The sequence below is a fragment of the Shewanella sp. Koi 1 genome (genome assembly GCF_052907445.1).
On sequence record NZ_JBREJM010000001.1, the window covers coordinates 2,591,402 to 2,649,072 of the forward strand.

Annotated in this window: 42 protein-coding genes and 1 pseudogene (1 of these 43 cut by a window edge); 25 read left to right on the forward strand and 18 right to left on the reverse strand. The window is 49.0% G+C overall.

Annotation, left to right across the window (positions count from 1 at the left end; all coding sequences use genetic code 11):
• Positions 1–32 precede the first annotated feature (32 nt).
• From ACUZ8J_RS11415 to nrdD, 9 genes are all read left to right on the forward strand, one after another.
• Complete coding sequence (locus tag ACUZ8J_RS11415; protein WP_446693889.1) at positions 33–3,749, forward strand: nitrate reductase subunit alpha; 3,717 nt, start codon at positions 33–35, stop codon at positions 3,747–3,749.
• A gap of 21 nt (positions 3,750–3,770) precedes the next feature.
• Positions 3,771–5,306, forward strand: coding sequence for a nitrate reductase subunit beta (narH, locus tag ACUZ8J_RS11420; protein WP_208658852.1), 1,536 nt, complete (start codon positions 3,771–3,773; stop codon positions 5,304–5,306).
• Positions 5,307–5,308: 2 nt separating this feature from the next.
• On the forward strand, positions 5,309–6,028 hold the full coding sequence (gene narJ / locus ACUZ8J_RS11425) for a nitrate reductase molybdenum cofactor assembly chaperone (protein ID WP_208658854.1): 720 nt from the start codon (positions 5,309–5,311) through the stop codon (positions 6,026–6,028).
• An 11-nt stretch (positions 6,029–6,039) separates the two neighbouring features.
• Positions 6,040–6,729, forward strand: a complete 690-nt coding sequence (narI, locus tag ACUZ8J_RS11430) for a respiratory nitrate reductase subunit gamma (RefSeq protein WP_208658856.1) — start codon at positions 6,040–6,042, stop codon at positions 6,727–6,729.
• 75 nt (positions 6,730–6,804) lie between these two features.
• A complete protein-coding gene (locus ACUZ8J_RS11435; RefSeq protein ID WP_257748506.1) occupies positions 6,805–7,566 on the forward strand; it encodes a peptidylprolyl isomerase in 762 nt (253 codons plus the stop codon).
• Positions 7,567–7,620: 54 nt separating this feature from the next.
• Entirely contained in the window at positions 7,621–10,284 is a 2,664-nt protein-coding gene (locus ACUZ8J_RS11440) for a nitrate/nitrite transporter (protein WP_257748507.1), read from the forward strand.
• Between the two features lie 80 nt (positions 10,285–10,364).
• On the forward strand, positions 10,365–10,751 hold the full coding sequence (locus ACUZ8J_RS11445; RefSeq protein ID WP_257748508.1) for a putative zinc-binding protein: 387 nt from the start codon (positions 10,365–10,367) through the stop codon (positions 10,749–10,751).
• A gap of 155 nt (positions 10,752–10,906) precedes the next feature.
• The gene (gene nrdG, locus ACUZ8J_RS11450; RefSeq protein ID WP_257748509.1) at positions 10,907–11,371 is read left to right on the forward strand and encodes an anaerobic ribonucleoside-triphosphate reductase activating protein; all 465 of its coding nucleotides are present in this window, start codon (positions 10,907–10,909) and stop codon (positions 11,369–11,371) included.
• A 1-nt stretch (position 11,372) separates the two neighbouring features.
• Positions 11,373–13,190: an anaerobic ribonucleoside-triphosphate reductase gene (gene nrdD / locus ACUZ8J_RS11455; RefSeq protein WP_257748510.1), complete on the forward strand. Its 1,818-nt coding sequence runs from the start codon at positions 11,373–11,375 to the stop codon at positions 13,188–13,190.
• A 389-nt stretch (positions 13,191–13,579) separates the two neighbouring features.
• Here the strand turns inward: nrdD and hrpA are convergent, their stop codons facing one another.
• The 3 genes from hrpA to ACUZ8J_RS11470 form a co-directional block, all read right to left on the reverse strand.
• The gene (hrpA, locus tag ACUZ8J_RS11460) at positions 13,580–17,461 is read right to left on the reverse strand and encodes an ATP-dependent RNA helicase HrpA (protein WP_446693890.1); all 3,882 of its coding nucleotides are present in this window, start codon (positions 17,459–17,461) and stop codon (positions 13,580–13,582) included.
• Between the two features lie 128 nt (positions 17,462–17,589).
• Entirely contained in the window at positions 17,590–18,006 is a 417-nt protein-coding gene (locus ACUZ8J_RS11465; protein WP_011716896.1) for a CBS domain-containing protein, read from the reverse strand.
• Between the two features lie 251 nt (positions 18,007–18,257).
• Entirely contained in the window at positions 18,258–19,289 is a 1,032-nt protein-coding gene (locus ACUZ8J_RS11470) for an isoaspartyl peptidase/L-asparaginase family protein (RefSeq protein WP_086903498.1), read from the reverse strand.
• A gap of 120 nt (positions 19,290–19,409) precedes the next feature.
• Between ACUZ8J_RS11470 and ACUZ8J_RS11475 the strand changes: the two genes are divergently transcribed.
• Together ACUZ8J_RS11475 and ACUZ8J_RS11480 are read left to right on the forward strand one after the other, a co-directional pair.
• Entirely contained in the window at positions 19,410–21,266 is a 1,857-nt protein-coding gene (locus ACUZ8J_RS11475) for an autotransporter assembly complex protein TamA (RefSeq protein WP_086904890.1), read from the forward strand.
• Positions 21,263–25,633: a translocation/assembly module TamB domain-containing protein gene (locus tag ACUZ8J_RS11480; RefSeq protein ID WP_446693891.1), complete on the forward strand. Its 4,371-nt coding sequence runs from the start codon at positions 21,263–21,265 to the stop codon at positions 25,631–25,633. The genes ACUZ8J_RS11475 and ACUZ8J_RS11480 overlap by 4 nt, the downstream gene beginning before the upstream one ends.
• A gap of 106 nt (positions 25,634–25,739) precedes the next feature.
• Here ACUZ8J_RS11480 and rplY read toward each other — a convergent pair whose 3' ends face one another.
• On the reverse strand, positions 25,740–26,027 hold the full coding sequence (gene rplY, locus ACUZ8J_RS11485; RefSeq protein WP_011622605.1) for a 50S ribosomal protein L25: 288 nt from the start codon (positions 26,025–26,027) through the stop codon (positions 25,740–25,742).
• Positions 26,028–26,339: 312 nt separating this feature from the next.
• Between rplY and ACUZ8J_RS11490 the strand changes: the two genes are divergently transcribed.
• The gene (locus ACUZ8J_RS11490) at positions 26,340–26,774 is read left to right on the forward strand and encodes a hypothetical protein (RefSeq protein ID WP_011716892.1); all 435 of its coding nucleotides are present in this window, start codon (positions 26,340–26,342) and stop codon (positions 26,772–26,774) included.
• Here the strand turns inward: ACUZ8J_RS11490 and ACUZ8J_RS11495 are convergent.
• From ACUZ8J_RS11495 to ACUZ8J_RS11540, 10 genes are all read right to left on the reverse strand, one after another.
• Positions 26,725–27,273 carry a DUF882 domain-containing protein gene (locus ACUZ8J_RS11495; protein ID WP_011622603.1) on the reverse strand — a complete coding sequence of 183 codons (549 nt, stop codon included), beginning with the start codon at positions 27,271–27,273 and terminating at the stop codon, positions 26,725–26,727. The genes ACUZ8J_RS11490 and ACUZ8J_RS11495 overlap by 50 nt on opposite strands.
• Before the next feature lie 123 nt (positions 27,274–27,396).
• Entirely contained in the window at positions 27,397–29,085 is a 1,689-nt protein-coding gene (locus ACUZ8J_RS11500; protein ID WP_446693892.1) for a L,D-transpeptidase family protein, read from the reverse strand.
• A gap of 230 nt (positions 29,086–29,315) precedes the next feature.
• Positions 29,316–31,499: a glucans biosynthesis glucosyltransferase MdoH gene (gene mdoH / locus ACUZ8J_RS11505; RefSeq protein ID WP_011716890.1), complete on the reverse strand. Its 2,184-nt coding sequence runs from the start codon at positions 31,497–31,499 to the stop codon at positions 29,316–29,318.
• 23 nt (positions 31,500–31,522) lie between these two features.
• Positions 31,523–33,160, reverse strand: coding sequence for a glucan biosynthesis protein G (locus tag ACUZ8J_RS11510; protein WP_011716889.1), 1,638 nt, complete (start codon positions 33,158–33,160; stop codon positions 31,523–31,525).
• A gap of 444 nt (positions 33,161–33,604) precedes the next feature.
• Positions 33,605–34,999, reverse strand: a complete 1,395-nt coding sequence (locus tag ACUZ8J_RS11515; protein ID WP_446693893.1) for a sensor histidine kinase — start codon at positions 34,997–34,999, stop codon at positions 33,605–33,607.
• Between the two features lie 113 nt (positions 35,000–35,112).
• Positions 35,113–35,772, reverse strand: coding sequence for a response regulator transcription factor (locus tag ACUZ8J_RS11520; protein WP_011716887.1), 660 nt, complete (start codon positions 35,770–35,772; stop codon positions 35,113–35,115).
• Between the two features lie 10 nt (positions 35,773–35,782).
• Entirely contained in the window at positions 35,783–36,685 is a 903-nt protein-coding gene (locus ACUZ8J_RS11525) for an FAD:protein FMN transferase (RefSeq protein ID WP_446693894.1), read from the reverse strand.
• Between the two features lie 96 nt (positions 36,686–36,781).
• Positions 36,782–38,140: a DUF3570 domain-containing protein gene (locus tag ACUZ8J_RS11530; protein WP_446693895.1), complete on the reverse strand. Its 1,359-nt coding sequence runs from the start codon at positions 38,138–38,140 to the stop codon at positions 36,782–36,784.
• A 108-nt stretch (positions 38,141–38,248) separates the two neighbouring features.
• Complete coding sequence (locus ACUZ8J_RS11535; protein ID WP_086903676.1) at positions 38,249–38,470, reverse strand: DUF4266 domain-containing protein; 222 nt, start codon at positions 38,468–38,470, stop codon at positions 38,249–38,251.
• A gap of 3 nt (positions 38,471–38,473) precedes the next feature.
• On the reverse strand, positions 38,474–38,941 hold the full coding sequence (locus ACUZ8J_RS11540; protein ID WP_446693896.1) for a TlpA disulfide reductase family protein: 468 nt from the start codon (positions 38,939–38,941) through the stop codon (positions 38,474–38,476).
• A gap of 350 nt (positions 38,942–39,291) precedes the next feature.
• On the opposite strand from ACUZ8J_RS11540, the gene hyaA reads away from it, so the two are divergent.
• The 6 genes and pseudogenes from hyaA to hypF all read left to right on the forward strand — a co-directional run bounded on the left by hyaA (position 39,292) and on the right by hypF (position 47,837).
• Positions 39,292–40,428 carry a nickel-dependent hydrogenase small subunit gene (gene hyaA, locus ACUZ8J_RS11545; protein WP_446693897.1) on the forward strand — a complete coding sequence of 379 codons (1,137 nt, stop codon included), beginning with the start codon at positions 39,292–39,294 and terminating at the stop codon, positions 40,426–40,428.
• 3 nt (positions 40,429–40,431) lie between these two features.
• Positions 40,432–42,135 (forward strand): nickel-dependent hydrogenase large subunit, encoded by a 1,704-nt coding sequence (gene hyaB / locus ACUZ8J_RS11550; RefSeq protein WP_446693898.1) that lies wholly within the window; start codon positions 40,432–40,434, stop codon positions 42,133–42,135.
• 21 nt (positions 42,136–42,156) lie between these two features.
• Positions 42,157–42,831: a Ni/Fe-hydrogenase, b-type cytochrome subunit gene (gene cybH, locus ACUZ8J_RS11555; protein ID WP_011626297.1), complete on the forward strand. Its 675-nt coding sequence runs from the start codon at positions 42,157–42,159 to the stop codon at positions 42,829–42,831.
• A 7-nt stretch (positions 42,832–42,838) separates the two neighbouring features.
• Positions 42,839–43,417 (forward strand): HyaD/HybD family hydrogenase maturation endopeptidase, encoded by a 579-nt coding sequence (locus tag ACUZ8J_RS11560; RefSeq protein WP_011622590.1) that lies wholly within the window; start codon positions 42,839–42,841, stop codon positions 43,415–43,417.
• Complete coding sequence (locus ACUZ8J_RS11565) at positions 43,398–45,248, forward strand: NiFe hydrogenase (RefSeq protein ID WP_446693899.1); 1,851 nt, start codon at positions 43,398–43,400, stop codon at positions 45,246–45,248. Before ACUZ8J_RS11560 ends, ACUZ8J_RS11565 begins: the two co-directional genes overlap by 20 nt.
• 71 nt (positions 45,249–45,319) lie before the next feature.
• Positions 45,320–47,837 (forward strand): annotated as a pseudogene (gene hypF, locus ACUZ8J_RS11570) (carbamoyltransferase HypF).
• Positions 47,838–47,841: 4 nt separating this feature from the next.
• Here hypF and ACUZ8J_RS11575 read toward each other — a convergent pair.
• Positions 47,842–48,720: a LysR family transcriptional regulator gene (locus ACUZ8J_RS11575; RefSeq protein ID WP_109285904.1), complete on the reverse strand. Its 879-nt coding sequence runs from the start codon at positions 48,718–48,720 to the stop codon at positions 47,842–47,844.
• A gap of 171 nt (positions 48,721–48,891) precedes the next feature.
• On the opposite strand from ACUZ8J_RS11575, the gene fdhD reads away from it, so the two are divergent.
• The 7 genes from fdhD to hypA all read left to right on the forward strand — a co-directional run bounded on the left by fdhD (position 48,892) and on the right by hypA (position 55,843).
• Positions 48,892–49,752 carry a formate dehydrogenase accessory sulfurtransferase FdhD gene (fdhD, locus tag ACUZ8J_RS11580; RefSeq protein WP_446693900.1) on the forward strand — a complete coding sequence of 287 codons (861 nt, stop codon included), beginning with the start codon at positions 48,892–48,894 and terminating at the stop codon, positions 49,750–49,752.
• Entirely contained in the window at positions 49,736–52,057 is a 2,322-nt protein-coding gene (locus tag ACUZ8J_RS11585; RefSeq protein ID WP_446693901.1) for an FdhF/YdeP family oxidoreductase, read from the forward strand. The genes fdhD and ACUZ8J_RS11585 overlap by 17 nt, the downstream gene beginning before the upstream one ends.
• Positions 52,058–52,269: 212 nt before the next feature.
• A complete protein-coding gene (hypB, locus tag ACUZ8J_RS11590; RefSeq protein WP_446693902.1) occupies positions 52,270–53,031 on the forward strand; it encodes a hydrogenase nickel incorporation protein HypB in 762 nt (253 codons plus the stop codon).
• Positions 53,031–53,276: a HypC/HybG/HupF family hydrogenase formation chaperone gene (locus tag ACUZ8J_RS11595; RefSeq protein ID WP_089067914.1), complete on the forward strand. Its 246-nt coding sequence runs from the start codon at positions 53,031–53,033 to the stop codon at positions 53,274–53,276. The genes hypB and ACUZ8J_RS11595 overlap by 1 nt, the downstream gene beginning before the upstream one ends.
• Positions 53,277–53,335: 59 nt before the next feature.
• Positions 53,336–54,475 carry a hydrogenase formation protein HypD gene (gene hypD / locus ACUZ8J_RS11600; RefSeq protein ID WP_446693903.1) on the forward strand — a complete coding sequence of 380 codons (1,140 nt, stop codon included), beginning with the start codon at positions 53,336–53,338 and terminating at the stop codon, positions 54,473–54,475.
• A complete protein-coding gene (hypE, locus tag ACUZ8J_RS11605; RefSeq protein WP_011626302.1) occupies positions 54,468–55,487 on the forward strand; it encodes a hydrogenase expression/formation protein HypE in 1,020 nt (339 codons plus the stop codon). Before hypD ends, hypE begins: the two co-directional genes overlap by 8 nt.
• Positions 55,487–55,843: a hydrogenase/urease nickel incorporation protein HypA gene (gene hypA / locus ACUZ8J_RS11610; protein ID WP_374917320.1), complete on the forward strand. Its 357-nt coding sequence runs from the start codon at positions 55,487–55,489 to the stop codon at positions 55,841–55,843. Before hypE ends, hypA begins: the two co-directional genes overlap by 1 nt.
• A gap of 116 nt (positions 55,844–55,959) precedes the next feature.
• On the opposite strand, the gene lpxM is transcribed toward hypA, so the two are convergent.
• The 3 genes from lpxM to pheT all read right to left on the reverse strand — a co-directional run.
• Positions 55,960–56,898 carry a lauroyl-Kdo(2)-lipid IV(A) myristoyltransferase gene (gene lpxM, locus ACUZ8J_RS11615; RefSeq protein WP_089067917.1) on the reverse strand — a complete coding sequence of 313 codons (939 nt, stop codon included), beginning with the start codon at positions 56,896–56,898 and terminating at the stop codon, positions 55,960–55,962.
• Positions 56,899–56,994: 96 nt separating this feature from the next.
• Complete coding sequence (ihfA, locus tag ACUZ8J_RS11620) at positions 56,995–57,291, reverse strand: integration host factor subunit alpha (RefSeq protein ID WP_011716870.1); 297 nt, start codon at positions 57,289–57,291, stop codon at positions 56,995–56,997.
• 3 nt (positions 57,292–57,294) lie between these two features.
• Positions 57,295–57,671 carry the 3' end of a phenylalanine--tRNA ligase subunit beta gene (pheT, locus tag ACUZ8J_RS11625; protein ID WP_446693904.1) on the reverse strand. 2,011 nt of this gene lie beyond the right edge of the window, so only the last 377 of its 2,388 coding nucleotides appear in the window; its start codon lies off the right edge, out of view; it ends in the stop codon at positions 57,295–57,297.

Sequence of the window (57,671 nt, forward strand, 5' to 3'; positions counted from 1 at the left end):
GAGCAGTATCGCATCAGGAGTTTATTAATAAAATGAGTCACTTACTCGATAAATTGCGTTTTTTTAAGACCCGTCAGGAACCGTTTGCCAACGGCCATGGCGTTACGACTGAGCAAGACAGAACTTGGGAGCAGGGTTACCGACAACGCTGGCAGCACGATAAAATTGTGAGATCCACCCACGGCGTTAACTGTACCGGTTCCTGTAGCTGGAAAATCTATGTCAAAAATGGCTTAGTCACCTGGGAAACCCAACAAACCGATTATCCCCGCACCCGTCCCGATTTACCCAACCATGAGCCCCGTGGCTGCCCAAGAGGCGCGAGTTATTCTTGGTACATTTATAGCGCTAACCGACTGAAATACCCAAAAATCCGCCAACAACTGATGAAACTTTGGCGGGAGGCAAAGCAGCGCTATGCCGATCCCGTCGATGCTTGGGCTTCGATTGTTAATGACCCAGTTAAGGCAAAAAGCTACAAAGAGCGCCGCGGTTTAGGGGGATTTATTCGTGCCAGTTGGGATGAAGTCAATGAGATCATTGCCGCCTCTAACGTGTACACCACTAAGGCCTATGGTCCGGATCGTATCGCAGGCTTTTCACCTATCCCTGCGATGTCTATGGTGTCCTACGCGGCTGGTGCCCGTTACCTGTCCTTGATTGGTGCTAACTGTCTTAGCTTCTATGATTGGTATTGCGATTTACCCCCAGCATCACCGCAGGTTTGGGGCGAGCAGACTGACGTTCCAGAATCCGCCGACTGGTATAACTCCAACTACATCATAGTTTGGGGCTCAAACGTGCCTCAAACCCGTACCCCCGATGCTCACTTTCTGAGTGAAGTGCGTTACAAGGGCACCAAAACTTGCGTTATCACCTCGGATTATTCCGAAGCCTCTAAGTTCGGTGATACTTGGCTAGCACCACGCCAAGGCACAGATGCCGCGCTGGCGATGGCATTTGGCCATGTGATTTTGCAAGAATTTCATGTGAATAACCCAAGTACCTATTTCACTGATTACGTTAAACATTACACCGATATGCCCATCTTAGTCATGCTTGAAGAAAGCAATGGGCACCTCACCAGTGGCCGCTTCCTGCGAGCCGCCGATCTTGTTGATAATCTTGGCGAAACAAACAATCCTGATTGGAAAACTATTGCAATTGATAGCCAAGGAAAAATGACCAGCCCTAATGGTTCTATCGGCTACCGCTGGGGCGAAAAAGGCAAATGGAATTTAGAACAGAAAGATCGCCATGGCGATATTGATGTGCTATTGACCCTTAAAGATCAAAGCGATGAATTTGCTCAAGTTGCCTTCCCTTACTTCGGCGGCGCGCCCCACGAGTATCAATATTTCCAACACACTGAACACAGCGACATCCAGTTACGCAAAGTGCCCGTTAAAACGGTACAACTGGCGAATGGCAGCCAAGCCAAAGTGGCCACTGTATATGATCTTATGTTGGCCCACTATGGCGTAGATAATGGTATTGGTGATGACCAGCGCGCCAGCTCATACGATGACAACGTGCCCTACACTCCCGCGTGGCAGGAAGTGATCACAGGCGTGAAACGTGCCGATGTGATCCGTGTCGCTACTGAGTTTGCTCGAAATGCCGATAAAACCCAGGGACGTTCAATGGTTATCGTGGGTGCCGCGCTTAACCACTGGTACCACATGGACATGAACTACCGCGGCCTGATCAACATACTGATGATGTGTGGCTGTATCGGTCAATCCGGCGGCGGTTGGGCCCACTATGTCGGCCAAGAAAAACTTCGCCCACAAACGGGTTGGACACCACTGGCCTTTGCTCTCGATTGGCAACGCCCTCCCCGCCATATGAACGGCACTTCGTTTTTCTATAACCATTCCAGCCAATGGCGCTACGAAAAACTGAACATGTCCGAAATCATTTCGCCACTTGCGCCTAAGGAAAACTGGAGTGGCAGCATTATCGATTTCAACAGCCGCGCCGAACGTATGGGCTGGTTACCCTCAGCGCCACAGTTAGGCACTAACCCGCTGCACCTCGCTGCCAGCGCAAAAGCGGCAAACCAAACGGTTGAACAATATGTCGTATCCCAGCTTAAAACAGGCGATCTGAAATTTGCCTGTGAACAACCCGACGATCCGAAAAACTTCCCACGCAATATGTTCATTTGGCGCTCTAACCTGCTGGGTTCCTCCGGCAAAGGCCATGAATATATGCTGCGCCATTTCCTCGGCACTAAGCATGGCTTACTCGGTAAAGATCTGGGTGATTTTGGCGGTAATAAGCCTGAAGACGTTGAATGGAAAGAACAAGGTGCAGAAGGCAAAGTTGATCTGTGGGTAACCTTAGATTTCCGTATGTCAACCACTTGTTTATATTCAGATATTGTCTTACCTACTGCAACTTGGTACGAAAAAGATGATATGAATACCTCGGATATGCATCCCTTTATTCATCCTCTTTCGGCCGCTATTGACCCTGTGTGGGAAGCTCGCTCGGATTGGGACATCTTTAAGGGTATTGCCAAGGCATTTTCTAAGGCCTGTAAAGGCCACTTAGGTGTAGAGCAAGATCTTGTCACTATCCCAATGCACCACGATACCCCAGGAGAATTAGCCCAACCCTATGATGTGAAAGCCTGGTGGAAAGGTGAATGTGAACCTGTTCCGGGTAAAACCATGCCGCACTTGACTATGGTTGAGCGCGATTATCCTAATACCTATGCCCGCTTTACCTCGGTAGGGCCATTACTGGAAAACATAGGTAACGGCGGCAAAGGCATTAGTTGGGATACTAAGGATGAAGTCAAACTCCTACGTCAACTCAATTATACCCATACGGATGAAGGCGTTAATAAAGGGTTAGCTAAGTTAGATACCGCCATCGATGCCTGTGAAATGATCCTAGCTCTCGCCCCAGAAACCAACGGCCATGTTGCCGTAAAAGCCTGGGAAGCACTCGGTGAATTTACCGGTTTAGATCACACCCATCTCGCCAAACCCAAGGAAGAAGAAAAAATTCGCTGGCGCGATATTGTCGCCCAACCACGGAAAATCATCTCCTCGCCCACTTGGTCTGGCTTAGAAGATGAACATGTGTCCTATAACGCGGGCTACACCAACGTACACGAGCAAATACCTTGGCGCACTATTACTGGCCGCCAACAGTTTTATCAAGATCACCAATGGATGCGTGATTTTGGTGAACAGCTTTGTACCTATAAGCCGCCGATCAACTTAAAAACCGTCGCTCCAGTACTAAACAAAAAGCCCAACGGCAATAAGGAAATCGTCCTTAACTGGATCACGCCACACCAAAAATGGGGTATCCACAGCACCTACTCGGACAACCTGTTGATGCTGACCCTGTCCCGCGGTGGCCCCATCGTCTGGATGAGCGAAACCGACGCCAAAATTGCCGGTATCGAAGATAACGACTGGATTGAAGTCTTCAACGTTAACGGGGCGATTGCTTGCCGCGCCGTGGTCTCCCAGCGAGTCCCCGAAGGCATGAGCATGATGTACCACGCCCAAGAACGTATCGTAAACGTACCAGGTTCAGAAATGACCGGCACCCGTGGCGGGATCCACAACTCAGTCACCCGCGCCGTGATGAAACCTACCCATATGATTGGTGGCTATGCCCAACAAGCCTATGGCTTTAACTACTACGGTACTGTCGGTTGTAACCGCGACGAATTTGTTGTTGTACGTAAGATGCACAACGTCGACTGGTTAGACACTAAATAAGATTTGAGCAAGGAATAAGTTATGAAAGTTAGAGCCCAAATAGGCATGGTACTCAACCTCGATAAATGTATCGGTTGCCACACTTGCTCCATTACTTGTAAAAACGTTTGGACCTCCCGCGAAGGGGTTGAATACGCTTGGTTTAATAACGTCGAAACCAAACCGGGTATTGGTTTCCCTAAAGAATGGGAAAACCAAGATAAATGGAATGGCGGCTGGAAGCGTAACTCTGCAGGTAAGTTAGAACTCAAAATCGGTGGAAAAGTCCGATTACTGGCCAAGATCTTCGCCAATCCGGATCTGCCGGAAATCGATGACTACTATGAGCCATTCGATTTTGACTACCAATATTTGCACACGGCGCCCGATAGCCAACATCAACCCGTTGCCAGACCACGTTCACTGATCACAGGTCAGCGGATGGAAAAAATTGATTGGGGTCCAAACTGGGAAGAAATTCTCGGTACTGAGTTTGAAAAACGTAAGAAAGACAAAAACTTTGACAATGTGCTGCAAAAAGACATCTACGGTCAATTTGAAAAAACCTTCATGATGTATTTGCCACGCCTGTGCGAACACTGCTTAAACCCAGCGTGCGTCGCCTCTTGCCCATCGGGCTCGATTTATAAGCGTGAAGAAGATGGCATTGTGCTCATTGACCAAGATAAGTGTCGCGGCTGGCGTATGTGTGTTTCCGCCTGCCCCTACAAGAAAATCTACTTCAATTGGAAATCAGGCAAATCAGAAAAATGTACTTTCTGCTTCCCACGTATCGAAGCCGGGCAGCCAACGGTATGTTCTGAGACCTGCGTAGGCCGTATTCGTTACCTTGGGGTATTGCTCTACGATGCCGACAAAATCGAAGCAGCCGCTAACACGCCAAACGATAAAGATCTCTATAAAGCACAATTAGATATCTTCCTCGATCCTAACGATCCTAAGGTGATTGAAGCCGCCCGTAAGGAAGGGATCAGTGATAATTGGATCAACGCCGCCCAGCGCTCGCCCGTCTATAAAATGGCGATCGATTGGAAAGTCGCGCTGCCGTTACACCCTGAGTATCGCACCCTTCCAATGGTGTGGTATGTGCCACCATTGTCACCAATACAAACGGCGGCTGAAGCTGGCCATATTGGCATGAACGGTGAAATTCCCGATCTGAAATCATTGCGGATCCCACTGCGTTATCTCGCCAATCTATTAACCGCTGGCGATGAAAAACCTGTAGTAGTGGCACTCGAGCGCATGCTGGCAATGCGCGCCTTTAAACGCGCACAACAGGTCGACAAAGTGGAAGACTTGGAGGTGTTAAAACAAGTCGGCCTCACGCCAGTTCAAGTCGAAGAAATGTATCGCTACATGGCAATTGCCAATTATGAAGACCGATTTGTGGTGCCAACCAGCCATAAAGCCTATGCCGAAAATGCCTACGATATGAAGAGTAGCTGTGGCTTTAGCTTCGGTAATGGCTGTGGCGATGGCAACAATGGGGTCAACTTATTTGGCGCCAAAGCCGCAAGCGTACGCCAAGTTATCCCTGTGACACTGGAGAAGTAAAGATGAAAATATTAAGTGTCATTTCAATGTTACTCGATTATCCGCAGCCCGAGCTGATTGAGGCTCGGGCCGAATTAGTGCAGGTGATTAACCAATCACAGCTTAATGCACAGCATAAAGCCGCGGTTAATCAATTTATTGAGCAACGCTTCAACAGCGATCTGATGGACTGGCAAGCTGAATATGACGGTTTATTTGAACGGGGTCGCTCCCTCTCCATGCTGTTATTTGAGCACATCCATGGCGAGTCCCGCGATAGGGGCCAAGCTATGGTCAATCTGCTCGCCCAATATCATCAGGCTGGACTCGATATTAGTGCCAAAGAACTGCCCGACTACATTCCCTTATACCTTGAGTTTATGTCGACCCAAGGCAGCGAAAATGGTCGTTATGGATTGGAAGAGGTAGCTCATATTTTTGCTCTGTTGGCTTGCAGGCTCGAAAAACACCAATCGAGCTATGCGGATTTGTTCCATGCCCTGCTGAGTTTAACCGAGATCCCTTTAGATCTTGATGACTTACGTGAGCAAATTGTTGACGAAAAGCCCGATAACACCCCCAAAGAGCTCGATAAGGTCTGGGAAGAAGAAATGGTCAACTTTATGGATAACGCCCAAAACAGTTGCAACACCCAGCGCCCGACCGAAGCCCAACGACGGGATCAACATATTCCACTGAACACAGAACTATTGCGCCCAAGCGGCAATAGTGAACGACTGTAAGGAGCGCATCAATGAGTCACTTTTCAATCTTTGCCTTCGGGATCTATCCCTATATCGCCATGGCGGTGATGTTTATCGGCAGTTGGATACGCTACGACCGTGAGCAATACACTTGGAAGACGAGTTCGAGTCAATTACTGGAAAAACGACAGCTCCACCTTGGCAGTGTGTTGTTTCATCTGGGGGTTATCGGCATCTTCTTCGGCCACTTTGTGGGTCTATTAACCCCAAAGGCAGTCTGGCATGTCCTCGGCGTGAGCACTGAGTTTAAACAACTCCTTGCTATGGGCGCTGGTGGTCTGTTCGGGTTAATTTGCTTTGCGGGATTAACCATACTGATCCGCCGCCGTTTATATAACCCAAGAATACGTGCGACCAGTAAGCCTATGGATATCATCATTTTATTGATGTTATATGCTCAGCTTATCCTGGGGCTGATCTCGATTCTGGTGTCAAGTGGTCACCTCGATGGCGCTGAAATGCTTAAATTAATGTCGTGGGCTCAAAATATCATGACATTCAATAGCATGGCTGCGGTTGAAGCGATTGATGATGTCAACATCATCTTTAAACTGCACGTGATACTTGGTATGACACTCTTTGTTGTCTTCCCATTTAGCCGCCTGGTGCACATGCTCAGCGCACCACTGCAGTATCTTGGCCGTCAGCACCAAATCGTTCGTCGTAAAGTGAGTCGCTAACTCAATACGTACCCTGGCATCCCAATGCCAGGGTACAGCGCCTTGCCTGAATCTGCATAAGTAGAGAACAACAACATGATCCGAGTCAACCACACCGATATCACCGAAGAACAAGTCCTGATGGAAATGCAATATTTCCCCGCAGCAACCCAAAGACAAGCCATGTTAGACGCGGCCCAAAGCTTAGTGATTGGCGAGTTATTGCGCCAACGTGCAGCGGCGCTCTCCCTGCCCTTATCCCTCGACGAAACCAGCGGTAAGGAAGATTATCTCGAGCAACTCATTGAACGTGAAGTCATCATTCCAGAAGCGACTGAAGAAGAGTGCATACAGTATTTCCAGCAAAATCCACAGCGTTTTAAAACATCTCCCCTAATCGAAGCCAATCATATCTTGATTGCCGCCGCAACCGATGATGCCAAGGCCAGAGTAGAAGCTAAGCTGTTAGCCGAACAAATCATAGAGCAACTCAAACAGCAGGCCGATTTTGCCACCCTCGCCCAGCAGTTTTCTGTTTGCCCGTCAAAAACGATCGGCGGCAATTTAGGCCAACTCAGCCGTGGCCAAACAGTCCCAGAATTTGAACGACAACTGCTCAGTGCAACAACGGGCCTACAGCCTTACCCGATTGAAAGTCGTTATGGATTTCATGTTGTTAATATAAAAAATAAAATTGATGGATTACCCCTACCTATCGAAGCCGTTAAAGCCAAAATTAGCCAATATTTGAATGAGAAAGTCCGTCAAAAAGCGATTGCCCAATATATTCAAACCCTGATCGATGCCGCCACGATTGATGGCTATGACTTCGACACAAATCGACAATCACTTCTCTAATAAAACAATAAAATTAGATACTTAATACAATGCTAGTCATGTCGGAGTATTCAAATGAGTAGCCAAGCACTAAACGTAAGGAATGGGCAATACCGAGCCCTATGGCTTACGACCATTGCCTTTACACTCTGTTTTGCCATTTGGACCATTTTCTCCATTTTAGGGATCCAAATTAAAGCAGAGTTATCGTTAACAGAAACACAAATGGCGCTGTTAATGGCCATTCCCATATTGAGTGGTTCCCTCAGCCGTATTCTGCTCGGGATGTTTACCGAGCGATGGGGAGGACGCATTGTTTTTAGTACCTTAATGTACCTTGCCGCCATATCCGCTTACTGGCTCAGCATCGCAGATAGCTACAATATGTTACTGATCGCAGGGGTTGGGCTCGGGCTTGCTGGGGGCGGCTTTATCGTTGGTGCGACCTACGTCGCCGCCTGGTTCGAAACCCAAAAACAGGGCGCGGCACTCGGGATATTTGGTGCTGGTAATGTGGGGGCAGCATTAACCACCTTTGGCGCCCCCTTTTTATTAGGCCATTTTAGCTGGCAAGAAACGGCGCAAATCTATGGTGTGATCATTACCATCTTTGCCACCCTTTATTTTGTTTTCTCAAAAACCGAGCCCCGTCGCCTAGGCAATTTCACCCCGCCAAAATTCAGTGAGCAATTGGCATTACTGCATGATATTCGCATCTGGCGCTTTGCTTTATATTACTTTTTCGTTTTTGGTGCCTTTGTTGCCCTCGCCCTCTGGCTGCCCCATTACCTGATCAATGTGTATGACGTTTCACTGGTCACAGCGGGTATCCTCACCTCGCTTTATATTATTCCAGGATCACTGTTTAGGATTTTAGGGGGATTTTGGTCTGATAAATACGGCGCCCGCCGGATCATGTATTGGACGCTCGGGGTCAGTACCCTGTGCACTTTTTTACTGAGTTACCCGCCAACCCACTACAACGTCACTGGGGTAAATCAGGTTTTTGAATTTAATTTTCACATTTCTTTACCTGTCTTTGTGCTCTTTATCTTTACCCTAGGCTTTTTTATGTCCTTAGGTAAAGCCGCAGTATTCAAGCATATACCTACCTATTTTCCGGGTAACGTCGGCGTAGTCGGTGGTCTGGTAAGTATGGTGGGTGGTATTGGTGGTTTCTTACTGCCGCTGACCTTCGGTATGCTCAATGATGTGATTGGCATTTGGCAAAGCTGCTTTATGCTGCTGTTCGTCATCTGCGCCATCTCCCTTGCGTGGATGCATTCTGCTATCCGTAAAGCGGAAAGAATGGAGTGGGCCAGTGGCCAAACCGTTAAAAACCTGCCTGAAATGGCCACGCCCGATGCCTTTGTGCTGCACGATTGGCAACCGGAGAATAAAGACTTTTGGGAAAACAAAGGGAAAAAAATCGCCAGACGTAATCTGTGGATCTCTATTCCTAACCTATTTCTCGCCTTTGCGGTCTGGTCTATTTGGAGCATTATGGTCGTCAAAATGCCCAAACTCGGGTTTAGCTACAGTCCGAATGAATTGTTCTGGCTTGCGGCATTGCCTGCATTATCGGGTGCCACACTGCGCATTTTCTATGGTTTTATGGTGCCTATATTTGGTGGTCGCCGCTGGACGGCACTGTCGACGGCCTCATTATTGATCCCCTGTTTATGGATGGGCTTTGCCCTTCAAAACACCGAAACGCCCTACCTTATCATGCTGATCTTAGCCTTGTTATGTGGTTTAGGCGGCGGAAACTTCTCCTCAAGTATGGCCAACATCAGTTTCTTTTATCCTAAGGCGGAAAAAGGGACGGCATTGGGGCTAAACGCCGGGCTGGGGAATTTAGGGGTTTCGGGCATGCAACTCTTTGCACCTCTGGTGATTTCTGCCAGCGTCTTTGGTGGCCTAGAGGGTGCGCCGCTGACGCAAGTCATGGCAAATGGTGAAAATCAGGCTATTTGGTTGCAAAATGCGGCCTTTGTCTGGGTGCCGCTGATTATTATCTGCACTATCGCCGCTTGGTTTGGCATGAATGATATTACCGATGCCAAATCTTCCTTTAAAGAACAGGCCGTGGTATTTAAGCGCCGACATACTTGGCTTATGTGCTGGTTATATATGGGCACCTTTGGCAGTTTCATCGGTTTTGCGGCGGGCTTCCCCTTACTCTCTGGGATGTTATTCCCTGGGGTAGATCCAGTAAAATTTGCCTTTATTGGCCCACTTGCCGGGGCACTGGCAAGACCCGTCGGCGGTAAACTGGCGGATATCTTCGGCGGCGCTAGGGTAACCTTAGTCAACTTTCTCTTTATGGCGATTGGGGTCTGTGGGGTATTATTTTTCCTACCCAACTCGGGTGAAAGTGGCAATTTCTTCGGCTTCTTCGCCATGTTTGTTCTGTTATTTATCACCACAGGTATAGGCAATGGTTCCACCTTCCGCATGGTGCCAGTGATGTTCTTGACACTAAGACAAAGGGCACTCGGTAAAGGCATGGAAAGACAGGCTGAAATCGAAGGAAACCGAGAATCCGCCGCGGTACTCGGATTTATTTCAGCAATCGCAGCCTATGGCGGATTTTTTATCCCTAAGGCCTATGGCACATCGATGAGTTTAACTGGCGCGGTAGACACCGCCCTCTACGGATTCATTGTATTTTATGCCAGTTGTGTCGCGATAACCTGGTGGTTTTACGCCCGTCCCCGTGCGGAAATCACTTGCTAAACGTTAGCTAACTCATTGTAGGCACACGGTATATGCTGTGTGCCTACAAGATAAATGAACTGATTAAAAAAGGTGGCACAATGTCAGCATTATCGACCGATAAACCCTTAGTCTATGCCTGCTCAGGTTGCTCGAATGTGGCGCAATTAGCCAATGATGTAGCCTTAACCTTAGACCGCACAGGTGTGATGCAGATGTCATGTATTGCGGGAGTGGGCGGAAATATTAAATCTATTGTCAAACTCGCTCAGTCTGGACGGCCCATATTGGCGCTGGATGGCTGCAAACTTAATTGCGTTAAGCAAAGCTTAGCACTGCAAAAAATCACCCCCACATGGCATATCGAACTCACTCAATTAGGCTATAAAAAACAAGAGCAAGTAGATTGTGATCTGGCAGATAGCTACCGCTTATTACAATATATCTATCAAACAACACTGCACACGTCTCCCTCTAAACTGAACTAATTTACCGCCATTTGGGCTGCTAACACGCCCTCTTCTCCCTGCCATTTCAATCTCCGGCGCAAAGCACAAAAAGTTGATCTTGATCAAATCAAGATTTGACGTCCCGGTTACTATAAATCTATATATAGTGTCCAAATAAAAATTAAGCACAACATATGGGAACCTTAACCTTTAATAGCTTCCAACCACAGGTCTGTTTTCAAGAAGTGCCCGATGAGGTAGCACTCGCCTTTACCATTACTGGCTGCCCGCTACGCTGCCAAGGATGCCATAGCCAAGATAGCTGGGATCCACAAATTGGCATTGAGTTGAATAGGTTGACATTCGAGGGTTATCTACATCGTTATCAGGGGCTTGTGAGCTGTATTTTATTTTTTGGTGGAGAATGGAATCCCCAAGCACTGATTGAAAAGTTATTAATCGCCAAAACAATGGGACTTAAAACCTGCCTCTACACAGGCAAAGAAAAAGTCTCACACAAAATTGTCCAGCAACTGGATTATCTCAAAACAGGGGCTTGGCAGCCGACACGGGGAGGTCTAGAAAAATCAACGACAAACCAGCGTTTTACCGAGTTAAAAACGGGGAATTTACTCAACTTTAAATTCAGGGAACAATAAAATGCCATCACTTAATCCTCAGCAGTTGCAGCAAAAAATAGCTTTCATCGCACAATACCAACAGGCCAATAATGCCGCCGATGCATCGAACTTAGACGCGAATGCGAATGTGACCCACAAGAACATCGCCACCTTAGAAACTGAGTTAATGAAAGACTATTTCATCGACATTAATCGCGCCCTAGTAAAACAAAAAATTGTCGATCTTTTTGGCGATGCCTTAGCTGAGGAATATATCCGGCAAATTACCCAACATGAAATATACGTGCACGATGAAACCAGCCTAAAACCCTATTGTGCTTCCATCTCAATGTATCCCTTTTTATTAAATGGCCTAACCCAACTGGGTGGAGAGTCTAAGGCACCTCAACACTTAGAATCCTTTTGTGGCAGCTTTGTTAACTTAGTCTTCGCTATCAGTGCGCAATTTGCAGGCGCAATAGCAACGGTCGAATTTTTAATTTATTTCGACTATTTTGCGCGTAAAGACTATGGCGAACATTATCTTAACGATCATAGACACGCGATAGAAAATCATCTTCAGCATGTCGTCTATGCATTAAATCAACCCGCGGCGGCAAGGGGATATCAAAGTGTCTTCTGGAATATTTCCGTTTATGATAAACATTATTTTGACGCCATGTTTGGTCAATTTGTGTTCCCCGACTTTACCGCGCCAGACTGGCATTCCATCCGTGAATTACAAGCCTTTTTCTTGGACTGGTTTAACCGTGAGCGCAGCAAAGCGGTACTCACCTTCCCGGTGATCACCGCCGCAATGCTCACGGATCAGGGTAAGGTAAAAGATGCTGATTTTGCTCAGATCTGTGCCAAAAACATGAGTGAAGGTGGTGCGTTCTTTGTATATCAATCACAGAATGCGGACTCTCTAGCCTCCTGTTGCCGGCTACGTAATGAGATCAGCGATCACTCATTCTCCTACAGTCTAGGCGCGGGAGGCGTCGCAACGGGGTCAATCAATGTGATCACCGTTAATATGAATAGATTAATTCAAGATAAACGGGACTTGCACACTGAAATAGTCAAAGTTCAACAATACCAAATCGCCTATCGAAAATTGATGGAAGATCATTTAGCAAATGGCATGCTGCCTGTGTATGACGCGGGGTTTATCTCCCTCGACAAACAATTTCTAACCATAGGCATTAACGGTATGGTCGAGGCCGCCGAATATTTAGGCTTAACGGCCAATACCAATACAGAATATCAGTCTTTTATCGAGGATAACTTAAAGATAATTTACGCTGCTAACAGACAGGCAACAGATCAATGGGGTTATAAGTTTAATACCGAATTTGTTCCCGCCGAGAATTTAGGGATAAAAAATGCCCGGTGGGATAAAAAAGACGGCTATCGTGTCTCAAGAAATTGTTACAACAGTTATTTCTATCCCGTTGAAGATGGCGATATCAATTATCTCGACAAATTTATCTTACACGGCGAACAAATGACCCGCTACTTAGATGGCGGCTCTGCACTGCATCTCAATTTAGATGAAAAACTCTCGGAACAAAACTACATCAATTTATATAATATTGCTGCGCGTACAGGGTGTAATTATTTCTGCATCAATGTGAAAATCACCATTTGTAATGATTGCCAGCATATCGATAAACGTACCCAGCAATATTGTCACCAATGCGGTTCAAAGAATATCGATTATGGCACTCGGGTGATTGGCTATTTAAAACGGGTTTCGGCGTTTAGTGAAGGTCGCCGCAACGAACACGACCTACGCTACTATCACAAAAAGAATAAACAGCAGCAAACAGATAAAAAACCATTAGATATTAGCTAACCTGAACTCAGGGTAACGAGTGTCGAAAAAATCTAAATTTAACAAACTAAATCATTGCCATAAATGATTATTTTAAAAAGAAAAATCTTTTTCTGACCGAATGCGCAGATTTTTGCGCATATCAATGCGCCCTGTCGTACGCCATAGCGAGCTATGGTTAGACAGAGCAACGCAGATAGGCCCGAAAAGATGCCTATTCAGCGGCTCTGCTTATCCTGAGCTCAGGTTAGCTAACCTCTTGATATTAATTCAATCCACTAATCTACAAATCTGCACAGTTCTGTAGCCGAATATAAAACAAAATGACAGTTTCCCTCAAAATAGATATGTGCGTATTTTGAGGGAAACTGTAGAACCACTACTTGATGGCTCAGTATCACAGTAAATAATTAGGCTTGTTGAATATGATTTAAGATCCGCTTTTCCGAGATGGGATAAGCCGTTCCTAGGGCTTGTGCAAAGCATGACACCCGGTACTCTTCAATCATCCAGCGCGCTTCTATCAGTGCCGCTGGTGTAGGCTGCGAGCGTGGCACCTTAGCAAGTTGCGCCGCTAAGGCCTCCTGCACCTTAGTGATACTCTGCATATGCAAGCGGTCACGGGTCGGATCCACAGGTAATTTATCGATCCGGATTTCAATCGCCTTTAAGTAACGCGCCACATCGGCTAAACGCTTCCAACCGCAGGCTTCGACGAATCCCTTAAACACTAATTGGTCTAATTGGCTTTGAATATCACTCATCGCAAAAGCGATATCTAAGCTAATTTTGCCCTTAGTTCGCTTTTTAATGCCTTGATAGAGCGTCAGTATTTGCTCCACTTTTAGGGCAATTTGCTCAGCCGTTGGATTCAGCTCTTGGCGCACCCAATCCTTGGCCTGTTCGAACTGAGCAGCATCGCGCACATCCAGCGCTTTCTCATCAAGCAACTGCTGCACCGCTGCGGCAATGATGTCATCAATCAGAATTTGCACTTGGCCAAATGGATTGAAATACATTGCCAGCTTTGCCTTGTTCGGCAGAGCCTGTTGCAGGTGTTTTACCGGCGATGGAATATTGAGTAACAGCAGACGGCGTAGACCTTGACGATGCGCCGCCAGCGCCTCAAACTCATCATCAAATAATTTGATGGCAACTGAGTCTTTATTGTCAATCAGTGCAGGGAAAGCCCGTACTTGATAGTTGCCCTTACGCTGTTCAAATTGTTTCGGTAAGTCGCCAAAGGACCACTCGGTGAGCGCTTCTTTCTCAATGCCCTTATCCGCTACTTGACGAATCGCCTTAGCAACCACGCCCTGTAACTCGGCCTTTAAGGTATCGAGTACCCGCCCCTGTGCAACTAACTTGCCCTTATCGTCCTCAATCTTAAAGTTCATCTGCAAATGCGCAGGCATCTGCGAAACATCAAAATCTTCGGGATTGACGCGCGTACCACTCATACGCAAAAGCTGTTTGCACATGGCGTCGAGTAAACTGGCGCTAAAGGGCTGCATTGCTTGCACGCAGGCTCGGGCATAATCGGGCGCAGGCACAAAGTTACGTCTTAGTCCTTTAGGCAAAGACTTAATCAGGGCGACGCATTTCTCCTCACGCATCCCCGCCACCAGCCAATCGAAATCCGTATCATCGATTTGATTGAGTAGTGCCACTGGAATATGCACAGAAACGCCATCATCACTCGCCGCAGGATCAAAGTGATAACTCAGTTGCAAGCGAATATTGCCCTTATGCCAAGTGTCGGGGAAATCGAGCGCCGATATGTGATCGGCACTGCGCTGCATCAATAGCGACTTATTAAAATCGAGTAAATCGGGCTGAGTTCGGCGCGCTTCCTTCCACCAGCTAAAGAACTTAGGCGCGTTATAGATGCCTTCGGGAATGCGCGGCTCGTAAAAGTCCATCAACACTTGTTCATCAACCAAAATATCGCGGCGACGGGACTTGTGCTCGAGCGCTTCGACATCCTCTAATAACTTTTGGTTAGCGATAAAGAAGGCTTCTTTGGTCTGTAATTGCCCTTCGGCGAGCGCGCTACGGATAAAGATTTCGCGCGCTTCAACAGGATTAATCGGCCCATATTGCACGCGGCGGCGATGCACCACGATCAAACCGTAGAGTACTTGGTTTTCAAAGGCAATCACACTGCCCTGTTTTGCCTCAAAATGCGGCTCTAAGTGATTCTTTTTAATCAGATGCGCCGCTAACGGCTCAAGCCACTCAGGCTCAATTTTGGCGCAGCAGCGGGCAAATAGCTTAGAGGTTTCGGTCAGCTCCGCCGCCATGATCCATTTCGGGCCTTTTTTCGCCAGCGGTGAACCTGGGAACACAAAAAACTTACGATTGCGCGCGCCTAAGTATTCGTTGTTATTATCCTTAAAGCCGATATGACTCAGCAAACCCGATAACAACGCACGGTGCAGCGCATCGTAGTTGGCTGGCGTCTCGTTTAAGCGCCACTTTAAATCGTGAACCGCTTGTTTTAGCTGAGTATATAAATCCTGCCATTCACGCACACGCAGGTAGGCTAAGTACTCGTCGCGGCATTTTTTACGGAACTGGCTGGCGGATAATTCCTTTTGCTGCTCTTTTAAGTGCTGCCATAGGTTCACCCAACTGACAAAATCTGAATGGGGATCGGCAAAACGGCGATGGGCCTCATCGGACGCCTGCTTTTTATCCATGGGACGCTCGCGGGGATCTTGAATCGACAGACCCGCAGCGATCACTAGCACTTCCTGCAAACAGCCCAGCTGATGACTCTCCACCACCATACGCGCTAAACGCGGATCCACCGGGATCTGCGATAGCTGACGCCCAAGCGGCGTTAACACTATATTGCCCTTCTGCTGCTTAACGGCTTGTAATTCCTCAAGCAGTAAGAAGCCATCGCGAATATGGCGCGGATCGGGCGGCTCAATAAAGGGGAACGCCGCAATATCGCCAAGGCCGATGGCGAGCATCTGCAAAATCACCGAGGCTAAGTTGGTGCGTAGGATTTCGGGATCGGTAAACGCGGGACGACTGTTAAAATCCGCCTCATCGTATAAACGAATACAAATACCCGGGCCAACACGGCCGCAGCGGCCTTGACGCTGATTGGCACTGGCCTGTGAAATGGGCTCGATGGGCAGGCGCTGCACCTTAGTGCGATAACTGTAACGGCTGATCCGCGCAGTCCCTGGGTCAATAACATAACGAATACCAGGGACGGTGAGCGACGTTTCCGCCACGTTAGTGGCAAGCACGATGCGACGCCCAGTATGGCTGCTGAATACCTTGGATTGCTCGCCATAGGAGAGGCGCGCATATAACGGCAAAATCTCGGTATCGCGGTAATTGCGACGGTTAAGCTGCTCGGCGGTATCACGAATTTCCCGCTCGCCGTTCATAAAGATCAGAATATCGCCCAAGCCTTCGGCGACTAATTCGTCAACGGCAGCAAAAATCCCTTCGATTTGGTCGAGATCCGCTTCGGTATCTTGCACTAACGGGCGATAACGGGTTTCCACCGGATACGTCCGGCCAGAGACTTCGATAATAGGAGCATTATTGAAATGCTTAGAAAAACGCTCAACATCGATAGTCGCCGAGGTGATGATAATCTTAAGATCGGGGCGTTTTTTCAGAATTTGCTTGAGGTAACCCAAGATAAAATCGATGTTGAGGCTGCGCTCGTGTGCCTCGTCGATGATGATAGTATCGTATTGATCTAAATAGCGATCCGAGGTGAGCTCCGCCAGTAAAATCCCGTCAGTCATCAGCTTGATATAGGATTCACTCTTTAAGGCATCGGCAAAACGCACCTTAAAGCCCACCACTTCGCCGAGCGGACTTTGTAATTCTTCAGCAACACGTGTCGCCACGCTGCGCGCCGCTAAACGCCGCGGTTGGGTATGGCCAATAAAGCCGCGACTACCAAGGCCCAGTTCTAAACAGATTTTCGGGAGCTGAGTGGTTTTACCCGAACCGGTTTCACCCGCAATGATCACCACTTGGTTTTCACTGATGGCTTTAGCGATCTCTTCGCGCATGCCGCTAACGGGCAGATTATCTGGATATTGGATTTTAGGGCGCGCCTTAAGGCGCTGCTCGACCTTTTCGAACGCTGCTTGCGCCTGCTCTGCAAGTTTGGCTAACTCTTGGGTTTTCTTATCAGAATCGGCTTCTTTATTGAGCTTAAATAAACGGCGGCGGATCCGCGAGGCATCACTTTGAAAGCACTGCTTGAGAAAGTCGCTCGATAGCGGATGTTTGTCAGAGTTCAAAACCAAATTCCATTGCTAGCATCGAAAACAGCGATCCTAGCAAGGAACGGGACGTATTGGTACGACTAATTTGGCCTCAAAAGGATGAAAAATAGGCAAATTAATCACCTTTTGAAAGGCTTAGCGCTTAGAGCTTAGGCGGGTGCTAAGTAACATTGCTGCATATACACATTCATGGCGCGCAGCACATTCGTGCGGTTAATGGTGCCGACGACTTTGCCCTGCTCGACCACAGGATAAATCTTAGGTTTAGAGCCAAGCATTTGCTCTGCTAATTGCAAAATGCTGTCATCGGGACCGACATACAAGACTTCGGTGCGCATGCAATCTTTTACCACTGAGGTCATATCACAGTGATAACTGCTCTTTAGCATCACGGCTAAACAATCTTGCTGGGATAAAAAGCCCACTAAATCGCCGTTATCATCCACGACGGCGGCACCCATCTTGTTATTGTCTAACAGTTTTTCAACCGCAGTGGCCAGCGACATATTGGCGCGTAGCAATACGGGTTGACGATCCATATGGTCGCGTATTTTTATTGAATCCATAGCAATCTCCCCAATCTATCCTTTACTAACTCAACTCGGCTTACGCTTTGAGTCTAGTCAAAATCTCGCAAGTGGTAAGCGATTAATATCGATTGGACTTATCTATTTACTCAGCGGGAAGGAAATTGGGCGGATAAAAGCGGTGATTTAGAGGGATAACATTGGGCCTACAAACGCCATTTTGAAAGGGATGGCTTAGAGGTATTGCCTTGGCGCATGTTAAGCACACGCTAAGGCAATAGGCGGTATCCTTATTGGTCCTGCCAAATCATCACTTGGGCAGGCTCGCCATTACTACGAGTAGCGCGGTACATGCCTTCGGTGTTAAATGGCGTGGCAATATTGCCCCTGTGGTCGACAGCTATCACACCACCAGAGCCACCAGCGGTGATAAGGCGTTGATTAATCACTTCATCTGCCGCTTGAATAATGGATTTTTGCTGGTATTTCACCTTAGCGCAGATATCGCCCGCCACTTGGTAGCGAATAAAAAACTCGCCGTGGCCCGTGGCCGACACAGCGCAAACGCCGTTTTCAGCATAGGTGCCAGCCCCAATCACGGGCGAGTCACCAATGCGACCAAAACGCTTGGCCGTCATACCGCCAGTAGAAGTGCCCGCCGCTAAGTTGCCATTTTTATCTAAGGCGACAGCACCAACGGTACCAAATTTATAATCGAGATCTTTCATCTCAATACCCGCAATTTGATCTGATTTTTCAGCCGCCTGCAGTTTTTGTCTGGCATCGAGTAATTGCTGATAACGGGCATCGCTATCGAAATGGCTGTTAGGTACCAGTTTAAAACCTTGGGTTAAGGCAAACTCCTCGGCGCCTGCGCCCGACAGCATGACATGCTCGGACTTATTCATCACGGCTAAGGCCAAATCAATGGGATTAGCGATATGGCGCACGCCCGCTACGGCGCCCGCATTCATGGTTTTACCATCCATAATCGACGCATCTAACTCGTGGCCGCCATCATAGGTGTAAACCGAACCGACACCGGCGTTAAACAGCGGGCTGTTTTCTAATACATTGATAGCGGTTTGCACCGCAACTAAGCTATCACCGCCCTGCTCGAGCACTTTTGAGCCTTTATCGACGGCCTCTTTAAGCTTGTCTTTATAGGCCTGACGCAGCTCTGGCGTGAGGTTGGCCTTAGAAATCGTGCCAGCGCCACCGTGGATCGCAATGGCAAAAGGTTTTTCATTCGCTTGGGTATTTTGTGACATAAAAAGTGCACTCGAGAGAATTAAACTAAAGGTGGCTAATTTTATTTTCATTATTTACATCCCCTTAAACAGTAACGTCCTTTGTAACCATTTCAATGACTAATTTCAATCATCTCCTTGCCTGTTGCGCCTATTCTGGCGACAATGAACTCACATCACAGGGATTATAAAGTGCAGCGATACTTGCAAATAACGTCATTATCTTTTCGTCTTCATTTGCTACTTGGCCTGAGTTTAGTGACATCGGGGGCGATGGCCGCCGATAACTTGTTAACGCTTTCAGTGAACGGGGTCGACGAAGCCCTAAAGCGTAATATTCTCGCCCACTTAGGTGCTATGCCCGACTCCGAAGTGCAGCGCCGAGCCTTCTTATTTAACGTGGAAGACAATGTCTCCACCGCCCTTGAGTCCATGGGCTATTACCATGGCGAAGTGGAAGAACAGTTAGTCGAAAAAGAAAAAGGCCCGTGGGAATTAAAGCTCACGGTCAAAGCAGGCGAACCGGTAAAAATCCAATGGGTTGATATTAATTTCTCTGGTGAGATGCTCGACGATCGCGCCTTCGATAAGTGGCTTGCAGAGGTCAATATCAAGCCTGGGGATACGCTCAACCATGGGGTGTATTCCGATGTAAAATCCCAACTGGTGACGCTTGCCTTGGCAAGGGGGTATTTCGATGGTGAATTCACCGAGTCGCAAATCAAAATCAACCGCGATTTAAACACTGCGCAAATTAGCCTGCATTTTAACTCAGGCGCACGTTACCATTTTGGACAAGTGAGCTTTGAAGGCCATACCTTAGAGCCGGATATTCTCACTAAGCTTATCCCCTTCAAGGAAGATGCCGCCTATTCGACCCGTCGGGTCAGCGCCTTAAACCGCCAATTGTTGGATACGGGCTATTTCGCCAATATCAAGGTCATACCGCAGATCGATCAGGCAAAGGATAACCAGTTGCCCGTCAAGGTGGAGCTTACCAATAAGGCCAGCCACTCGATTGAATTAGGTCTCGGTGGCGACATAGGTCAAAGCGCGGATAAAACCTTCGATCCGCGAGTTCGGGTCACTTGGCGTACGCCACAAATCAATAAATACGGTCACTCCCAGGAGACCAGTTTAGAGTGGTCGCCTGACAGGCCTAAGTTTTTAACCACTTATACGATTCCGCTGACTCATCCCTTAGACGATCAACTGAAAATTCGCCTAGGCTTGCTGCGGGATAAATACGGGGTGACCCAGATTTACGAGCCCGAGAACCGCGATTTTCGTAACACGGGACAACTGGAGTCGACTAAGTATTTGCTCGGGCTACTCAGGCAGCAACGCTTGGATAATCAATGGCTGATGACCTATTCCCTCGATGCGATTCGCGAGGAATATACTCAGTCCGATACCGATTACAGCCCCAGTTTTTATCTGGCGGGGATTAACTTTTCTAAAACGACCCGTGGGGATAACTCACTCGATCCTAAGTCTGGTTTCAGGCAAATGTATAGCCTAGATTATGCCGACCCTTATCTTGGCTCCGAGACACGCCTTGCCCGCTTACAGGCCAAGTTTAAGTGGATTGACACCTTTTTTGATAACCACAGAATCGTGGCGCGTATGGATCTCGCCGCCAACCTAGCCAATGAAAATGAGCTGGCCTTTATCCCACCATCACTGCGCTATTTTGCCGGTGGCGACCAAACCATACGTGGTTATGGCTATCAAGAACTTGGGCCTTATCTCGATTACATCGATGCCGATGGCAAAGTCAATCGTGAAGTTATCGGTGGTCGTTATCTCATGGTCGGCAGTTTGGAATATCAATATTACGTCACCCCGACTTGGCGTGTTGCTACCTTTGTGGATGCGGGTAACGCCTTTGATAACAATCAGTTTGAACCCGTAGTCTCAGTGGGTGGTGGTATCCATTGGATCTCCCCCATTGGCCCAATTAAGTTAGATTTAGGGGTTGGTTTGAAAGAGACAGACACCATTGACCGTTCATGGCGCATTCACTTAACCATGGGGACAGAGCTATGAGCAAGCCCCCTATTCATGAGCCTAATGCACTGGCTCAACAAGAGAATCAAACGCCTGAACAATTGTCTTTGGAACAAAATCCAACGTGTGTGCAGCCCAAAACACTTAAGCTGCGTATTTGGCAAATATTTAAACTCTGCACGCGGATTATTGTTTACGTTCCCTTAAGTCTTTTGGTATTAAGCGCATTACTGCTTGGGACTGAAATTGGCTCGCGGATAAGTGTGGGTTTAGCCGATAAGTTTGTGCCCGATCTGGCGCTCACCTACACTTCTGGCTCCTTAAATAAAGATCTCACCTTAGCCCACGCCAGTTGGTCGATGGATGGGATTAAGGTTGAGCTCAAGGATTTACATTTGGCATGGCAACCCACTTGTCTGCTACAAAAGCAGCTGTGCGTGAATGCCTTAACAGCGAGCCAAATCGATGTCAATATCGATACTGAGGCCTTAAGCTCAGGCGGCGCTGAAGTCGACGTCCCTCCCGAAAATGATCAGCCGAGTGAACTGGTTCTGCCCTTTGGCATAAAGCTCGACAGCGCCGAACTGAATAACATCAATATTGCGGTCGATAAGATGCGCTTTTCGGCAAATTATATTCAGACCGCCGCTACTTGGTTTGCCGAAGGACTGACGGTCGAGCAGCTTAGCAGTGAAGACTTGGCCGTGTTAATTCCTACCGACGACAGCCCTGCGCCAGACACACTGGCCACAGCCCCTCAAGGCGCAGGCACTCAAGCTACAGGTACTCAAGCCACTGACACTCAAATCACAGGCACACAAGTCACTGACACCAAGGCAGCCGAGACAGCTGCAACTGCAGTGGCAAAAACCACGACCGCAGCGGCGACAACTCAGCCTGAGACCGAAAAATCAGCAACCACAGTGGCGACAGCAAGTGCTAAAGCTTCAGCGGACAAGCCAATTGTCGAAAAGAAACTTTCTACGGAAACTGCCGCAAATCCTCAAGCGGATAAACAAACGGATGAAAACGCCGATAAGCAAGCATCTACAGAGGGATGGGCACTTGCCCATTTACCACAGGTTTTTATGCCTTTCCCGGTGGATGTCAAGCATCTCAGTTTAGACAACAGCCGTTTACAGATTGGTCCGCGAGAAGATCTGTTTAGCCATATTGAGCTTCAAGGTCAATTTGCCAAGTATCAGTTAACCCTAGAAAAACTGCTGCTTGCCCATAGTTATGGCGAAGTATCTGTGGTGGGTCAACTCGCCCTCGAACAGGACTATCCGCTCGCACTTGAGGTTCAGGCCAATGTCACTCAGGTTGCCGAGTTGCCAGAACTGACCCATCAACAATTAAGCCTAACCCTTAGCCAAAGCGTCGGACTGCTGGGGATCCACGCCCTTGCCAAAGGGGATGTGGATTTTAGTCTCAATGGACAATTGACCCTCAAAGATCCCACGCTGCCCTACAAGGTCAAACTGGAAAAAGTCCGCGCACAATGGCCGCTGCAACATGCCGAGTATCTCGTCAGCGACCTCAATCTCGACAGCCAAGGCTCCCTCTCTCAACAAGCCGCGACGCTCAATGGAAATGTCATCACACCTTTCCATAAAGTGTTAGCCATTAGCAGTGAGCTTCATCATCAGGATGCAAAGCTTGATATTAAGCAGTTTACTGCGAAGGGCGAACTAGGTTCGGTCGATGTGACTGGTGAGCTAGATTACGCTAAGGCGATCACTTGGAAAGCCAAGGTATTACTCGATAACCTGAAATTACAGGAAATCACTCTGCCGGAAACTGCGCAGACTCCAGAATCAACACCGACAAAGGACGCTAAAGCGCCGAGCACAAATACCTATAATCCGGCGCCAGCAATAACAAATGCTCCCGCTCCTGCGACAACAACTGCAACTGCAACTGCGACAACAGCTGCAATTACAAATGCAAAAGCAACTACAAGTGCAAGTGCAAGTGCAAGTGCAAGTGCAACGAGCAGCTTGCCAAACAGTTTAATCTCGGGCCAATTGCAGACCACCGGGCGCCTGTTAGATAAACAGTGGCAAGTGGCTCTAACGGACACCCAACTGTCAGGCACAATGCAGGGTTATCCGTTTGATATCACAGCCGATGTCAGCATCAACGATAAACTGTATATCAGCGCAAAAGGTGTCAATGCCAAGGTATTGGGTTCCACCTTAACCTTAGCGGGCGAAACCAACAAAACCTGGAACCTTGAGGGTAAACTGCAAGTCCCCGATTTCGGTTTATGGTTGCCCCAGGCCAGTGGTCAATTGCAGGCCGATATCAATGTCACTGGGGAAGAGAAACATCCACAAGTCGAGTTAACCGCGCAACTAGTCGATCTGGTGCATCAAAATATTAAGCTCAGGGAGTCAACACTCAAGGCTTACTATAAACCTTTGGATGCCCATGAGTTTGCCCTATCACTCAAGTCAAAGGCACTGCAACTTGGCTCACAGAGTTTAGATACCGTGACCTTGGGCAGTAAAGGCGATATTCAAAACCAAAAACTGACTCTCAGCGCCACAGGGGATCTTGGGCTCGAGCTCGGCGTCACTAGCCAATACGATATGAAAAAATCCCAACTGCAGGCGCAGGTGAATAAAATCAACTTGGCAACCCCCGTCGGACGTTGGGAGATAGATAAGGATATTCTTGTCGGCTGGGATCAAAATAAGTCCAAAGGTAATATCAGCCCTTTCTGTTTGGTCAACCCCAACAGTAAGATTTGCCTCGATAATCAAGTGACCATTGGCAAAACTGGCGAGGCTCAGCTCAGTTATGCGGGCAATCTAGGCAAACTATTAGTGCCTGTATTACCCAACAATATGCAGTGGGATGGCAGTTCTTCACTGTTGGCGAACTTTGCTTGGGCGACGGGACGTAAACCCACGGCCAATGTAGACTTTAATTTTACTCCCGGTAGCATTAAGCTTAAACGGGCCAAAAACCGTGAAGTCACCATTAATTATCAACAGCTTGATTTCAAAGCTAACTTAGATGCTAAACGACTCCTCTCGTCAATTAGCTTTGAATCGGAAGATGTCGCCAGTTGGCAGAGTGAGGTCGCGGTCAACGTGACGCCAGACAGAACCTTGTCGGGTTACGCCAATATCAAACAAATTAACCTACAACCCTTGGGCGAGTTTTTCCCGCAGCTCAATACCCTCGAAGGCTTGCTGACCAGCAGATTAAACTTTGCTGGCACCTTGGATGCGCCAGAAGTGTCGGGCAATGTGTCCTTAACCCAAGGCGCCCTCGCGTTGACCGCCAACCCTACGCTTATCAATAAAATCGACATGTCGATGGACTTGGGCGGCCAACAGGCATCCCTCAAAGGCCGCTGGATGATGGGCAATGGTTTGGGGCGTGTTACGGGTGATATGCGCTGGCCTCAGGGACAATTCAGTGGCGAGCTTGCGATTAAGGGCGACAAATTAGCCGTGATCCAACCGCCACTAGCGCTACTTGATGTCTCGCCCGATCTCACCATCGCCTTTAGCAGTCAACAGCTCGAAGTTAAAGGGGTTGTCGATGTGCCTTCGGGTAATATTAAGATAGTCCAACTCGCTGAAGGCGGTGTTGCCCTGTCGGAAGATGTGGTCTTCGATGACTCGATTGCCGCGGCGCAGCCTAAAGCCAGCCCCTATGCCATTGTGGCGGACCTGAACATTAATGTCGGTAACGACTTAAAAGTCGATGGCATGGGCCTAAAGGGTAAACTGCAAGGAACCTTAAAACTGCAGCAACAGGCGTTCCGCCCACCACTGCTGTTTGGCGATATTAAAGTCAAACAAGGCAGCTATAAGTTTATGGGACAAACCCTGAAAATCCGTACAGGTGAAGTGCAGTTTGTCGGCCCGACCTCAGTGCCTAACTTAAATATCGAAGCTATTCGTGAAATTAAGAGTGAAGATCTAGTCGCGGGTGTCCGTGTCACAGGCACACCTGCCCGCCCTGTGGTAACCCTGTTCTCTAACCCTGCTAAAGAACAAGCGGAGATCCTGTCCTACATTATCAAAGGCAGCGGTTTTAACAGCAGCAATAACGAGCAAAATAATTCGTTGATGATGGGGGCCGCGCTGGGCTTAGGTTCACAAGTCGGCGGCGGTGGCGCCATCAATAACATTGGCAGTACCGCCACGGGGATTATTGAAGAGTTTGGCTTCTCGAACGTACAACTGGACACCAACGATGAGGGCCGCGTGGCGATCAGTGGCTTTATCGGTGATAACCTGATGGTGAAATATGGCGTCGGGGTATTTAACCCAGGGTATGAGATGACGGTCAGATACTACCTATTATCGCAACTCTATCTGGAAACGGTATCAGGCACCTTAGGCCAATCCCTCGATATCTATTACAACTTCAATATCAAGTGATGCTCCCCCGCGTAGCTAGGTTGCGCGGGGATACTTTTACTCTTGTTCGTTAAAAACAGCCACAAAAAAAGCGCCCTAGAGGCGCTTTTTTGCTTCAATCACGCGATTAAGCGTAAACGAAGTCAACGTGCTCGATCATTGGCTTGAACGCGTGACGTTGCATAGCTTGTGCACGAACACCTACTTCTTTGCCATCTAAAACGATAGTCACAACAGAAGTGTAGAAGTCTTCGTTAGTTTGAATGTTGATGATGTCTTTGTGATCAAAAACAATAGAAACTGGCTCTTTGCCTGCGCCGTAGATAACAGCAGGAACTTTACCTGCATGACGTAGGCGGCGGCTCGAACCTTTCCCTATTTCAGTGCGGGTTTGTGCTTGGATAGTGTAAGACATGCGTTTCTCACTTAAATTTAGAGTAAAAACCGTCACCATTTTCGACCAATGGTGACTCATATAAAGCGCGCGCATACTAACACAGTTACTCGGCAGGTACAAGAACAGCCCCACTCTTAAAGCTGAATGATACCGAGCGGCTATCGTTATAAATCACAAAGAGTATTTATTGAATTGGAAAACTTGTTTGTGGCCTGTTAAATAGCCGAAGCGGCTTTGATCTGAATCAAAAAACCCGCGATCTTGATCACACTTAAGCCAGTCGATGCCTGCTAAGCTCGGGCAAATTTTGTCACTTTAGTCTTGTCAAACATGCGTCACGAGCTGTATTTATTGCAACAAGAAAATCGTCTTTCATGCCAATTAGCCCGTGAACTCGTCTCACTTATCGAAACTGTACCCTATCAGCAGACCACGATCGAATTGAAACTGTTAGAGCTGCTCGCCTGCACTCAACAAAAAAATCGTAGCTTACTGATGTTGATGCAGCTTTGTGAATCATCCGCCGTTGAAGGCCAGCGACTCAGGCAATTTAAGTTTTCACAGTGCCTCAATCAGCATGTGAACGACTGGCAACAACACCGGGAAATGAACAAGCTTGGGCAACTCTTTTTACCGCTGTTAAAACATTATTTGCAGGATATTCAAGCACTCGAGCTGCAGTTTTATCAGCAGCTCTCAGTGCAAAACGATAAGACTACCAGTGGCGGACTGGGCCACAGTCAACATGCACAAAACCTGACTTAGGGTAATAACCCACTCCTCCTAATTTAAGCGATAACGCCGCATCACGAAGGGTCTTTAGGTTCACACCCGGGATAGCGATGTCCATTGCCATGCCTTGCATGTGATAACTTTTCTTTGCCACCCCACTGCTCTTACCCGCCAACATGGCGTTGGTCTTAGGCGAACGATAGCCAGAAATCACATGGATCTCATTTTCCGTATTAAGGGTGCTCTTGAGGGTGTATAGCAGATCGAATAAGCGTTTATCCATGGGCGCCGCCACATTCTGGCGATGATCCCGCAGCAAATGACTAAAATCATTCAACACTTCGCTCTGGTAATGGCCGTCGATCCAATAACTGCCATTGTTATGCTCGCCCGTGTGGCGATTGTAGAGGCTGAGATCGCGAACCCCTTTGGTCGACCGACTTGCAAACGCTTTAGAAGGAATTAAAGAACACAATGCCACACCACTGAGGCCTAACAACAACTGCCTACGGGCAGGACAAAGTAACGTCACATCATCACCTTTTGTTCGTTTTTTGGACACTAAAACCGCAAATTATACTGAATCGCCATTCAGATCAAGCCTTGACTGGCTCACAAGATTTCAGATTTCAAAATCTCTTAAAAGTTCAGGTCGTTATAGAATGTAAAAAATTGATGCAGGCACCGCCTGGCTAAACTCAGCTTCTAAGTGATAAATATCATTGCGATATTGAATTTGCCCAGCATCATCAAGCCATGCTGTCCAATAAACCGTGTAGACAGGCATGGTATCTGACAGCGCGAACCATTGGGATTGAGTGGTATTAGGCGTTAACTTGTCCCAAAGGCGCGTATCTTTAACTAAGTGAGTTTGAAACCAGCGGGCCAGCTCCTCGACCTTTTCAACCCGAATGCAACCCGATGATAAGGCCCTATCGGTCTTTTTAAAGAGACTTGGCTCAGAAGTTCCGTGCAAATACACGCTAAAACTGTTGTCGAAATGAAATTTATATCGACCTAAGGCATTTTTCGTCCCGGGGCGTTGCACTAATCGATAGGGAAAATGGCTGGACGCCAACTCTTGCCACTCCTGCGGTGAATGTTCGACTCGCGCGCCGTCATAGTCGTAAACATCAAACCCGCGGTCCTGCAGGTAATGACCATCTTGCCGTATATGGGGCAAGATATCGCGCCGCACTATGGTGCGCGGTACGCGCCACTGTGGATTGAGCACCACGCTGGAGATATGACTACTTAGCAACGGTGTTGGCCGCGATGCTTTGCCTACTATCACTTTTGAATTGAGGATCACCTTCCCCGCTTCGACGAATTGCAACTCAAATGCTGGGATGTTTATCACCAGATAGCTTGCAGGTAAGGTACGAGTAAAGATCTGCTGCCTAAGGGTATTTTTCGCCAGCAGCTTTGCCCGAGCATAGGGAGATTGATTAAGCCAATACAGGGTTTGTTTACCTATCACCCCATCCGCCTGTAAACCATGCTGGGTTTGAAAGTCTTTTATTGCAATAACCAGTTCATCACCATAACGCATGGAATTGTTATCAGTAGCAACCTGCTCAGTCCGTGCAACTGTTCCAGCATGAGTTGTTGCGTCTGGTGAAATGCTCTCTGTCTCAATGTCTGACTTAATGACTGGCTCAGATCCTAGTTCAGATACTGGCAAAGCTGCTTTATCGGCTACAGACTCGGAAGCAGTGCTAGGCATCTCTGCTAGAAAACCTAATAGGAAAAGGCGCTGCGCAATCGGCGCAATGAGCGGGCTCTCTTGCCCTGGACTGAGCTTATCTTCGAGGATGAGTGTCTCCCAAGAAGAGGATTCCGCTAACACCATCAATTGCTTCAGCTTGAGAACCACAGCGCGAAAATACGCATCCTTAGGAATGAGTGCTGCCGATGAGCATGGCGCCGTGCATTCAGCTTGGACATCGAGATACTGCCAATAGTTATCCAATTGCAGCTTCATTTGGCGAAGCATCGATTGCTCCTCATTATTCAGCGCCCTATGCTGCCACTGGATCAACTGTTGATAATTGGCGCTAAAAACCGGGCTAACATCGGCAAGACTCAAAAGTAAGGTTTGCCCTAGAATTTGCTCAACTGCAGTGTCTGGGTCAGCGACTTCAGCGGAGGGCGTAAGAGCGGGCAGCTCAACCGTTTGTGGTTCAACGCTTAAAGGTGCTGTTACGAGTGATTCGGTGGCATAGGACTCTATGACTGCAAGCGAAAGTCCCATCAACAATGCACCGAGCAGCCAGCGCTTAAGTGAACTAAAGCTGCGGTTGGATGTATTAGGATTTAGCGTTAATCGACTCACAGGCATCATAAACGTCCCCTGTCACAGCAGATTCTTGACCGTAAAATTACCGCAAGTGCAAACATCGACACTCAATTCACCAGTAATCTGTGTTCACTATAGCTGAAGCCATTGCCGAAATGCAGGCGAGTAAAGGGATAAAATAAAAATGCCACTGACAGACATCAGTGGCATTTCAATTATTTGACAACAATTAAGCCCATTAAGCGGGGGTAATTGTTACCCTAAAAACGTGTTACCTAGCAGAAAGAGACCAAGTCTTCTGGCACAAACTGCTCTGGCAGCTTTTGCAAGCTTCGCAGCATCAGCGGATTGGCTAGCACCAGCGCCATTTCCTGACGGTTAAATAACGCCAAGGCACTCTGTTGGCACTGCGCTTCATGCACTTTTACGTGCACAATGGCTTCAACCGGTTCAATGGGTGTACCCGCCGCACGCAGTGGCTGCTTATCAACCATAGCTAAATGCAGTTCCATTAACGCTGGATCTTTTAACACTTGCGCTAAGGTCCAAGGCTGCTCGATATGTGCCTGATAAGCGGCACGCGCCTCTTGAGCACGGATACAGATAGGCGCTGGATTACGCTCCTCTGGCGTGGCCAAAATGCCAATGCGCTTGAAGAACTCACCAATCTTGATTGAACCTGTCCACGCCGAAATCGGCACGGCTAACCACAGACCAATCAAGGCGGGGCTCATCCAGGCAAGCAATGTTAAGGAGTCCAAAATCGCCGCATATCCTAACATCACGCCCGCCAGCATATGCCAACGGTGGCGATAGATCAGGGTTAACCAAGGCATGCTGCCATCGTCACGGCGTTGTGGAGACCAGCCACTGTCACGTCCCATCAGAATCGACATCACCGCACCGCAGTGGATGAACATCATGATCGGTGCGATTAGCGCAGAGAGGATCACCTCAAATATCACGCTTAAAATCGCTTTGATGCGACCACCGACACTGCGGGCAAAGTTGCCATCTTTTAGCAGCAATAATACGCCGAAAATCTTAGGTCCAAACAACACGCCCATGGTGATATAGAACAATCTTAATGCCCTATCCGAGTCCATGATTGGCCATGTCGGGAACAGCGAGAATTGGTCGGTAAAATACTCAGGACGAATAAAGTGTGCCTGCAACGCGAGCATCAAACCTGTCAAAATCAATAACAACCAGAATGGCGATGACAGATACGCCATAATGCCCGTCATTAAGTGCAAACGGCTGACCCAGTGCAAACCTTTGGTTGGCAGGATACGGGAATGCTGTAAGTTACCTTGACACCAACGGCGATCGCGCACGGCTAAATCGACAATAGATGGCGGACATTCTTCATAAGAGCCAGGTAAGTCGTAGGCAATGACCACACTCCAGCCAGCACGGCGAATCAGCGCCGCTTCGACGAAGTCATGGCTTAGGATATGACCACCAAATGGCGGTTTACCCTTAAGGTTTGGCAGACCTGCTGCGCCCATAAAGGCTTCGGTACGTATAATGGCGTTATGGCCCCAGAAGTTACCTTCTTTTTGTACCCACCAACCGAGCCCAGTACCAATCACAGGACCATAAATACGTGCCGCAAACTGCTGCAGACGCGCCATTAAGGTGGTGCCATTAATGAGCGATGGAATCGTTTGGATAAGTCCGGCGTCAGGATCGGCCTGCATACGTTGTGCTAAGCCAGTGATGGTCGATGACTCCATCAAACTGTCAGCGTCGAGCACCAATAAGTGATCGTAACGAGAACCCCAACGGCGGCAGAAATCCGCCACGTTACCCGCTTTACGCGCCACGTTCTTACGACGGCGGCGGTAATACACTCGAGAATGTTTATGGGTTTCTTGGCGCAGCACTAAAAACGCCTGTTCTTCTAACAGGGCGATTTCAGGATCTGTGGTATCACTTAAGATAAACCAATCGAACGCATGGCCATGCCCCGTTTGGGATAAGGCTTCCGCCATCACAGATACCGCGGAGAACACCCTATCAGGCGACTCGTTATAGGTTGGCATCAAAATCGCGGTGCGGGTATGTAGCTCAGTCTGTTCAAGCTCGTTTGGCTTGGGCTTTTTCAGCAACATGAAGAAGCCTGCGATACCACTACAAAACGCCAAGGCAATCCAGCAGAAATTAATCGCAAACAGCGCCAACATCAGATATTCGAGGGGAGTTATCCCTCCGATACTGAATACAGCGCCCATTTCGTAGATAGCAAAAGCAGACAGCGCCAGAGCTCCGCCCACGACAAAGAATCGACGGGATACCTTAGAACGTACACCATTGGCAACGGTGCTACGGCGCGGAAATCCTTCAGGCATTTGGCTTAAGCTTTGGGGTTCCATTGCGCCAGGCCTTTCATTAGGCATGGCGCTACCACCCACGAGCACTTCAGTCTCAAGAACCGAATTCTCGGATACAGTCATATTATGTCGCTCCGTCATGGACCTTAAAGCGTCCAGCGATAGAGCCAGGTTTCAACCTGACGCGGTGTTGAGAACTTGAGTTCGGCACGTAATTCGATAAGTTCCTTATCTTCTGGCTCCAACTCAAACGCGAGGCGATAACCATTGTTAGCCGCGTTACGCGCAATAACCACATTTGAAATCACCCCACCGGAAGACTCAACCTTCGCGAGCGGTAATTCATCGGGCATGGCGCCGTTAAGATGATAATCCACGACAAACAAACGTCTTGGGGTCGCTTTTGCGATGTCGGCACGACCACTTGCAGTACGACTCACCACGACAGAATTGGTTTTCGCCACTGGCTCCTCGCCCCAGCTCATACGGTAAGCAAAATGATATTCGCTGCCCGCAGGAATAGGCTGACGCGGCTTCCAGAAGCTCACGATATTATCATGAATTTCTGATTCTGTTGGAATTTCTGTCAGAACGACCGCACCTTGTCCCCAGTTACCCACAGGTTCAATCCACAAACTTGGACGACGCTCGTAGTGGGCTTCGAGATCTTGATAAGAGGCATAATTGCGTTCACGTTGAATTAACCCAAAGCCCTGTGGCGAGTTGTCAGAAAACGCACTTACCTGTAATTGGCGTGGGTTAGCCAGTGGGCGCCATAGGTGCTCACCGCGGCCGTTAAACATCAACAAACCGTCTGAATCGTGGACTTCGGGTCTAAAGTCGTCGGTATCGTGGCGGCCATTGAGTGAATGTAAGAACATGCTAGTGCTTGGCGCTAGACCCACTTTGCTGAGTTCGACGCGAGGGAATAATGTCGCTTCAACGTCAATTTGGGTGTTGTCACCTGGGCGCACCGAGAAGCGATACGCGCCTGCCACACTTGGGCTATCGAGCAGTGCATGAACCACGATCAGGTTGCTGTCGTAGGAAGGACGTTCAACCCAAAAAGCGCGGAAAATCGGGAACTCTTCCCCTTCAGGGTCTGCGGTTTTCAAGGCTAAACCACGGGCAGATAACCCATAGGAGTTACCTTTACCTAAGGCACGGAAATAGCTCGCACCTTGGAACACCATCAACTCGTCATAAACGCCGTTAGTATTTAACTGGTTATGAATGCGAAAGCCTGAGTAACCAATGTCATCATTTGGCAACGCTTGAGTGATAACCTCACCCGCAGTGAAATACTTAGGCTCGTAGGCTAAGTGAGTCGCTTGGTTAGCTTCAACAATGGCAATTTCGATTAAATCTTGGAAATAGAAGCCACGGTGAAACATTTGCATTTGGAATGGTAAACCTTGATCGCGCCAAATCGACGAAATCGGGTTAAAGCGAATGTCGCGGTATTCATCGTAGGTTAACTTAGCGAGGCCTGCTGGCAGCGGATCCTTTAGTACCACATAGGGTTTAGAAGCCAACTTGCGAGCTAACTTCACGACTGAGTCGCCATCAAAGGTGCCCGTTTTAGTAAATCTCACTTGATTTTTGTTCGCCGGCTGAGCCGTCGCCTTAGGTGGACTCACCACAGGTGTGGCGGGTTTGTTTTCAGCAGGCTTTGTCTCTTCAGCAAATGCCGAGCTCGACAGCGCAAATGCTGCGCTAAGCGCCAGTGAGCAAATGAGTGAAGAAGAAGGTTTAAACGATTGGCAACGCAACAAGCTAACCATAGGATAGGTAACCTAAAAATAAACTAAGAAATCAACGTTTTTTGTGTGCACAGTGAAATTTTTTTACCGCTGTTTGAACGAAAAAAAACACAGGCTGTTACATATCGCGAAAGATATCAGAAGGAGTAAAAAACTCATAAATAAAGATGCAGTTAACTCCTTTTGCACGATACTATTTAGCAATATACTTATACCAATAAAGAATATCAAATTCGAATTAACATACCAATTTGATCTTTAAAAGTTACAAGTGCTAATAAAGTGCTGCCAAGTTCGCATAATAGAAACAAAATCAATCTGTTTTGCAAATTTGCGGTATCACTCATCTTAGCGATTTGCCCTAACTACAAATCTTAGATGATGCCTGCCAATACGCGAGCCAGCGGGCATAAAATAATTATGTTAAGGCTGCGAATCGCGTTGAAATACCATTTGAAATGTGGGTCACTGGGGGAGCGCAAGCGTGACCACTAAACCGCCATTTTCACGGGGCGTGATCGTCAATTCTCCTTGGTGTAAATCAATGATGTGGTGGCAGATGGACAGCCCCAATCCCGCGCCTATTCCTTCATTTTCATTGACGCGGTAAAAACGCTCCGTCGCACTGGCGATTTGCTCCAGAGTCATGCCCTGCCCGCGGTCGGCGATCTTTATCTCGACATGGGTGTGGGTGACTGCGGCACTGATACTAATCTCAGTTTCGACAGGACTGTATTTACAGGCATTTTCGATGATGTTTTTTAGCACGATCAGCAGGTAAAACCGATCGCAGTTGAGCGTTAATGCGGCGTCGACCTCGATTTGCCATTCATAGTCGGTGATCAGTGGCATTAGCTGATTCAGCGCATCTTCCACCATTGGCAGTAACGGATGAGGCTGCACATTGAGTTCGGCAATCGAATCGACCCGCGCAAGCAACAAAAGTTGCTCAACGGTGTGACTCATATGCTTCACACCGGCATCGATAGCGGCGAGGTGAATGCGCTCCGCATCACCCTCGCCCACTAAACCTTCTAAACCTTGTTGATGTAATTTAATCACGGATAAGGGGGTTTTTAACTCATGGGCCGCATCGGCACTAAAGCGGCGCTCCCTCGCAATAAAGTGCGCAATGCTGCTGATATATTGGTTTAGCGCGCGGCGCACGGGCACGAGTTCCTTAGGCAGTGACATAGTGAGCGGCGTGAGATCGTTAGGCGAGCGTGCCATTAACTCGCGCTCGAAGGACTTCAACGGCCGGAACAAGATGTAAAACAGCAAACTGACGATAAGTAAGGTTAAGGGCACAACGATCAGCGGCACGATTACGGCATTGTGCATAATTTGCGAGACCAGCTCTTGGCGCACTTCATCTTGCTGGGCTGTGATGATCCAGACTTTGTGTTTAACCGAAAAAAAGCTGAACACATGCCACAGCTCCCCTTCAAACACTTTTTTGCTATAGCCTTGGACAAACTTAGTAATGGGTTGTCGGCCGATATTGTCTGAAAACACCAGCGCTTGCCCCGCCTCGCTCCAGATCTGGAATGCGAGTTTATGCTCATAGGCCAGCTTTAATGCATCGGCTTTTTGAGCAAAGGTACTGATCTGGCTATCGGGGACATGGAGAATTTGCGGCAGCTCTTGTGGCGTTTTAAATTCCGCCTCATCGTGATAAAAAAGCTCAAGCATTTTCGCGCTTTGCAGCATTTGCGCATCAAATAACTCTTCGATTTGATGCTTAGAATCCCGGGTGCTGAACCAGCTTGAAATACCCACGGAAACCGAAATCCCCGAGAGCATCAGCAAGGTTAATAACAAACGTAATGAGTACACATCCAGCACCTTGAGTCGATTCACCCCGTAGTCCCCGTCGTTTATGGTGAGAGTAAACATGCCTAAAAGGCTGTTACTAAATACCGATAAACGCCGAGTTTGTCACTTAAATCCTGATTCTCGCGTTAATTTTCAGGTTAATTGACTTCGGTTAGGGTATAGCCAATGCCGCGTACGGTCTTAATCAAGTCATTGGCTAACTTTTTACGTAAATGGTGGATATGGACCTCAATCGAGTTGCTGCCAACCTCATCCCAGCCATAGGTTAACTGCTCTAGCTGATTACGGGTTAACACTCGGCCAGCGGATTGCGCCAGTTCGAGTAACAGCTGAAACTCCCGACGTGATAACGGCACATTTTGATCGCGAAAACTCACCTCACGGGTGTTGAGGTCAATACTTAATGCACCGATATTCAAGCTGTTATTATCCAGACCATATTGCCGGCGAACGATCGCCCGAATACGCGCGGCTAACTCACGCACATCGAAGGGTTTACCTAAATAATCGTCGGCGCCGATATCGAGGCACTCGAGTTTGGTATCAAAATCCGTATTGGCCGTGAGCACAATGGTCGGAATCGACACGCCCTCTGCCCGCCACGCTTTAAGTAGCTCCTTACCATTGCCGTCGGGCAAGCCTAAATCGAGCACTATGGCGCTAAAGGTTTCATTCTTAATACCCACTAATGCTTGCTGATAACTACTTAGGTGGTCGACCTGCATCCCCATTTTGGCAAGGCTCAGGCAGATCCCTTGTGCTAATAACTCATTGTCTTCCACTAACATGATACGCATTGATAATGCCCTATCGAAAAATACTAGATTGCACCGATTGCTCGGCTAAAAAGGCTTCGGCCTGCTCACCCTGTAACATGGCCATAGTGGCCAACATGCCTGCGGTGACGCAGTTTGGCCCAAGAACCGTCACCGAGCGCGGCGCCCCGCAGACTGGATAGCCGGTGCGCGGATCGACAATATGCCCATAACGTTTGCCATCAACTTCAATAAATCGCCGTGTATCGCCACTGGTAGCTAAAGCGCCTTGGGTTATTGCCAGCACTTTCGCGGCATGGTCGAGCTGATGCGGATCTTCAATCCCCACCTGCCAAGGCACGGCATTTGCCACTGGACAAGCGATATCACCGCCAAAATTGACCAATACCGAAATCCCTGCATAGGACTCGGCAAGCTCATAGGCGACCCTATCGACCGCATATTCTTTGGCAATACCGCCAAAATCGAGCTGCATGCTTTGGGGCATCAACAACTCATGGGAATTAAATTCGATGCGCTCAAAGCCAACTAAGGCTCGTGCTGCCTCGATATCCGCTTTGTCGGGCATCTTGGCATCGGCCGTAAAACGCCACAGCTGCATCAATGGGCACGCCGAAATATCGAAGAGCCCATCGCTTAACTCAAAGCATTGTTTCGCAAAAGCCAACAGTTGCCAGGTTTCTTCATCAATAGCGCTGCGTTGCCCCTGAGCATGATTAAGCCGCCATAGCGGGTTACCCTCGATAAAGCGGCTGTATTTCTGCTCGATTCTTTGCGCCTCGCGCGCCGCCATATCGAGCATATCGTAGGCGATAGCCTCATCATGGCTTGCGATTAATAGCTCACACGGGCTGGCCATCGCCCTAAATTCGCCTAAATACCCCCAATCTCGACGCACGAGTCTATATGGCGGATTAGGGGAAACTGCTGGCATCTTCGTATCCTTAGTCTGTGACTTCGCGTAACGCTCAATATGGGCAACACCCCATATTGATGCGCTTTGTTTGCGGCTCAGTAACAGAGTATACCTTTAAAAAGAATAACTAAACTGCGCCGTTATCGCCTTTTGGGTCGGGAATAAGTCGTAGTTTTGCAGCTCACCAGGGATCGTTGTGCCATTATTTTTCGGATCCTGTTGGTAATATTCCAAGCGATATGTCATTTCATGGCCGCCCGACAGACGGTGACCAAACTTAACGCCAATGGTATAGGCACTCATATCACCAATCCGGTAGTCTGCACTGGCAAACTCGGGTAACGGCGTATCGGCAAGCAGGAACGGTTGATAGAAATTCACCGCCGACTGTTGGTAATAGCGTAAGTGCAATTGCCCGTAGAAACTGCCGCTAAAGTAATAGCGATAGTGGGTTTCTAAGGTGTGCGAAGTTAAATCCCAATCATCCGTGTTATAGCGGTAGGAGAAGTCCACAACGCCGGAATCGAGTGCTCCTTTGGTCATCACATAAAAACTGTGTTTCAGGCGCGAATCGGGGCGATTCTCATAAACTATGTCCTCGGTCGTGCCGTTATTGTCCACCACGCTCAACACTTTATAGGGATCGGTTAAGTAGCCGCTGACACTGGATAATCCATAGTTTGCCTGTAATAACCAACGTTGATTCAGTACTTGGGTGATCCCTAGCATCAAATCGACGGTTTGTTTATCGTCGCTGCCAGTTTGGCGGGTAGCATCGAATGCAGTGCGGTAAGCTTCATCACTGGTAAAATTGTCGCGAATGGCCATAGAGGATAAGGCTACGGGTCTGCCACCGACGGGGTCAACCACATCGAAGCTGTAGGCCGTGCCCAAAAACAGGGTGGTATTGTCCTTGTTAAAACCACGTTCTAGCCCGGCATTGATGCCCATCGACATATAGTCGAATTCTTTAGATCCATACACGCCGCCATTGACTTTCCAATCGGAATTAAGCGCCTGTGACCAGTTGGCACTGCCCTGCACTCGGGTATCGTGGAAGGTATCATCGAGCGGTGTCTCACCGGCTGCCACTTTATATTGGCCATTACCAGAAGGACGGGTGAAGGTTTGGCTGTCGCTTTGGGCGACCGCACCGGAGGCCGAGGCACCCGTTAAGCTGTCGACCACCAGCTTTAAATCCAGCACACTGTCGTCGCCAAAGTTTTTCTGCGCTGTACCTATGGCTTCAACCGCCTGTACCCTGTCTTGCTCGCCGTAGTACATCAGCGCGGCATCGACTTTCCAATCATCGGCATTTTTTGCCAGCTCAGTGGCATGGCCGCTTGAGACAAACAAGCCACAACTGGCCAAGGCTAAGGCGCTGGCAATATGTTTAGTCTGGGGTTTTATCTGTGCTGTGACTTGCAGCGATTGTGGGGCGATTGAGTCTAACTTATTGTTATTATTTGTCATGGCAGACAACACCTTTATGTCATTAACGCGTTTTTAGACTAAATACCTATTTTATGTTAAACCTCAGTAGGCTAAGCCTCAGGTACCACTTGCTTGAATGTACAAGGCTTAGTTACAACCGCAGCCGCCGCCCGCAAACGCGCGACCACCGCTACTGCCTTCCTTACTGAAGTAGATATGATCGTCTAACGCCTGATCTAACTTTTCACTGTCAAGGGCCATATCCGCCCGCGCGAGTTGTCCTTTTTCCCAAGGCTGCACCCCAAGGCTCGAACACCCACTCACCCCTAACATCACTAACGACATGGTAACTAACGCGATGTTACGCATAACTTACTCCTTCAACAGATTCACGAGTTCTTGTTCATAATCGGCGGCATTATCTTGGTAAAAGCCCACATGGCTTTTGACTAACTCGCCTTGGCGATTGAACATAAAGCTGCTGGGCATGCCCAGTAAATCAAAGCTTCGTGCCACATCACCCTCAGGGTTAAAACGCACAGTAAAAGTCGCTGGCACCTGCTGTAAAAATTCATCGGCGAGCGCCTTATCGGTATCGAGGTTAATCGCCACCACGGCTAAACCTTGCTCGCGATACTTTTGCGCCATCGCATTCATCCAAGGGAAAGACTTACGGCACGGACCACACCAAGACGCCCAAAAATCGACGTAGACCACTTTGCCCTTAAACTCAGTCAAGGAAACACTTTGGTTATTTGCATCAAACACCTGATGCTCCAGCGACGGTGCAGCCTGGGCGCCAAGACTTAACAAACTGAGTAACAACAAGAGTTTTTTCATACTAGGTCCATCCATCACAATTGCGTTTGAATTTATTAACTGAATCTTAAGGTTTGCTTAAACTGTAGAAGAATAAATTTAAGCTCGCGTTGGCGGTTATTGTTTGCCGTATCAATTGATTGCAAAGTGAGCTACAACAGAAAAAAGGTTAAAAGTGCGACATTTTGTCCCATTAGCAAAATCGAAATTAGATCTACATCATGTTAATTAAATGTCAAAATCAGTTTCATCACATCTCTTGAAAATTCTTGATATGCATCAAGAATTCTGTGTCGCCTAAGGCCTAAACTGGCAGTGTCAATTATGTAAACCCTTACCAATTTACATTCAAATAACAAAAAGGTTGACCCATGGACACACATGCAGCCCTCTATGAACAGGGAAAGGCGCGCTTAGACGCACTGCGCCAACTCGCTCCCCGTCAACAGCAAACATTACTCGAAAAATTACAACAACACGGCATCACCCGTCGTGACTTTATGAAGTGGAGCGCCATGGTGACGGGCATGCTCGCCCTACCGCTGCCCTTTAGTAACTTAGTTGCCGAAGCCGCCGAACTCGCCGACCGTGTACCCTTAATCTGGTTACACATGGCCGAATGTACTGGCTGCTCTGAATCCTTAGTGCGCGCCGATACGCCTAATTTAGATTCGCTGATCTTCGACCATATCTCGTTGGAATATCACGAAACCTTAATGGCCGCTGCCGGCTGGCAAGCAGAGGAAAACCTCGAGCACGCCCTGGAAACCTACAAGGGCCGTTATCTACTCGCCGTTGAAGGTGCCGTACCGACCGCCAATAACGGCAGCTTCTTAACCGTGGGCTGTAAAGGCCATACCGGCTTAGAAATTATCAAGCATGCCGCCGAAGGCGCCGCGGCGATTATTTCTGTGGGCACCTGCGCTTCCTTCGGTGGCGTGCAAGCCGCCTACCCTAACCCGACAGGGGCGAAAGGGGTACACGAAGTCGTGAGCAAGCCTGTGATCAACTTAGGTGGCTGCCCACCGAGTGAGAAAAACATCGTCGGCACCCTGATGTATTTCATCATGTTCGGCAAATTACCTGCCCTGGATATGTTTAATCGTCCTAAATGGGCTTATGGCGCACGGGTGCACGATAACTGTGAACGCCGCGGCCGTTTCGATGCTGGCGAGTTCGTTGAAGAGTTTGGCGATCACGGTGCGAAGGAAGGTTATTGCCTCTACAAAGTGGGCTGTAAAGGACCTTATACCTATAACAACTGCCCTACAGAGCGCTTTAACCACCATACCAGCTGGCCAGTGTTAGCGGGCCACGGTTGTATGGGCTGCTCAGAACCTAACTTCTGGGATGATATGGCCGACTTTGAAAAACCCCTTGGCCGCCAACTACTCCATGGATTGGATGCTACCGCAGACACAGTCGGTGCGGTAATTTTAGGCGCAACCGTCGTCGGCATTGGAGCCCACGCCGTTGCCAGTATTTTTGCCAAGCCGCTGGAGGAATAACCCATGAGCAAGCGCGTTGTTATCGACCCTATCACCCGTATTGAGGGTCATTTACGTATCGAAGTCGAAGTTGATGAGAATAATGTCATCAACAAAGCATGGTCATCCTCTACCCTGTGGCGTGGTATTGAAGTCATCCTCAAGGGCCGCACACCAATGGACGTGGGGCTGATCGTGCAGCGGATCTGCGGTGTTTGTACCTATTCCCACTATCGCTGTGGTACCGAAGCGGTGGAAAATGCCTTAGGCATTCAAATCCCGTTAAACGCCAAATACCTGCGCTCCTTGATGCAAACCTCGCTCTATATGCATGACCATATAGTGCACTTCTATCATCTACACGGTTTAGACTGGGTGGATGTCGTGTCGGCTTTAAGCGCCGATCCCGCTAAGGCTGCACAGGTTGCCCTTAAATATACCGACAAGCCGATTGCCGCGGGCGAAGGCGAATTAAGAGCGGTGCAAGAGCGGGTTAAAGGCTTTGTCGAAACCGGCAAACTCGGCCCCTTCGCTAACGCTTACTGGGGCAATGGCACCTATAAATTTACCCCAGAGCAAAACCTGATTGCCCTGTCGCATTACCTCAAAGCCCTTGAAGTACAAAGGGTTGCCGCCGAAATGCTGGCGATTTTTGGCGGTAAACAGCCGCATCCACAATCATTGGTTGTGGGTGGTGTGACCTCAGTGCGCGATATGTTAAGCCCTGCGCGCCTGCAGGAATGGAAACAAAAACACGCGATTGTGACCGACTTTATTCTGCGTGCCTATCAAGCGGATATCGTCATGGCGGCGGAAGCCTTTGGTGGTGAAGCCAGCGTACTTGGCGGCGTGAACGTTAAAAACTTCATGGCGACTAATGACTTTGTGCTTGCCAATGGCGAATATCTGTTCGACCAAGGCGTGATCATGAAGGGCGACTTAGCGGGCGTGAGCGACATCAACCCAGAGCTTATCGCCGAAGACGTCAGCCATGCCTGGTATAGCGCCGATGCGCCGCAGCATCCCTACGATGGTACGACTATCCCCAACTACACCGGCTTTGTTGAGCGCGATACGGTTTACGGCAAACTGCCCACCTTAGATGGCGATGGCAAATACTCTTGGGTGAAATCGCCCCGCTATCAAGGCGAGCCGGTCGAAGTGGGTCCATTGTCCTGTCTGCTGGTGAGCTATGCCCGTGGCAACAAAGTGGTGGTCGATGCCGTCAATGCGCTGCTGGCTCGCACGGGTCTACCGGTTGAAGCCCTGTTCACCACTTTAGGCCGCACCGCGGCGCGGATGCTGCAAACCGTTATCGTGGCGCAGGAAGGTCTGAAAACCTTCGATGCCCTGTTAACCAATATTCAATCCGATGAAACCACCTATGAGAAACCCCATATCGACCCAAGTCGTGAATATGTGGGTCACGCCATGATTGAAGCGCCACGCGGCATGTTAAGCCACTGGATCCGCATCAAAAACGGCGTCATTGAGAACTATCAAGCCGTGGTTCCCACTACTTGGAACGCAGGCCCAGTGGATGCCAATGGCAAGATTGGTCCCTACGAAGCCTCACTCATTGGTTTGAAACTGGAAGATCCCACTAAGCCCCTTGAGGTGATACGTATTATTCACTCATTCGACCCTTGCATGGCGTGTTCAGTACACGTGATGGATTTCAAAGGTCAAGCACTGAGCGAGTTCCGTGTCAGCCCCAATGGTCAATAACAACGAGGGAGGGAACGCAACATGAACCATTCTGAAACCCGCATTCGGACACTGGTTTTTAGTCCCGCGATACGGATTTTCCACTGGCTACGGGCACTGTCGATTTTGGTGCTGGTGATCACCGGATTCTATATCGCTTGGCCGTTTCTTGTGGCGCCCGACAGCACGGATGTATTGGTACAAGGTTGGGTGCGATTTGCCCATCTGATCTGCGGTTTTGTGTTGACCGCAGTCACCTTGGTCCGCTTCTACCTGTATTTTTTCAGTCGAAGCGATATCGAGCGGCGCTCATTCCGTGATGTGATGAGTGTTAAGAGCTGGATAACCCAACTGAAATCCTACATTTGGATGGGACACTTGCATAAAGCCGGTGTTTACGGACCGCTGCAATTTGTGACCTACGTAGCAATCTCCTTCGTGGCACTTGTGATATGTATTACTGGACTCGTGCTGTATGCCAACGTCTACCATGAAGGTTTAGGTGGCATGCTTTGGAGCAGCGCAGCTTGGATCACGGCGCAAATGGGTGGACTGGCACAGGTGAGAATTTGGCACCATTACCTCACTTGGGCTTTCGTTATCTTTGTGGTTATCCACGTCTATATGGCGGTTTGGTCAGGGATACGCTTCAAACATAACTCTGTCGACTCAATTGTCTCTGGTTACGACTACCCGAAACCAGACTCACACCACTAGGAGTCCAATGAAGATATTGCTACTGGGTATTGGCAATGTCCTGTACGCCGATGAAGGCATCGGCGTACATTTTGTCAATTACATCGCTGAGAATTATCAGTTCACACACGAGTCCCACCAGCTGGAGATGCTCGATGGCGGCACCTTGGCCCAGGGACTCATTCCAATTATTTGCCAATACGATTATTTGATCGTAGTCGATACCGTCAATGCCAACGGTGTCGAGGCTGGCGAAGTGTATTTCTTTGATTTTGATAAAGCCCCGCAGGAAATCGACTGGCAAGGAAGCGCCCATGAAGTCGAAATGCTGCAAACCCTCAATATGATGGAAATGGTGGGCGACAGACCCAAAACCTTTGTGTTAGGTGTCACCCCTACCGTGTTAGAACCGATGACACTGGGACTGACCACTAAGGTAGCCGCCGCAGTCCCCTTGATGGAACAAACCCTGTTAACCCACTTAGCCTCCCTCGGGTTCACCGCGACACGCATTGCCGAGCATAGTATCGATTCGCTGATCCCCAATTCTTACAAACGTGGCGTCACTACTGGTGAAAATATAGAAGATGAAACACATCAGATTTGAGTTTACCTGCTCGCGTCAGGTGCCTTTGTATGCGCATTTATGTAATCAATACCTAAATTACGATGCACTCAATATCAGCATCGGCTGCGACAGTCAGCAAGATTTTGGTTTGCACACTTATTTTATTGAGGCCCAAGGCGAACAAACGCAGCTAGAACAATTAGCCGAGGCGATCGCCGCCGACTTTTTAATTTCAGTCTGGCTGGTCGACTCAGGCATTCATGCGATTGAGGCGCCGCAGGGCCAGCGGACATTATTGACCGTCCCATCCACTGAGGGTGCGCTTAACGTGCAATCGGTCGCGGCTTTTTGCCAGCAGTGTTATCCCCGATTTGGTGATAATCAGGCGGCGCAATTTGGTCAGCTCGATTTAACCTGTACTTGCTGCCACGGAGAAAAGCGCTTAACCAGTGCCCAAAAGGCGTTAACGCTGTCCGATCTCAAGGCGATGGCCGCGCAGCTTATCAGCCAAGGCTCACTAGATTTAGCCAGCGAAGGCGTGCAATTAAGCCTAACGCCCTTTGCCCATACAACAGCGTCCAGACCGCAACTGCTTATTTGTAATCCCAATACCCTCAACGCGCATTTTTGCCTGAAGGATAATCAAGTCCTCGCCCTATCCAGCATCGAAAAACCGCTGATGTGTGTCAGACCAACTCAAGATAATCAAAAGCAGCCCGCACCGCTCTACGATATCTGCTTTGGTTACAGCCGAGTGGTGTTAGTGCTGAGTGAAATCCTGCGGCAAAAAGGTATCGATTGGGTGTATCTTGAAGGTGCGCACCAGAGGCCGGCGCTCGCCTGGGTCGATGGCGCTTGGGCTCAGTTAGGCAGCCACACAACCGAAAGCACAGCGCCGCAAACCATTAAGCAATTCAGTGCGCCGGAGCCTCTGCGAGAAGACATCCACTTTTTAGGCTTTAAGGCCAAATGGCAAGCCAATAAGAAAACCCGTTCACACCAAGGTTTATTGACTGTGCAGGCCATACCAAGTAAGGCCGAGACAGCTGAATATGCCGCGAGTGAGGAAGACCATACCATAGCGGATGCAGCCCTGTTTGCAGCGCTGCTTAATGGTAAATTTACGACCCATAAGCAGGCTAAAAATGCGGCGGTGATTTACTTAAGCCATCACCACACTGGCCAAATCGTCACCTGCGACAATAAGGGAGACACCTCACTGTTTTTCGCCCTCCCCGAACTGCCCGACAATGGTTACGAGATTTTCCATTGCCTCGACAGCAGTCCACAAAAAGCCGTCGCGCAAAAATTTAAGAGCTTGTTTCCAGAAGATTACTTAAAGTTGCTGAGCCTAAAACTTAACGGCAGACGTGATAATCTTCAGAGTCTGTGGGCGATTGCGGCAGTATTGATTGGCCTAAATCCGCAGGAAGAAACCCAATCTCAAACCTATTTGAGCGATGCACTGCTCGCCGCCGCCATGCGTTACCACGGTGCGAATGCGCCGCGCATCGATTATCCCCTCACCAAAGGCGAGGCCCACCGCAGCCTGAATTGGTGTAAAACCCTAGGCACGCTGCTGAGTTTTCGCGTTGCAGGGCACAGCGATCCGAGTCAACTGGCCTTTGCAATGCAGGACTCCCTCGCCGACTACCTCGCGAATTGGCTGGAACACATTGACTTAAATATCGGTGTACACAACATTGCGTTAGCGGGCAATGAGTTAGCCAACGAAACCCTCTGCAAGCGTATTAGCCTGCGGCTCGGGAAAAACTTCCCGCTATTGGTCAATCGCTGTCTGGACTTAGAGGGCGACAACCTAGCTGTAGGCGCGCTCTATGTGAAGCAGCGGCAGTTAAATAACCTTTAACAACACCCGCTCACCGCTAACCTTACATTCAGATATCGCTAACGCATGGAGGATAAAATGTTTTATCTTCCATGCAGATGCCGCCAGATAAGCGAAGAATACCGAGATTGAAAAAAGCCACCTCACCCGCCAATCAAACCGAGCAACTCGAGCGCCGCCAATTCCATATCACGGGCATTGTGCAAGGTGTGGGCTTTCGCCCTTTTGTTTACCGCTGGGCGAGTGAACTTAAATTAACCGGCACAGTGCTGAATAATGCCAATGGCGTGATGATTGAGCTGCAAGGCCCCACCACACACTTGGATAGCTTTGTGCGTGAGTTAACCACCAATCCGCCGCCGCTGGCGCGCATCGACCAGATTACTCAGAGTCAGTTAACCCTAAAGCTTGAAGAGACTAGCTTCGATATTATTCAAAGTGATAGCCAAGGCGATGACCAAAGTGATGAATCTGGTGAGCATCATTTAGCCGCGCTGGTTGCCGTATCGGCCGACAAGAGTACCTGTCAGGATTGCTTAGGCGATATGCATAACCCGCAGGACCGTCACTTTGGCTATGCCTTTACCAATTGCACTAACTGCGGCCCAAGATACACCATTATCAATGCCTTGCCCTACGATCGCCATCATACCGCCATGGCGGATTTCGCCATGTGCCCCGACTGCGCCAAGGCTTATCAAGATCCCCTTAATCGTAGATACCACGCCCAGCCTGTGAGTTGCCCTAAGTGTGGTCCTCTATTGAGTTTAAAATCGCCTCAGGGCGAGTTACTTGCACCTAATTCCTTGTCCGCTTTGCAAGATAACAGCCTTGCAGTATTATCAGCGGCGGCAGAAACTGGCTCAAGGGCAGATTCTTGCGATAAAGGGTTTAGGTGGCTTCCACTTAATGTGTGATGCAACCAACACCCAAGCCGTCAATCAATTAAGGCAGCGCAAGCAACGAAAAGCCAAGCCGCTAGCGGTGATGATGCCGAGCATCGAAGTGGCAAAACGCTATGTAACGGGCACACAGGCAGAGTGGCAAACCTTAAGCGCGCAGGAGCGGCCCATCGTACTGATGCAGGCGCAGGATAAACACAATCTGAGCCCTGAGATTGCGCCTAATATCCCAAAACTCGGGATATTTTTGCCCTACACACCGCTACATCATTTACTGCTCGGGCAATTTAACGGCCCACTGGTCGCGACCAGTGCGAATGTCTCTGGCGAGCCGATTATCACCGATTGTGATGAGCTTATCAGTCAACTAGGCCATGTAGTGGATGCCATAGTCGATCACAACCGCCCCATACTCAACGGCTGTGATGACAGCGTGGTGCAACTTATCCAACCGCCAAATGGCTGTGCGCCACAGGTACAAGTGCTGCGTTTAGCGCGGGGATATGCGCCATTAAGCTTCCCGTTACCCAAACCGCTGAGTCACTCCATTCTTGCCGTGGGCGCCCAACAAAAAAATGCCATTGCTTTAGGTTTTGGCTCGAATGTGTTTTTAAGCCCTCATATTGGCGATCTCTTTAGTGTCAGCGCCGAGCAGTACTTCGAACGCACCTTGGCGACCTTCGCCCGTCTGTATCATTTCAGCCCCGAGCTGATTGTTCACGATAAGCACCCAGACTACGCACCATCGCGCTGGGCACAGACGCAGCAACAGCACAGCCTGGATACGCAAAGCCAAAACATACAGCCTATCCAAACCTTAAGTGTGCAGCATCACCATGCCCATGTGCTCAGCGTGATGGCCATCAATCAATATCAAGAACCAGTATTAGGCTTTAGTTTCGATGGCACAGGGCTTGGTGATGATGGCAGCCTCTGGGGCGGCGAAGTCTTACTGACCACCCTTAACGGCGCCGAGCGGCTTGCCCATTTCGAGGCAATTCCCTTGCTCGGTGGAGAACAGGCAATTAAACAACCTGTGCGTTTGCTGCTGGCATTACTGTTTCAGCAGATGAGTCTCGAGAAAGTGCAAGCCCTTAAGTTGCCGATTCTGACAACCTTAAGCCCCATCACCTTAAGCAATCTGCATCGGATCTGGCAAAACGGCCATGGGATTAATAGCTCCTCGGTGGGACGCTTGTTCGATGCCCTCGCCTGCGCCTTAGGCTTTATCGACACCACTCAATTTGAAGGTCAAGCGGGTATGTTAATTGAAGCGGCAGCAAGACGGGCCGATGCCAAACAACTGCCAACGCTGATGCTCGACTTGCCCTTGGAAATCTCAGATATATCCAGTGATAGCTCGATGCACGAACCGCATATCTGGCGCAGTAGCCAGCTCTTTAAGCAGATAATCACGCTGATTACCGAAGTGCCGCTCACTGACGTTCGGCAAGCGCAGTTAGCCCGCGCCTTTTTACATAGTGTGGGGGATGCCGTTTGTGGTTATGCCGCGCATTACCCAACTCTGCCCGTAGTGCTGTGCGGCGGTGTGTTTCAAAACCAATATTTGCTCGAATATTGCCTCAGTAAACTGCACCAACAGGGTAATACCGTGCTGGCCAATAAACATATTCCCGTCAACGATGGCGGTATCGCCCTCGGGCAGCTTTGGTATGGTATCCATCAAAGCGCGGGCAATAACCAGTGATGGTTTAAGACTCAAGCTGGTTCATAAAGGCTTTCATTGCGGGCGTAATGCTGTGCTTACGGGTCATAAAGACCGTTTGCCCTGAACTGACTCCGTCTAACAGCTGATACGGGATCCCAAAGAGTTGCGCCACCGATTCGGCAATACCGCGGCTGACGATAGCACTGCCTAAACCATGCTTTACCGCGCCGATTAAGTGGAATAATGAGTCGGTTTCTAGCACCAGATTAAAATCGATCCCCGCCTGCGCCATCGCATTATCGATGTATTTTCTAAACTGCATATTTTGACTCAGCAGCACTAAGGGACGCGTACCTATGTCCGCTAAAGACAAGGATTTACTTGCACTGCCATCAACCGAATCACAGGACAACAGCGCCATTTGATTGGCCCGCTGCGGATAAAACACAAAACTGCGCCGATTAGCCTCGGTGAGTTGTTCGTCAAACCCAAGGCCAATATCGGTTTTATGCAGACTAAGATTTTCAATCAATTGCCCATTGGTCATCACAGATAACTTAATGCTGATATTGGGATAAGCCTGATTAAACAGCTTAATCAACGGCATGATGTCGATACTCGATTGCGGCACTATGCCAATCCGTAACGAACCCGTGAGCTGGCCACGAAACAGACTCAACTCCTGCTTCAACGCTGCCTGTTCCTGCAACATTCTCTCGGCGTATTGCAGCATGATCTGTCCCGCATCCGTGAGCGCCACAAACTGGCTCCCCCGCACCACAAGCTCTGTGCCTACGCTTTTTTCAAGGGCGCTTATCCCCGCAGAGAGTGTCGGTTGCGTCACATGGCAGGCGTTCGCCGCTTTGGCAAAATGCTGTAATTGCGCGAGTTGTTGGAAGTAATGCAGGTGGCGAATATTCATAGTGTTTTCGACATAGTTAGATACAGTGCTTTAGACAAATCTGAAAAATCAAACCCTATTGGTATCCATAGTTTAATAGAAATCTTCTATCAATCCATAAAATAGTTTGATTGGCCTAGCGCGTAAACCCTCCCTAGAATGTGATCAACATCCAATTTCAGGTTGAAATGCGTGCTAACTCACCCACTCGATTCGGCGAATGATCCAAGGCTCTGCCCTGGTTCTCAACACAGCCCAAACGCGGCTCAACAGCCTAACACCCGTTACTCGCATCTGGTTGAAGAGGTCGCAGCCGCCATCAACCTCAATGGCATCAGCTATGCGGTGATGATGATAACGCCCGATCACTTTGAGGATTTTGTGATTGGCTTCTTATTCGCAGAAGGCATTATCAGCCAAGACCAAGATGTGCATGAGATTGATATCACTCCCGTCCAAGACGGCGTAATGCTCGATGTGACTTTGGCCAATCGTTGTTTAATCGCCCTTAAACAACGTAAAAGACGGCTCGTCGGCGCAACTGGCTGTGGGATCTGCGGTGTGGAAGCCCTAGGACATGCCCTACCAGATTTACCGCCATTACCCGCCTGCGCTCCTTTGGTGCTTGAGCATGTCGACAGCCTCAAACAGCAAATACATACACATCAACTTAAGGCGCAGCGCAGCGGCGCTATCCATGCGGCTTTTGCCTTAGATGAGGCTGGTAATATCCTTGAGTGTCGTGAAGATATCGGTCGTCATAATGCGTTAGATAAGCTCATTGGCGTGCTGCGGCGGCAAAAACGCAGCGCCAAGGCGCTGCTGATGACCAGTCGCTGTAGCAGCGAGTTAATCCAAAAGGCGGTGCGCTATGGTGCTAACCATCTGATTAGTCTCGCATCACCGAGCCAGCTCGCGGTGAAACTGGCGCTGAAATACCAGCTTAATCTTGTCCATATTCCTAAGTTTGATCCGCCAATCCACTACTCCATATTTGATGAAAGCCTTGCATTCCAATGCAATCGCGGAGAATTTTATGCCTGTTCATATTGAAAAACCGACCAAAGCCGGCGGCTTCCCCTCACTGCAATCGACCTTAAAGCATGTGCTGCGTAGCCAAAAGACCCAGCAAAATATCAAAAATCTGCTCAGGGTAAACCAAACCGATGGCTTTGACTGCCCGGGTTGTGCCTGGGGCGATAACAAGGCCGGCGCCTTTCAGTTTTGCGAAAATGGCGCCAAAGCCGTGGCGTGGGAATCGACGGGCAAGATTGTTGACCGCGACTTTTTCGCCGAGTATTCGGTGCGCCAGTTAGCTAAGCAGACCGACTATTGGCTCGAATATCAGGGCCGCTTGACCGAACCTATGCGCTATAACGCCACGACCGATCACTATGAACCCATCAGCTGGGATGATGCCTTTCAGCTGATTGCTGATACGCTCAATGGCCTTAGCGATCCCAATCAGGTGGAGTTTTACACCTCGGGCCGCGCCAGTAACGAGGCATCCTATCTCTATCAATTGTTTGGCCGACTGTATGGCACCAATAACTTCCCCGATTGCTCGAATATGTGCCACGAGGCCAGCGGTGTGGCACTCAACCAAGCCATTGGTGTCGGTAAAGGCACAGTCGTATTAAACGATTTCGATGCGGCCGAGGCGATTTTTGTCTTCGGACAAAATCCCGGCACCAACCATCCACGGATGATGAATGCCCTACGTAAAGCCGCCAGACAGGGTTGTAAAATTGTCACCTTCAATAACTTAAAAGAAGTGGCGCTGGAGCGATTCGCCAGCCCACAAAGTCCAACTGAGTTATTAACTCCCGCTGCGACCACCATTAGCCATCAATACCTCACGCCGCTGCTGGGCGGCGATATGGCGGCCATTCGCGGCATGGCAAAGCATATCCTTGAGTCGAACTCAAAGTGTATCGACCGGGAGTTTATCGCCACCCACACTGCGTTTTTCGCAGACTATGAACAGAGTGTCCGTCATACCGACTGGCAACAGATTGAAGCCCAATCGGGCTTATCCAAGGCCGATATTATTCAAGCCGCCACAGTCTTTAGCCAAAGCAAGACGGTGATCAGCTGCTGGGCCATGGGCATCACTCAGCATAAACATTCCGTCGATACCATCCGCGAAATCATCAACCTGCATCTGCTCTGCGGCCAAATTGGCAAAGCTGGCGCAGGCCTTTGCCCTGTGCGCGGTCACAGCAATGTGCAGGGTAACCGCACTATGGGTATTAACGAAAAACCCAAAGCCGAATTTATTGACCGTTTAGAGCAGTATTTGGGCTGCCAATTACCCCGCGCTGCAGGTCATAACGTGGTTGAAGCCTTAAAGGCCTTAGAGTGTGAGCAAAGCAAAGTACTTATCTGCCTCGGCGGAAACCTCGCCGCCGCAGCGCCCGACAGCGCTTTTACCTATAGCGCCATGGGAAAAGCGCGCTTAAATGTGCAAATCAGTACTAAGCTCAATCGTAGTCACTTACAGGTCGGCAAAGATGCGCTGATCTTACCTTGCCTTGGCCGCACCGAACTCGATAAGCAAAAACACGGCATTCAAAAAATCACCGTCGAAGATACCTTTAGCATGGTGCACGCCTCAACTGGGATGAACGATGCGGTATCGCCACTCAGCCTGTCGGAAATCGATATTGTGGCGCGCATGGCACATGCCACCTTGGCTGTGAAACCACCATCAATGAATGCAACCAGTACCAAGTCAATTGACTGGTTAGCCCTAAGGGATGATTACAGCCTGATCCGCGATTTGATTGAGCAAACCATTGCAGGTTTCGAAGACTACAATCAAAAAATTAACGTCCCAGCGGGATTCCATTTAACCAATAATGCCGCGCAGCTCGACTGGCATACCCAAAGCCACAAGGCTGAATTTAACGCCTGTGCTTTACCCGAGTCCATCATCGCCGATTGTTCGAGTCAGGCCCTGACCAGTACACTGCCAGTGTTACTGCTGCAGAGTCTGCGCTCACACGATCAATACAACACCACCATCTACGGCATGGATGACAGATACCGCGGCATTAAGGGCAAGCGCAATGTGCTGTTTATGAACAGTGATGATGCCAAAGCGCAGGGGTTTAGCGATGGCCAGTTAGTCGATATCCAATCGCTCACTAACGATGGCAAATTACGCAAAGTATATGACTTTATGGTGATTTATTACGAGATCCCCAAGGGCAATATCGCCGCCTATTACCCAGAGACCAATCCCTTAGTCGCCATCGACAGTGTGGGCGTAGGCTCCTACACCCCGACCTCAAAATCGGTTCCCGTTATCTTAACCCCCGCGAGCAGCAACAAAATCAACATCCTTCAACGCTAAGCCACGTAAGCGCATTATCCCCACTGGCCAAAGAAATTTTCTTTGGTCTTTGTTTATCCAAATAAACCTGACGAACATCAAAGAATCCACAGCCGATTTGTATCACACTTAACATTAGCGTAATCAAATTAACCCTATTTAATAGCATCAGCATATTGTCAGGCTAATACCGCCCAAAGAGGCATTTTGCCTAGGACAAGGAGAAATATAAGATGTGTAAAGACTGCGGCTGCTCCTTACCCCGCCATTCCCATGATCACGGCCACCTGCATCACCATCAGGAATTGCACACCAATCCTCAGCTTAACGATAAAAAAACCTTGTCGGTGATCCATAAAATTCTCGATAAAAACGATGTTGAAGCCGCCCATAACCGCGCGCATTTTGAGGCGCACAATATTACCGCGTTCAATTTAATGAGTAGCCCAGGCAGCGGCAAAACCACCCTGCTCGAACACTTAAAAGAGTACACCGCCCTCAACTACGCCGTCATTGAAGGGGATTTAGAGACCTCCCGCGATGCCGACCGCTTAATCGCCAAAGGCATTCAAGCCCATCAAATTCAAACCGGCAGTGCCTGCCACCTCGATGCCTTTATGGTGCACGGTGCTTTACATCACTTGCCACTCGAAGGCTTAGATATTTGTTTTGTCGAAAACGTGGGAAACCTCGTCTGCCCCGCTAGCTACGATGTCGGCACCCATAAAAATATCGTGCTGCTTTCGGTTCCCGAAGGCGATGATAAGATTGAGAAATATCCCGTCATGTTCCGCCGCGCCGATCTGGTGCTCATCACCAAGTGTGATCTCTTGCCCTACTTCGATTTCAGTGTTGACGAGGCCAAAGCCCAACTTAAGAAGCTCAACCCCGACACACAGATTTTGGAAGTCTCGATTAAGGATGGTGATTCCATGCGTGCCGTCGTTGCATGGCTGAACAACAACCATCACCACGCTTCGGGAGAGCCACAATAATGTGCCTGTCTATTCCCTCCCAAGTCGTGGCCGTCGATAACGAGCGTCAATCGGTCACCGTCGATACGCTAGGTGTCAGGCGCGATGTGAGCAGTCATTTGATGACTGAGCCTTTAGCCATTGGTGACTATGTGCTTATCCATATTGGTTTTGTGATGAATAAAATTGATCGCAATGATGCACTACAAAGCCTTGAATTATATAAAGAGATAGTTTCAAAACTTGAAGCTGAGACCACGCATTAAGTAATCACCGCAGTAAAAGTGATAACAAATAACAGCCAAAAACTGCGCAAGGACTGAAGATGCTTGACCTAAAACAACTTTATCAAGGCTTTCGCGACCCCGATACCATAGCCTCGTTTGCGGAGGATATCGCTAAATGCGCCCGCGCACTTAAAGAGCCTATTAATATCATGGAGGTCTGTGGCGGCCATACCCACACCATCATGAAATACGGCTTACTGGATTTATTGCCAGAAAATATTGAATTTATCCACGGTCCCGGCTGCCCAGTGTGTGTGATGCCCAAGGAGCGAATTGACCAAGCCGCAGTGCTCGCCCAGCAAGAGAATGTGATTTTAGTGACCCTAGGGGATATGATCCGCGTCCCCGGCTCCCAAGGCTCACTTGCCAGTTTCAGGGCCAAGGGCTGTGATATTCGCCCTATCTATGACCCTTTAGACACGCTCAAAATCGCCCGCGACAATCCCGATAAAACCGTGGTGTTTTTCGCCATTGGCTTTGAAACCTCAACCCCAATGACCGCGGTGCTGCTGCAACTGGCCGAGCAGGAAAAGCTGGCTAATTTGTTGTTTCATATCAACCACGTCTTAGTTCCACCCGCGATTGATGCTGTGATGCACGACCCTAAAGCTAGGGTCAATGCGTTTATTGGCCCAGCCCATGTCAGCGTGATCAGTGGTGCCAAAATCTATCGCCCCGCCGTCGAGCAATACGGTACGCCTGTAGTGGTATCGGGGTTCGAACCCGTCGATGTGATGGAATCCATCCTGCGCATTGTGCGGCAAAAGGTGGCGGGAACGGCGCTATTAGATATCCAATACAGCCGCGCCGTATCAGAGGAAGGCAATCTTGCCGCTCAGGCAAAGGTGGATCAATTTTTCCAGACTCGGCCGCAATTTCGTTGGCGCGGGCTTGGGCCCATTCCCAACTCGGCGCTTGAGTTAAGACCCGAATACGCCCACAGGGACGCCGAGAAGTACTTTAAGGACAGATTACCCGTCAAAGAGATTGACGATCATAAGGCTTGCCAATGCGGCGATATTCTTCGTGGGCTTGCCAAACCTAAGGACTGTAAAGTCTTTGGCCGCGGCTGCAATCCCGAAACTCCTCTCGGTAGCTGTATGGTTAGCTCCGAAGGCGCGTGTAATGCGTATTACCGCTATCAAGGCATAGATAGCAAGGAGCCACACCATGGCTGATTTCCAACCCAAAGATAAAGCGATTCAACTCAGCCACGGTGGTGGCGGCAAAGAGATGAATAAACTCATTCGTGAACTGTTTTTTGCCGAGTTCGATAACCCGATCCTGCGTAGCGAAGAAGACGCGGCCAAGCTTGAATTGCAAGGCGCGACCGCCTTTACCACAGATTCCTTTACCGTATCACCGCTGTTTTTTGCCGGCGGAGATATTGGCAAGTTGGCGATCGCCGGCACTGTGAATGATCTCGCCATGATGGGCGCCGAGCCACAGTATTTAAGTTGCAGCGTGATCATCGAAGAAGGCTTTTCGCTCAATCAGTTAACCACTATTGTGCGCAGCATGGCGAAGGAGCTTAAACAGAGCGGCGCCAGAATCGTCTGTGGCGATACCAAGGTCGTGCCTAAGGGCTGTGCCGATGGCTTGTTTATCAATACCTCAGGCGTTGGGCGCATTTTACGTCCAAATATCTCGGCGGCGAATGTCGCACCGGGGGATGCAATCATTGTCTCCCGCGATGTGGGCTGCCATGGCGCCGCGATTCTGATGGCGCGCGAAGGCCTGACCCTCGAATCGGCTTTGCAAAGCGATTGCGCCACTCTTTGGCCCGTGGTTGAGCAGCTTATTGCAGCGAATATTCCCATTCATGCGATGCGTGATGCGACCCGTGGCGGGCTCTCTGCCGTGTTAAACGAGTGGGCGGCGGCCGCCAATGTCGGGATAACCGTCAATGAAGCCAGTATTCCGGTTTGCGATGAAGTCAAAGGCTTGTGCGAACTCTATGGCTTTGAGGCCATGGATTTAGCCAATGAAGGCACCTTTATCTTGGCGGTCCCTAACGATATCGCCCTAGGCGCCTTAGAAATCATGCAGCGCTTTGGTCATTGCGAGCAGGCGGCCATCATCGGCACCGTCAGCGACGAACTTCCTGGAAAAGTGATCTTAAGAACGCCATGGAATACCAAACGTTACTTAGACCTGCCCCAGGGTGAACTGCTGCCAAGGATTTGTTAATGCACGAATATTCCATCGTTAGCGCCTTGATTGAGCAATGCGAGCAACACGCTAAGGCCAATCGTGCCAATAAAATCACCCGCGTCGATATCAAACTCGGTGTGATGAGCGGGGTCGAGCCCGCCTTGCTTGAGACCGCCTTTGAGACCTTTAAACTCGATGGGATCTGCCGTGATGCTGAACTGCGGATGACACTGCAACCCTTGGTGATTGCCTGTTTGGATTGCCACCAAGAGTCTGAGCTTGCTGAGCGCTCTATCGTCTGTCCTGCTTGTCACAGCTACCATACGCGGGTATTAGATGGCGAAGATATGCTGCTGATGCAGCTCGAAATGGAGCAAGAGGACGAGCGTTGAGTGGCTGTAAGCCTCTTACTTAATTATTCACACTTGATAAAAAATGGGCTTTAAGTATTTCACTTAAAGCCCATTTTATTGGTTTGCCAGCCGCGACTTTCACTATGGACAAGTCGCTATTGATAAATCGAAGCTTGCCCTTCGGGACGGGTCTTAAGCAGTCTTAAGAACCACATATATTGCTCAGGGTAAGCGAGGATCACTTGCTCAACCGCTTTATTCAGCGCCAACGCTTCGTTTTCTTTACCGACCATGTCTTCGGCGGCAATGGCGGGCATCACAGTTAAATCAAACTGGCGTGAAGCTTGGTTATAACCAATTTTTACCGGCAGCACTTGGGCATTTCCCGCCTGAGCTAAGCGGCCAACCACGGGTAAAGTCGCTTTAACTGTGCCTAAAAACGGGGTAAACACGCTCTGATCTGGGCCTAAATCTTCATCGGGCAAGTAGAAAAAGCTATTGTTCTGTTTTAATTCGGCCAACAAGGCGCGGATCCCCGCCTCTCGCATATAAACATGGCCACCGCCACTGCTACGTACCCTATTATTAAACCAGTTAAATAGCGCGTTTTTATGGGCCTTTGCCATAGTCACCATGGGCAAGTCGAGGTTTAACCTCAGTCCCGCATAATCGATAGGCCACACATGGGGCATGATAAATATCACAGGTTGCCCTTCCGCTTGTGCCGCTTGCACATGCTCAAAGCCCATGAGATTCACACGGCGGCGTAAATGCACCTTTGAGCGTACCAACAGCTCACCTTGAGATAACAGCACTAAGACGAAGTTCTGCACGTTCTCATCGATTAAGGCTTCAATCTCTGCGGCGGATTTTTCAGGGAAACACGCCTTTAAGTTCGCTCTGGCAATACCTATCGGCTTTTTCGCAATAGGTGCCACCAGTTTGGCCAAGGTTCTGGCGATAGGATCACGCAGCCACGCGGGCATGATCCCAAAAATCACTAATAGGCCGATCGCCAACCAAGTGACCCAATATTTAGGGTGCAATAAGGCCAGTTGAAAACGTCGGTCAAAATGTTTGGGCTGTCTTGACAAAGAAATCACCTCAGACAGTAAAAGACTGAATTCACATAGGAAGAAAATAGGAAAGCCACTCGCGATGGAGTGGCTTTCCTATCAAACTTTAAGAAATTACTTGCCCGCGTTAGCAGCTTCTACGCGAGTTTTCAGTTTCTGGCCGGGACGGAAGGTCACGACACGGCGAGCGGAAATCGGGATATCCTCGCCTGTTTTTGGGTTCCTTCCCGGTCTTTGATTCTTATCCCTAAGGTCAAAGTTGCCAAAGCCAGATAACTTGACCTGCTCACCACTTTCAAGTGCGCCTCGAATTTCTTCAAAGAACGACTCAACCATCTCTTTGGCGACACGCTTGTTAATGCCTAGTGTTTCAAAAAGATGTTCTGCCATTTCGGCTTTGGTAAGTGCCATACTTTAATCCCTCAACGATGCGTTGAACTCGGTCTTCAGGGCAGAAACAACTGAATCTACTGTCTCAGCGATCTCTTTTTCCTCAAGTGTACGAGTAGTGTCTTGTAATGTAAGTGCTATCGCCAAGCTCTTCTTGCCGGGCTCAACACCTTTACCTAAGTATACATCGAACAAGTTTATGCCAACCAACTGATTTTCGCCAACTTTTCTTATCAATTTCATTACATCGCCTGCAGATACACTTTCATCTACGACTACTGCGATGTCACGACGATTAGCCGGGAACTTAGATACAGCTTGGGCTAGCGGTAAACTGGTATGCAATAAAGCATCCAATTCCAACTCAAAAACGATGGTTTTACCATTGAGTCCAAAAGGCT

What these genes read in the sequence shown, in the direction of transcription:
- ACUZ8J_RS11575 (WP_109285904.1), bottom strand. Translation starts at nt 48,720, where the DNA reads ATGAATATTCGCCACCTGCATTACTTCCAACAACTCGCGCAATTACAG.
- ACUZ8J_RS11540 (WP_446693896.1), bottom strand. Translation starts at nt 38,941, where the DNA reads ATGAAAAAACTCTTGTTGTTACTCAGTTTGTTAAGTCTTGGCGCCCAG.
- ACUZ8J_RS11560 (WP_011622590.1), top strand. Translation starts at nt 42,839, where the DNA reads ATGAAGATATTGCTACTGGGTATTGGCAATGTCCTGTACGCCGATGAA.
- cybH (WP_011626297.1), top strand. Translation starts at nt 42,157, where the DNA reads ATGAACCATTCTGAAACCCGCATTCGGACACTGGTTTTTAGTCCCGCG.
- hyaA (WP_446693897.1), top strand. Translation starts at nt 39,292, where the DNA reads ATGGACACACATGCAGCCCTCTATGAACAGGGAAAGGCGCGCTTAGAC.
- nrdG (WP_257748509.1), top strand. Translation starts at nt 10,907, where the DNA reads ATGGGAACCTTAACCTTTAATAGCTTCCAACCACAGGTCTGTTTTCAA.
- ACUZ8J_RS11435 (WP_257748506.1), top strand. Translation starts at nt 6,805, where the DNA reads ATGATCCGAGTCAACCACACCGATATCACCGAAGAACAAGTCCTGATG.
- ACUZ8J_RS11415 (WP_446693889.1), top strand. Translation starts at nt 33, where the DNA reads ATGAGTCACTTACTCGATAAATTGCGTTTTTTTAAGACCCGTCAGGAA.
- ACUZ8J_RS11595 (WP_089067914.1), top strand. Translation starts at nt 53,031, where the DNA reads ATGTGCCTGTCTATTCCCTCCCAAGTCGTGGCCGTCGATAACGAGCGT.
- ACUZ8J_RS11565 (WP_446693899.1), top strand. Translation starts at nt 43,398, where the DNA reads ATGAAACACATCAGATTTGAGTTTACCTGCTCGCGTCAGGTGCCTTTG.
- ACUZ8J_RS11470 (WP_086903498.1), bottom strand. Translation starts at nt 19,289, where the DNA reads ATGAAAATAAAATTAGCCACCTTTAGTTTAATTCTCTCGAGTGCACTT.
- ACUZ8J_RS11535 (WP_086903676.1), bottom strand. Translation starts at nt 38,470, where the DNA reads ATGCGTAACATCGCGTTAGTTACCATGTCGTTAGTGATGTTAGGGGTG.
- narI (WP_208658856.1), top strand. Translation starts at nt 6,040, where the DNA reads ATGAGTCACTTTTCAATCTTTGCCTTCGGGATCTATCCCTATATCGCC.
- ACUZ8J_RS11520 (WP_011716887.1), bottom strand. Translation starts at nt 35,772, where the DNA reads ATGCGTATCATGTTAGTGGAAGACAATGAGTTATTAGCACAAGGGATC.
- ACUZ8J_RS11445 (WP_257748508.1), top strand. Translation starts at nt 10,365, where the DNA reads ATGTCAGCATTATCGACCGATAAACCCTTAGTCTATGCCTGCTCAGGT.
- narH (WP_208658852.1), top strand. Translation starts at nt 3,771, where the DNA reads ATGAAAGTTAGAGCCCAAATAGGCATGGTACTCAACCTCGATAAATGT.
- ACUZ8J_RS11480 (WP_446693891.1), top strand. Translation starts at nt 21,263, where the DNA reads ATGAGCAAGCCCCCTATTCATGAGCCTAATGCACTGGCTCAACAAGAG.
- ACUZ8J_RS11500 (WP_446693892.1), bottom strand. Translation starts at nt 29,085, where the DNA reads ATGATGCCTGTGAGTCGATTAACGCTAAATCCTAATACATCCAACCGC.
- hyaB (WP_446693898.1), top strand. Translation starts at nt 40,432, where the DNA reads ATGAGCAAGCGCGTTGTTATCGACCCTATCACCCGTATTGAGGGTCAT.
- narJ (WP_208658854.1), top strand. Translation starts at nt 5,309, where the DNA reads ATGAAAATATTAAGTGTCATTTCAATGTTACTCGATTATCCGCAGCCC.
- ACUZ8J_RS11510 (WP_011716889.1), bottom strand. Translation starts at nt 33,160, where the DNA reads ATGGTTAGCTTGTTGCGTTGCCAATCGTTTAAACCTTCTTCTTCACTC.
- hypB (WP_446693902.1), top strand. Translation starts at nt 52,270, where the DNA reads ATGTGTAAAGACTGCGGCTGCTCCTTACCCCGCCATTCCCATGATCAC.
- ACUZ8J_RS11440 (WP_257748507.1), top strand. Translation starts at nt 7,621, where the DNA reads ATGAGTAGCCAAGCACTAAACGTAAGGAATGGGCAATACCGAGCCCTA.
- ACUZ8J_RS11585 (WP_446693901.1), top strand. Translation starts at nt 49,736, where the DNA reads ATGCCTGTTCATATTGAAAAACCGACCAAAGCCGGCGGCTTCCCCTCA.
- ACUZ8J_RS11525 (WP_446693894.1), bottom strand. Translation starts at nt 36,685, where the DNA reads ATGCCAGCAGTTTCCCCTAATCCGCCATATAGACTCGTGCGTCGAGAT.
- hypD (WP_446693903.1), top strand. Translation starts at nt 53,336, where the DNA reads ATGCTTGACCTAAAACAACTTTATCAAGGCTTTCGCGACCCCGATACC.
- nrdD (WP_257748510.1), top strand. Translation starts at nt 11,373, where the DNA reads ATGCCATCACTTAATCCTCAGCAGTTGCAGCAAAAAATAGCTTTCATC.
- rplY (WP_011622605.1), bottom strand. Translation starts at nt 26,027, where the DNA reads ATGTCTTACACTATCCAAGCACAAACCCGCACTGAAATAGGGAAAGGT.
- ihfA (WP_011716870.1), bottom strand. Translation starts at nt 57,291, where the DNA reads ATGGCACTTACCAAAGCCGAAATGGCAGAACATCTTTTTGAAACACTA.
- mdoH (WP_011716890.1), bottom strand. Translation starts at nt 31,499, where the DNA reads ATGACTGTATCCGAGAATTCGGTTCTTGAGACTGAAGTGCTCGTGGGT.
- hypE (WP_011626302.1), top strand. Translation starts at nt 54,468, where the DNA reads ATGGCTGATTTCCAACCCAAAGATAAAGCGATTCAACTCAGCCACGGT.
- ACUZ8J_RS11465 (WP_011716896.1), bottom strand. Translation starts at nt 18,006, where the DNA reads ATGGATTCAATAAAAATACGCGACCATATGGATCGTCAACCCGTATTG.
- ACUZ8J_RS11490 (WP_011716892.1), top strand. Translation starts at nt 26,340, where the DNA reads ATGCGTCACGAGCTGTATTTATTGCAACAAGAAAATCGTCTTTCATGC.
- ACUZ8J_RS11530 (WP_446693895.1), bottom strand. Translation starts at nt 38,140, where the DNA reads ATGACAAATAATAACAATAAGTTAGACTCAATCGCCCCACAATCGCTG.
- hypA (WP_374917320.1), top strand. Translation starts at nt 55,487, where the DNA reads ATGCACGAATATTCCATCGTTAGCGCCTTGATTGAGCAATGCGAGCAA.